Raw genomic sequence first — 57,671 nt, forward strand, 5'->3', positions numbered from 1 at the left:
AGAAACCATGTCCCACATCTTCGGCGGCTGATCGCCAGCCATCACAAGGAGAACATCATGCTCATCGGACTCATCGTCGCCTTCGCAGAAACCATGTCCCACATCTTCGGCGGCTGATCGCCAGCCACTACAAGGAGAACATCATGCTCGTCGGACTCATCGTCGTCTTCGCAGAAACCATGTCCCACATCTTCGGCGGCTGATCGCCAGCCATCACAAGGAGAACATCATGCTCATCGGACTCATCGTCGTCTTCGCAGAAACCATGTCCCACATCTTCGGCGGCTGATCGCCAGCCACTACAAGGAGAACATCATGCTCGTCGGACTCATCGTCGCTTTCGCAGAAACCATGTCGCGCCTTCTGGGTGCATGATGGTGATAGTCACAAGCAAACAGGACACAAACCGCACACACGCCGCTGCAGCCGGATGATTCAACCGGCTGCTCGCGGTCGTCGTGCGTGACATCGAAGTCGGTCCCGGGCCAGGAGCCCGTACTGCTTCCGCAGACCGGATCACTCAATGGGAGCGTTGAATGCTGGAATCCGGGAAAACACCTCAGTGATCAAGTCCATGAATACGATGGCGCGCTTGGGCAGAAGCCGGTTTGCAACGTAGACAAGCTGGATCGGCACCGGTGGAGCTGCATGTTCCGTCAGCAGCAACTGCAACTCGCCTTTCTGCAGGGCATCCTCGAATAGCCATTTCGGTCCGTATCCTATCCCCAGCCCGGCAATGAGGGATGCCCGCACCGCTTCCGGGGAATTGGCCCGGAATCTACCCGATACCGTAACCTCGCTATCCCGAAAACGCCAATTCGCACCCGAGGACAGGAGGGTGTACACCACGCAGTCCTGCCTGCGCAGGTCATCAGGCGTAACAGGGATCCCACGCTTGGCAAGATAGGCCTTGCTGGCCACGCACACGCGCTCGAACATACCTATTCGCCGCGCTCGCAGCGCACTGTCATCCAGATTTCCGATGCGAATGGCCAGGTCGGCTCCCTCGTCGACAAGATTGACATAGCGATCATTGATTTGGAGATCCAGCGTCAATCTCGGATAACGCTCCAGAAACGCCGGCACATGCGGCAACACGAATACATGGGCCAATGCAGTCGGACAGGCCACGCGTAGCAGTCCTGACGGATCAAGATTGTCCTTGAACGAGGATTCCGATTCATCCACGGCATCAAGAATGCGCCGCACTTCCGTGTAGTAACGCTCGCCCTCCGGTGTCAACGCGAGCTTGCGCGTCGTACGGTGCAGCAAGCGTGCCTGGAGGTGATCCTCAAGCGCCGCCACGTGCCGGCTGACATTGGGTTGCCCCAGGCCCAGGTCACGTCCGGCGGCGGAGAAGCTTCCTGTTTCTACCGCACGAGCAAAACATGTCATCAGCAGGAACAGGTCCATGTTGAATTCTTGATTCATGTAAATAATGAATGAATTATATTTAAATTTAACCTCTTATATGAAGATGAGCATGAGTGCATAGTTCTCCTCCAGTCAGGTCAACCCCCTTCAGTTGACTACTTCAACACAGGAGAATCCCCATGTCCCGCTTGCAAGGCAAACGTACCCTCATCACCGGCGGCACCAGCGGCATCGGTCTCGAAACCGCCCGTCAGTTCCTGGCCGAAGGCGCGCGCGTCATCGTCACCGGTGTCAATCCCGATTCCATCGCGAAAGCCAGGACCGAACTCGGTTCGGAGGTCCTGGTGCTGTCCGCCGACTCGGCAAGCGTGGAGGCGCAACGAGAATTGGCGAAGGCCGTCCAGACACACTATGGTCAGCTCGACATCGCCTTCCTCAATGCTGGTGTATCCGTCTGGGCGCCGATTGAGGAATGGACGGAAGCGATGTTTGACCGTTCCTTTGACATCAACGTCAAAGGACCTTACTTCCTCATTCAATCGCTGCTGCCCGTATTGGCCAAGCCTGCATCGGTGGTGCTCAACACCTCGGTCAACGCCCATGTCGGCGCAGCGCGCTCCTCGGTCTATGCCGCCACCAAGGCCGCGCTCCTGAACATGGCGAAGACGTTGTCGGGTGAATTGCTCGGGAGCGGCATTCGCGTCAATGCCGTCAGTCCCGGTCCGGTGGAGACGCCGCTGTACGACAAGCTCGGCATCCCCGAGGCCTACCGTGATCAGGTCAATCGGGATATTGCCGCGACCATTCCGTTCGGTCGTTTCGGTACGCCGGAGGAAGTTGCCAAGGCCGTGCTGTACCTGGCCTCCGACGAGTCGCGCTGGACTGTCGGTTCCGAGATCATCGTCGACGGCGGCCGCCTGCTCAACGGCTGAACGGCGAGCTCCATCGGAGTCAATCCGCTCCGGCAGGTTACAAGTGAAATCCAGGCGCGCTGAATTGCAATCCGCCAGCAAGGTGCAGGCGCGAAGATGACAACAAGCCGAAGCAGACTGCTTCGGTCCTCAACCGGTAAATCAGGAGAACACCATGCTCATCGGACTCATCGTCGCCTTCACCGAAACCATGTCGCGCCTTCTGGGCGCCTGATGGCAAGCATCACAAACAAGGCTCATGACGGCCGCTGCCAGCCGGGAAGAATTCCACCGGTTGCCAGCGGCCGTCATGCCGGAACAGGGTATAGCGCGGATTGGCATTGGCACCATTGGCGGAAAAGCTGATCGGCCCGTGCAGTCCGGGATGACGCAACTGGTGCAACGCCACCGCGATCCTGCGGCCATCGCCGCTGCCGGTCTGCAGGATGGCTGCGCTCAGTACACTGGCGGCATCATAGGCGTAGAAGGAGTAGGTTGTTGGCGCGGCATCGAATTTGCTGCGGTAGGCTTGTGCCACCTTCTTCCATTGCGGGCAATAGTCGCGCGCGATTTCGAATTCCAGCACATGCAGCCGCGGCTCCGGCTGCGATGGTAGCGGCAGATTGCTGGCTCCGCCCGTGAGGAGGATGCGGGCCTTCGAGCCCGAGCGCCGGGCCGCCTCGATGAATGCGCGCGCCTGCGGATATAGCGCCAGGAACACGATCACATCGGCATCATGCTGCATCGCCGCCTGCATCGCCACATGGAAGTCGGTAGTGCGACGCGCCACCTGGATGTGGCTCAGCGCGATGCCTGGTGCGGTGGCTGCCAACCTTTCCATCACTGCATCGGCCAGCGCATTGCTGTAGGCCGAATCGTTCTGGATCACGAACACCCTTCGCCCGCTCAGAGAGCGGCTGGCGACCTCGGCCAATGCAGAAGCCAGTTCCCGCGTACCACCGACCACCCGGAACGGCATGCGGTTGCCCATGCTGGTCCATTGACTGCTGGTGGCGGTAAATCCGATTTGCGGGATGCCTGCGTTTTCGTAGAGGGCCGCGGTGGCCAGCGCTGCATCGCTGCTCCATGGGCCGACCACGCCAGCCACGTTTTCCTTGATGTAATAGCGGGCGATGTTGATGGCGAAATTTTCGTTGCCGTGATCATCCTGCGGCAGCAGCTGCAAGCGCAGTGGCGAGCGGCGCCGTATCGCCATCGCATTGGCGTCGTCGATGGCCAACTGCGCACCCTGCAGGGCGCTTTGCGTAATCGGTTCCGAAAGGCGGCCGGTGAAGCCCAGCGTGATGGTCGTCAGGTTCTCCGACCACGCCGATGCCGCCAGCGAGCAAAGCAGCAAGGTGATGACGAGTATCGACATCGGGTCCGGTCTGCGCATGGGGTCCCCCCGTGGTCCGCTGAATTTATTATGAAATGAGCTCTAGCTTCATGCGTCCTGCTGGGGAAAATATACACAGCAATGCTCAATGAGGCCAGCGGACTTCAAAGCAGGTGCCGCCCAGCGGCGAGGGGCGGCAGTCGGCGGTGCCGTGATGCGCGCTGGCAATAGCCCTGACCACCGCCAGCCCCAGGCCGCTACCACGGTGCTGGACGTCCTCGCTGCGCGGGCCGCGCTGGAAGGCATCGAAGATCATTGCCGCATCGGCGGCCGCCAGCCCCGGGCCGCTGTCTTCCACCCTCAGGCAATGCAGGCCCGCGCTGCTCGCCGTGCTGATGCGCAAGCTGCCGGGCGTGGCATGCTGCAGGACGTTCTCCAGCAGGGCCAGCAGTGCCTGGCGGATGCGTACCGGATCGCCGACCGTGCGCTGCAGAGCGATTTCCAGCGTGATGCTGAATCCCTGGTCCTGCAGGGCCGATTCGCATGCTGTCAGCACGGTGCCGATTTCCTGTTGCAGGTCGACCTGCTGCAGCTGTATGCGCAGGTGTCCGCTCTCGGCCAGGCCGACGATGCGCAAGTCCTCGATCAGCCGCGCCAGTCCCTCGACCTGTACCAGCAGGCTGGAAAAGAGTGCAGGCTCAGGCTGAAACACACCATCGGAAAGTCCCTGAAGGCGACCGCGCAGGATGGTCACTGGCGTGCGCAATTCGTGCGCGATCGCGGCGTTCCAGAAGTTGCGCTCCTGCTGTACCCGCTCCAGCCGCTCGGCCATGGCATTGAAGTCGCTGATCAGTTGCGAGGCTTCATCCAGGGGCTGCCGTTGCGCTCCCGCCCGGGCGGCCAGATCGCCCTGCGCTACGCGGCGCAGGCTGGTAGCCACCGAATTGAGTGGTGTCAGAATACGGCGGGCCAATCGCATGGCCACCCAGATCGCGATCCCCAGGCCCAGCAGCGTGGTGCCGGCGATCCAGCCCCACTCGGCCGGCGAAGGCAGCCAGCTGTCCGGCGCCGAGAGGGCACTGGGCAGTAGGATGAACATGGTCGAATAGAAGGCATACGAGCCTAGCAAGACCATCAGCATGATGGTCAGCGCCAGGATCGCCACCGAACTGATGATTTGCCGTGCCAGGCCCTTGCCACGCCACAGTGCCAGCAGGTCGATACCGGGCTTCATGAGCTTGCCTCCATGTTTTCAGCTGCCTTGCTGGAAGCGATAACCCACCCCGCGAATGCTGACCGGGATGCCGGCGATGCCCAGGTCTTCCAGTTTCTTGCGCAGCTTGCTGACGTGGCTGTCCACGGTGCGCTCCAGCGTATCGCCTTCGGGCAGGCAGGAGGCCAGCAGTTCGCCGCGACTGAACACGCGACGCGGTGAGCGCGCCAGTTGTGCCAGCAGCTTGAATTCGGTGAGCGTGAGTACCAGTGCATGCGTGGTACCGTCGACCTCGGCCACTGCCTCGTGCTGCTCGAAGTCGATCACGAAGGGCGGGGCGCGCAGGATGCGCCGGTCTTCGCGATCATCGCGAGGCTGGCTACGGCGCAGGACGGCCTCCACCCGCGCCACCACCTCGGCCGGATTGAAGGGCTTGACCACGTAGTCATCTGCACCGATGCGCAGGCCGGTGAGCTTGTCGACATCCTGATCCAGCGCCGTGAGCATGATGACCGGGGTCTGGCCGCGCTGGCGGATCTGCGCCAGCACCTGCCAGCCATTGACCTGTGGCATCTGGATGTCCAGCAGCACCAGGTCCGGCTTGAGTGCAAGATGCAACTCCAGTGCTCTCGCACCGTCGGTGGCGTGCACGCTGCGCATGCCGCTGCGGGCCAGGTAGGCAGCCAGGATGTCGGCGATCTCGGGTGCATCCTCGGCGATCAGTACCAGCGCCCCCGTGGCCGGCGCCGCAGGCGCCATGCCAGGGTCGGTGACGCTATGCGGTGGTGTCGGCATTCTTTCCATCTCCATCGAAACTCCATCGTTGTATCGCGCAATCATCATGCTCATCGCCCAGACTCCGCCTTCGCTCGCGATTGTACTGTCGGCCGGGGCGGCGCGGCAAAAATGCCGCAGTCGTCCAGCCCGCCGCCAGGTGACGAGCCTGTCTGATGGAGTTTTTGCATGCCCCGTTTTTTTATCGACCGTCCCATCTTCGCCTGGGTAGTCGCCCTGTTCATCTTGTTGTTCGGCGTGATCGCCGTGAGCCAGTTGCCCATTGCGCGCTATCCCTCGGTGGCGCCGCCCACCGTCTCCATCAACGCCACCTATCCGGGTGCCACGCCTCAGACCATGAACGATGGCGTGATCAGCCTGATCGAGCGCGAACTGTCGGGCGTCAAGAACCTGCTCTATTTCGAGTCCTCGGCCGATACCTCCGGCAGCGCCCAGATCAGCGTCACCTTCAAGCCCGGCACCGATCCGGAACTGGCCCAGGTGGATGTGCAGAACAAGCTCAAGGCCATCGAAGCCCGCCTGCCGCAGACCGTGCGCCAGAACGGCGTGACGGTGGAATCGGCGGCTTCCGGTTTCCTCCTGATGGTGAGCCTGACCTCGACCGATGGCCGCTATGACGAAGTCCGACTGAGTGACTACCTGGCACGCAATATCGTGGAGGAATTGCGCCGCGTGGAAGGCGTCGGACGTGTCCAGCTGTTCGGTGCCGAGCAGGCCATGCGTATCTGGATCGATCCCTTCAAGCTCAATGCCTTTGGCCTGACCGTCACCGACCTCAGTAATGCCATCGGCCAGCAGAATGCACAGATCGCACCGGGCCGCCTGGGTGATTCACCTGCCGTGCCGGGCCAGCAGATCGCCGTGCCGCTGACGGTGCAGGGGCAATTGCAGTCGCCGACACAGTTTGCCGCCATCGTGCTCAAGGCAAAGACCGATGGATCGCGTGTGTTGCTGGGGGATGTGGCACGGGTGGAACTTGGGGCGCAATCCTATGCCTTCTCCAATCGCGAAGATGGCAAGCCCGCGGGCGTGGCCGCCGTGCAGCTCTCGCCGGGTGCCAATGCGGTGCGCACGGCGGCTGCCATCCAGGCACGCATGGAAGAGCTGCGCCCCAGCCTGCCGGCGGGTATGGCGTTTTCGCTGCCCTATAACACCGCACCTTTCGTCAAGGTCTCCATCCAGAAGGTGGTGCAGACCCTGATCGAGGCCATGGTGCTGGTGTTCCTGGTGATGTATCTGTTCCTGCAGAACGTGCGCTATACCGTCATCCCCGCCATCGTCGCGCCCATTGCGCTGCTGGGTACGCTGGCGGTGATGCTGGTGGCCGGCTATTCGGTCAATGTGCTGACCATGTTCGGGATGGTGCTGGCCATCGGCATCATTGTCGATGATGCCATCGTGGTGGTGGAAAACGTGGAACGCATCATGGCGCAGGAAGGTCTGGCGCCACGCGAGGCTACCATCAAGGCCATGCGCGAGATTACCGGGGCCATCGTCGGTATCACGCTGGTGCTGACCGCAGTCTTCATTCCGATGGCACTGGCCGGGGGCTCGGTGGGTGTGATCTATCGCCAGTTTGCGCTGGCCATGGCGGTGTCCATCCTGTTCTCGGCCTTCCTGGCGCTGAGCCTGACACCGGCCTTGTGCGCCACGCTGCTCAAGCCGGTGGCGCCGGGGCATCGTGAAAAGCGCGGCTTCTTTGGCGCGTTCAACCGGGCCTTCAGTCGTCTCACCGTGCGCTATGAATCCGCATTGGCGCGCCTGATCGCACGAGGACTGCGCATGATGCTGGTGTACGCGGCATTGTGCCTGCTGCTGGTGCTGGGATTGCGGGCCCTACCCTCGGCTTTCCTGCCGGAAGAGGATCAGGGTTACTTCATGACCTCCTTCCAGTTGCCGGCCGATGCCACCAGCGAGCGCACTGCCCGTGCCGTCGATCAGTTCGAGCGTTACCTGCAGACCCGCGAGGATATCGGTGCCAATCTCTCGGTGCTGGGATACGGTTTTTCCGGCTCCGGGCCGAACGCGGCCATGGCCTTTACCGAGCTCAAGGACTGGAAGCAACGCAAGGGTTCCACGGCTGCCGTCGAGGCCATCGCTGCGCAGAGCGCCATGGAACGCGGCATCGATGGCATGGTGATGAGCCTGCTGCCACCGGCGATCGAAGAGCTGGGGAACTCCTCCGGGTTCGCCATGCGTCTGCAGGATCGCGCTAATCAGGGTTATGCCGCCCTCAAGGCAGCGGAAGCGCAATTGCTGGCGCTGGCGGCCAGGAGCGACAAGCTGGCCGGCGTCTATTCGGACGGATTGCCGCCCGGAGCCAGCCTGCAGCTCGATATCGACCGTCACAAGGCGGCCGCATTCGGGGTCTCCTTCGCCAGCATCAGCGACACGCTGTCGGCGGCCATGGGCTCGTTCTATATCAATGACTTCCCCAATGCCGGCCGCATGCAACAGGTCATCCTGCAGGCCGAGGCTGGTGCGCGTATGCAGATCGAGGATGTGATGAAGCTGTATGTACGCAACCAGCAGGGTGGCATGGTGCCGTTGGCGGAAGTGGTGAAGGCTTCCTGGAAAGAGGCGCCAACACAGCTACAGCGTTACCAGGGCTTCCCGGCGATACGCATTTCCGGCAGCGCGGCACCTGGCGTGGCCAGTGGCGAGGCCATGGCCGAGATGGAGCGCCTGGCCCAGCAGCTCCCGCCTGGCTTCGCCGTGTCGTGGACCGGCCAGTCGTTGCAGGAACGCCTGTCTGCGGCGCAAGCGCCGATGTTGATGGCATTGTCCATGCTGGTGGTTTTCCTCGTGCTGGCGGCGTTGTACGAGAGTTGGCGTGTTCCGCTATCAGTGATGCTGGTAGTGCCGTTGGGACTGGTCGGTGCGGTGGTCGCGGTGATGCTGCGCGAGATGCCCAATGACGTTTTCTTCAAGGTGGGAATGATCACCGTCATCGGGCTGTCCGCCAAGAACGCCATCCTGATCGTGGAGTTCGCGCGGCAGTTGCGCAGCGAAGGGGCCGGGCTGGTGGAGGCGGCAATCAGGGCATCGGTGCTGCGCCTGCGTCCCATCCTGATGACCTCGCTCGCCTTTGCGCTGGGCGTGGTGCCACTGATGCTGGCCTCGGGGGCCAGTGCGGAGACCCAGCGCGCCATCGGTACCGGCGTATTCGGCGGCATGGTCAGCGCCACCGTGCTGGCAGTGCTGTTCGTGCCGGTGTTTTTCGTGCTGGTGCTGGGTCGGACGCAAGCGCGCAGTCGCAGGGAGGCGTGATGTGTCCACGTGCCGATCTACGTCTGTATGGCAGGCGACTGCTCAATGACCGCGAGCAGATCCATCATGCGCAATATCGCGGATACGATATTCGCGTCATCGGCATCCAGTCGACGCATGGTTGGACACTGGGCTTGCGCATCTTCCACCAGGGCAAGCGGATGGTGCGCTATCGCCAGGACAGTCCGCTTTACCTCGATTTCGAACATGCCCGCATCGCCGGTCTGTTACGTGCCTACGAGGTGATCGAACGTCGACTGGCAGCTCGAATTTGATCTGAGGCCGTCTCGGTAGGACCCCGCTCACGCCCCGACAGGCGGTGCGAAATCGCCGTCCTTGCGGGGGAGGGTATCTGCTGGCCTGTCCTGTGCAGCGGGAGCGCTGTCAGGCGCATGCCGCTGCGTGCCGTCTGCCACCATGCTGCTCTCTTGCGCGACCGGTTGCATGTCCTGTTCGCCCATGACGCGGGGCATGCCGGAGTCGGTCTCGGTCTTGCCCTCCGCGCTCCGGCGCCGGGTGATTTCGTCGAATTGGCGCAGCACCGGCTTGGCGCAGGCCAACATGGCCAGCGAGCCCGCTGCGAGCATGAACAGGGAAGTCTTTTTCATCGCGGCTCCTGCAGAGAATGTGGGTAAACAGAGGGAGCCTTGATTATCTCCAGCGGAGAGCGCGATGCATGTCGGACGATGGCGCAAATTTTCGTCGGTGACAGCGAGAGATTGCGGATGAGCTGGTGGTGGAGGCAGTACGCGCCTTTGCCTGATAGCGCAGAAGGAAGAAAACAAAAAAGGGCCCATCTTGCGATGGACCCTTTTTTTACTACATATGGTGCGGCTGGCAGGAATCGAACCCACGACCCCTTGGTTCGTAGCCAAGTACTCTATCCAGCTGAGCTACAGCCGCGAAAGAACGAGATTATAAGGAGCTTTTCTAAAAAGTACAAATCTTTTTTCTTGGAAAGGGGAAAACTGTCTCAATACACCTCTCTGGAGCTGAACGGGTGGTACTGGAACAGCCAGGTCTCACTGAGCGCCTGTCCGTCGTGTCGCAGGAATAGCCGCAGTTCGACCGGTTCCTCGCCCGATGTCGTCAGGTCGAACTGCGCACGCCAGTGGCCGGCTACGTCATTGGGCAAGGCTTCGGTGAACACGTAGGAAATGTTGCCCCTGGATGCGGTGATGACCGCTTCGGGCTTCACGCCAAAGGGTAGACCTTCAAGCGGCTTGCCCTTGAATTCGACCATGAACTTGCGGACCTGCGCGGGGCGTGCCTGGCCGGGCTGGCCGCCGCGTCCCAGACGGGTCGCCACGCAGCGCGCCAGCGCCGTCGGGAAGGGCTCGTCCTGCTGCCAGTGGAGGCGGTAACGCAGCCGATAGCTGGTGCCGGCGCGCGCGGGTTCTTTCGGTACCCACATGGCGACGATGTTGTCGTGGATTTCGTCATCGGTGCGCAGTTCGATCAGTTGTACCGCGCCCTGGCCCCAGTCGCCCTGCGGTTCCACCCACAGGCTGGGGCGGCGTTCGTAATGCACGCCGTCCAAGTAATGGTCGACATTGCGGTCGCGCTGCAACAGACCGAAGCCGCGCAGGTGCTGGTCGCCAAAGGCAGAGGCAGTGGTACGGGGCGGATTGTTCAGCGGGCGCCAGAGGTGTTCGCCGCCCCCGGTCCAGATCGCCAGGCCGTCCGAGTCATGGACCTCGGGTCGCCAGTCCACGCCGGTGCCCTTCACGGTTTCGGAGAACCAGTACATCGAGGTCAGTGGCGCCAGGCCCAGGCGGGCCACGTCGCGGCGCAGGAATAGCGCCTTGTCCACCTCCATGGTCACGCCGGCGCCGCGCTGCAGGGTGAAGCGATAGGCTCCAGTGATGCTGGGGCCATCCAGCAGGGCATAGACCACGACGGTATCGCTGCCCGGTGCGGGTGGCTCGAAGAAGAATTGCGTGAAGTCGGGGAATTCCTCGGGGCGGTCGGCTTGTGCGACGTCGATGGCAATGCCCCGTGCCGACAGGCCATATTGATACAGATCGCCGATGGCGCGGAAGTAAGAGGCGCCGAGGAAGGCCACCCAGTCGTTCTTGCGCCAGTCCTTGGCCTGCTGGTCGGCCAGGCGGCTCTCCTGGAAGCGGAAGCCGGCAAAGCCGCTGCCGGCCGGGAGCCGGTGGGCCGGGCTGTCGGCCGGCATGTCGAAGTAGTCGTCGCGATACAGCAGTTCGCGGGCGCGGGTGGGCGCTTGGCCAAGTGTATTGCCCGGGCCATCCAGCACGAACATGCGCACCGGGACGCGGAAGAACTTGCCGAGATGGAAGAAGGTCAGCGGGAATGGGCCGGGGCCGTCGGCGAAGACGGCGTAGTCGGACCTGAAACGGATCTTGCCGTGGGCTTCATAGTCGATCTGGTCCAGCACTGCGGCCGGTACCGGCGGCGGCGCCTGGTAAGGCGTCCTGGCCATGTCGCCGGCGCGGGCGATGAGCTGGTCGAAGCTGAAGGCCTGGGCCGGGCCCATCTTCATGGACTGCGCGGCCAGCGCCTGTGGCGGCAGACCCAGGGCGGCCAGCGCGGCGGCAGCGCCGGAGGCGGTAAGGAAATGTCGGCGGCTGGGCATGGGCGGTTCTCCGTTCTTTTGGGTAACTCTACTGAGTCTCGTCCGACGAGCTTGGTTCCAGCCAAGAAAAAGCCCGCTGCGCACAGGGCGGGCAGCGGGCGGGTAGTGCAGTAATGCGTAAGACTGACGCCGCAGGCCGGATCAGTATTCCCAGAACATCTTCTGGATTTCCTTGCTGTCGGTGGTCTTGGTCAAGGCCAGCATCAGCAGGATGCGCGCCTTTTGCGCGTTCAGGGTGTCGGAGACGACGAAGTCCAGCTTGTCGTCGTCGGCTTCGCCATTGCGCGCCACGATGCCCTGGCCGACGCGGCTGGAGCGCACGATGACCACGCCCTTCTTGCGGGCTTCGCTCAGGGACGGCAGCACGGTGTTGTTCAGGCTGCCATCGCCCACGCCGGCGTGGATGATGCCTTGCGCGCCAGCGGCCACGAAGGCGTTGAGCGCGATCGGGTTCATGTTGGCGTAGCCATAGACGATGTCTACTTGCGGCAGCTTGTCCAGGTTCATGATGTCGAACGGGGTGTCGACCGTATTCTTGCGGGTGGACTGGCGATAGAAGTAAGGCTTGCTACCCTGGATGTAACCCAGGAAGCCCAGTTCCGGCGTCTTGAAGGTGTCCATCGTGGAGGTGTTGGTCTTGGTCACTTCACGACCGGCGTTGATCTGGTCGTTCAGGGTCACCAGCACGCCCTTGCCGATGGCTTCCTTGGAGCCGGCCAGCAGCACGGCGTTGTACAGGTTGATCGGACCGTCGGCACTGATGGCGGTGGACGGACGCATGGCGCCCACGATCACCACCGGCTTCTTGCTCTTGACCACCAGGTCGAGGAAGTAGGCGGTTTCTTCGATGGTGTCGGTGCCGTGGGTGATCACGATGCCGTCCACGTCGCTCTGCGCCAGCAGGGTGTTGACGCGCTTGGCCAGCTTGAGCCAGGCGTCGTTGTTCATGTTCTCGCTGGCGATCTGCATGACCTGCTCGCCGCGTACATTGGCGACCTTCTTGAGTTCAGGAACGGCGGCGATGAGCGCATCCACGCCAACCTTGGCGGCCGTGTAGCCCACCGTAGTGGTGCTGGTGGCGCCGGTGCCGGCGATGGTGCCGCCGGTAGCCAGGATGACCACGTTGGGCAGGGTTTGCGCCTGAGCAGCGGCGGCTGCGGCCAGGCAGAGCAGGACCAGCATCTGCTGGAAGATTTTTCTGATGAGCATGTGTGCCTCGATAGGTGTGGTTGTACGGATTTTTTTCTTAGTTTTATTGTGGCGCCGCGCCGGGAAGAACGCAGGTTGGCTGCGTATTGTCATCACGGCAAAAGCGCCGACACGATAGCACCGGCTCGCGTGCCGATCAAAGGATTTTTTAAATGGCGAGAAAGGCGCGTAGCAAAAGGCTTTGCGAGGGGCAAGAATGCAAGTTTCGTGCAAAATGCCGGCTCTGAAGGCTGTCAGGCGGGCAGAATGACTCGCAACTGACAGGGCGCTGACGAACCGGCGTACCCGACAGGCCGCAGGTCTGCGCAAAGTGGCGGTGCAAGAGATGAAAAAATAAGTAAACCGCACGGAAGAGCTTGGAAGATATCACCGAATGCGCGGTTGGGAAAGGCGGACAAGCCGGGCGTTCTCCCGCCTCATCGCAGCCTGCGCATGCAGCATGAAACGGGCTGCTCTCAGGTAAGATGGTGCCGCGCACAAGTTGTTTCGATGAATGTCCGGCCAGACCGGCCGCGCCGCTCCAGCGCAGTTCGACCCCACACCGGCGCGGCGCGCGGCAATGATGGAGAACCACGATGTTTGCCACCGAAAAATTCACCAATCCCGACGCCGCCTACGCACGCGTGCTGGAAATCTATGAGCACAACACTGCCATCCTGCGCGATGCCTTCCGCCAGTTCTCCAGCGGGCAGGGCATGCCGCAGCGGGTGCGGGCCTGCTATCCCTTCGTGCGCATTACCACCGAGAAATCCACCCATACCGATACTCGCCAGTCGTTCGGCTTCGTGGCCGGCCCCGGCTGTTACCAGACTACGCTGACGCGACCGCAGTTGTTCCACCAGTACCTGCTGGCGCAGTTCAAGCTGGTGCTGCAGAACCATGAGGTGCCACTGGAAATCGGGGTGAGCGACATGCCCATTCCGGTGCATTTCGCCTTCCCCGAGGGCATACACGTGGAGGGCAGCCTCGATCCGGAACACCTGCGTACGCTGGCCGACTACTTCGACCTGCCGGACCTGGCGACCATGGATGACCGCATCGCCAATGGCAGCTATGAGGTGGACAACGGTGCCTGGCGCGAGGGCGTGCACCCGCTGGCGCTGTTCACCGGGCCGCGGATCGATTATTCGCTGCATCGCCTGCGTCATTACACGGCGACCTCGCCGGACCAGTTCCAGCGCTATGTGCTGTTCACCAACTATGCCTTCTACGTCGACGAGTTCGTGCGCCTGGGGCGACGCCTGATGGAGCCGACCGATGACCCCGAGGAACTGGCCTATCGACGCCAGTACACCGCTTTCGTGGAGCCCGGCAACGTCACCACCTGGAGCGCCAATCAGGAAGGTCTGGAAACGCGGGCCGCCTCTGGCGTGGCACCGGCACGCCAGCCGCAGATGCCGGCCTATCACCTGCAACGCGCCGATGGCAGCGGCATCACGCTGGTCAACATCGGTGTCGGTCCGTCCAATGCCAAGACGGTGACCGACCACGTGGCGGTGCTGCGGCCGCACGGCTGGCTGATGCTGGGGCATTGCGCCGGGCTGTCGGCGTCGCAGCGGATGGGGGATTACGTGCTGGCGCATGCCTATGTGCGCGACGACCACGTGCTCGATGACGATCTGCCGCTGTGGGTGCCGATCCCGGCGCTGGCCGAAGTGCAGCTGGCGCTGCAGGATGCGGTGGCCAGCATCACCCGGCTGGAAGGCTATGAATTGAAGCGCATCATGCGCACCGGCACCGTGGCCTCGGTCGACGACCGCAACTGGGAGCTGCGTGACCACCGCATGCCGCTGCTGCGTTTTTCGCAGAGCCGCGCCATTGCGCTGGACATGGAAAGCGCCACCGTGGCGGCCAACGGCTTCCGCTTCCGGGTTCCCTACGGCACTTTGCTGTGCGTGTCGGACAAGCCGCTGCACGGCGAGATCAAGCTGCCCGGCATGGCCAATACCTTCTACGAGCAGCGCGTGGCGCAGCACCTGCAGATCGGTATCCGCGCGCTGGAGCTGTTGCGCAACAACGGTATCGAACAGGTACATAGCCGCAAGTTGCGCAGCTTTGCGGAGCCGGCGTTCCGCTGATCGAGAAGATGGCAGGAATACGCCCGCGACAATGGCTGTCGCGGGCGTTTTTCATTCAGGCCGGACGGCCTGGCAGCGGATGATTGCGCGCCAAGCGGTAATACAGTCCGGCACCGATCAGCAAGGTCGCTGCCGCCACGCATAGCGAAGGCGTGAAGGAGCCACTGCCGTGCACCAGGGCGGTGGCCAGCGGCGGTCCGGCAATCTGGCCGATGCCGTAGGCAGCCGTCATCAGGGCCATCAGGCTACTGGCCTGTTCCTTGCGCAGGCGGCGTGCCTCGCGCATGCCGAACAGGGTGATGGCGGTGAAGGGCAGGCCCAGCAGCAGGCAGCTCAGCGCGAAGCCCGGGGCATTGGGGAAGAAGATCGACAGCAGCACCCCGGCCGCCTGCATCAGATAGGCGCCGGCCAGCAACAGGCGCTGATCGCCCTGTACCGACAAGCGGGTGGCGCTGAAGGCGCCCAGCGCGACCGACAGACCGAAGATGGGCCAGAAGTAGTCCGGCCAGGCCGAGCCCGGCAGCGCCTGGCGCGCGATCACCGGCAGGAAGGTGGCGGTGATGATGTAGCCGAAGCCGGCGATGCCGTAGGCGATCACCTGCACCAGCACCTCGCGTTGTTGCTGGGCGCTCTCGGCGGCCTTGGGTGCGTTGCCGTGGAGCGGGTCGCTGTGCACGCTCAGGCCGCGACCGGCATCGAAGCTGAAGGATTTCCAGACCACTGCCGTCAGCGCCAGTGCAATGATGCCGAAGGCGATCCAGCCGCCCGCGGCCAGCCAGCCGGCCGCGATCATGGGGCCGGAGAGCAGGCCGGTGATGGCGATTCCCAGGCCCGGGCCACAAAAGATGACCCCGCCCAGTTCCGGCCTGCCCAGTTGTGTCAGCTGTTGCAGGCACCAGCCGGCGGTATAGACGAACACGTAGGCGCTGGCCACGCCAGAGAGAAAGCGCATCCACAACCAGGCCCAGTCCTGATGCAGCACCCCCATGCCCAGGGTCAGCAGGATGGTCACCACCAGCCCGCCGCGCAGCATTGCCACGCCACGCTTGCTGCGATGGAAGGCGCACAGCATGGCACCGGCAAAATAACCCAGGTAGTTGGCCGTGGCCAGCCAGCCCCCCATCTGCAGCGACAGGCTGCCCTCGTGCAGCATCATCGGCAGCAGCGGCGTGAAGGCGAAGCGGCCGATCCCCATTGCCACCGATAGCGCCACCATGCCCGACAGGCAGACCTTCCATGCCATGCCGTGGCGTGATGGGGCGGGAAGGGGATTGGCAGATGGGGGGATGGCGGTCATGGCTGGCAATCGAAGGATGTGAAGTGGTGGGTGTCAGGAATCGGGGTCTATGCTATCGTTTTTCGATCATTCGAAAAAATGAATAATAAGAATGACTTCATCTTTTTTAGAGAACGTAAGGTCAAGCAGGAGAACCGCATGGAACTGGCTGAACTGGAGATTTTCCGTACCGTGGTGGCCGAGGGTGGTGTGACCCGCGCTGCCGAGCGCCTGAACCGGGTGCAGTCGAATGTGACGACGCGCATCAAGCAACTGGAGGAATCCATGGGCGTGCCGCTGTTCGTGCGCGACCGTCGGCGCCTGGTCCTGACCGCGGCTGGCGAGGCGCTGCTGGATTACGCCGAGCGCATCCTCGACCTGGTGCAGGAGGCACGCCATGCAGTCGCTCCGCAGAGTCCGCGAGGCCGCTTGCGCATCGGCTCCATGGAAAGCACCGCGGCGAGTCGCCTGCCAACGCCGCTGGCCGAATTCCACCAGCGCTGGCCGGAAGTGCGTCTGGAACTCTCCACCGCGCCCACCGACGTGCTGGTCGCCCAGGTCCGCGCCTGCAAGCTCGATGCGGCGCTGGTGGCCGGGCCGCTGGATGACCCGGCCTTCGACGCTACGCCGCTGTTCAAGGAAGAACTGATGCTGGTGACCCCGCGCAGCCACCGCCGGGTGCGCTCGCCCGAGGATGTCACGCTGGACACGCTGATCGTCTTCGAGCAGGGCTGCGCCTATCGCCGGCATGCCCAGACCTGGTTTGCCACCCATGGTCGCGGCGGCGTGCCGGTGCGCACGCTGGAGCTGGCTTCCTATCACGCCATCCTGGCATGTGTGGCGGCCGGGGCTGGCGTGGCCGTGGTGCCGCGCTCGGTGATTGCGATGCAGATGGCGCCCCACGGATTTGCCACCCATTCCTTGGGGCGCGATGGTCGTGTCACCACTTATCTGATCAGTAGACGGGATCGCTGCTCCGCATCCTTCCTTGCCTTGCGTTCTTTACTTATGGCGAGTGTTTGATATATTTGATTCATATGGACGGACGCAAATATGTACTGCCGTGCAGCATATAAAGAGGGTGTAACCATTTGTAAAAACCGCTGCGACCCGACATCGATTTCCCTATATTGAAGTTCCCCCTCCATTCTCCCCCCCGAGAATGGGATTTACCCCACGGCTCGCAAGAGACGTGGGGTTTTTCTTTTGTCCATCCGGGTTTGCGGTTTGCAGAAGTCGTGCCAGTCGGCTTATACCAAGGTCGCCGATGTTCCGTCGAACCGTTGTGACTGTTGGTGAGTTCATGTGCTCGCCGCTGCCGATACTTTCACTATTCTCTATCCTCTCTGCATGTCCTTGCCGGTCCGGGCTGCTTGCCTCAGCTTTGCCGCCCGCCCGGGGAGGGTGGGGATGTTGTCCTGGCCGCTGGCTGTGCTGGTGAGCTGCCGACGAGCAGGTTGCCGCGCGCGGCCGACTGGATGGCCAGCACGGCGGGATGCGTCAGCCTGCGCTCCACCGAGATGGCATAGAACTGTTCACGGATAGCATCGGTCCTGCCGATTTCCACCAGTCCGTATTGCTTGCGGATCTGCGTGGCAATGGCGGACGGTGCGGCGAAGATGCCGGTCCCGGCGTCACCGAAGGCCAGCAGCAGCGCGCCATCGTCGAATTCGCCGGTGATCTGTGGGCGGATCTGTTCCTTCTCGAACCACCGTAGCAGGCGTGGCCTGACGGCGGCGTCCTCGCCGGGCATCAGGAAAGGCGCGCCATCGAAGCTGCGCGGGAAATCCTTGCGGTAGCGCCGGGCCAGTTCCGGCGTGGCGAAGAAACTGGTGTCGCATTCGCCCAGCAGATGGTGGTAGCCACGCACGTCGACGTTGGGCGGCATGGGGCTGTCGGCGATGATGATGTCCAGCTTGTGGATGGCGAGCTCGGCCAGGAGCACATCCAGCTTGCCTTCGCGGCAGATGATGCGGATCGGATCGGGCATGGCCAGGGCGCTTTCCAGCAGCAGGTAGGCAATCGCCTTGGGCACCGCATCGGCCACCCCGACCCGCAACTGCAGGGCGCGCCCACCGGGACGCAGGCGCAGCGCTTCTTCCAGTTCCTCTCCCAGGCTGAAGATCCGTTCGGCATAGTCGAACACCATGCGTCCTTCGTCGTTGAGCTCCAGCCGACGTCCGACGCGCCTGAAGAGCTTGTAGCCCAGGCTTTCCTCGAACAGGCTGATCTGGCCGCTGATGGTCTGCGCCGTCAGGTGCAGTCGTTCGCCGGCGCGTGCCACGCCACCGCTCTTGGCGACAGTCCAGAAGTAGTGCAGATGCTTGTAGTTCAGGCTGGCCATGCAGTGCTCCTGGTGTCAATACTTCGGTTTTTCCGATGAATTATCTCAGAATATTCGAATTTTCATTCATCAGGCTTTAGCCTAAAGTAGCGCCTTGTCCGGTACGAACATGAGTTGTCAGCATGTCTGCCTTCGTTTCCATCCGCAGTGGCCATCACTGACATCAAGGAGAAGCCTGATGAAATGTCCCGTCTGTACATCTCACAACTTGCTGATCTCGGAGCGCCAGGGCATCGAGATCGATTACTGCCCGCAATGCCGCGGCGTATGGCTGGATCGCGGCGAGCTGGACAAGCTCATCGAGCGCTCGGCGGCCAGCCAGATGACGGCGGCAGCACCCGTGCCGCAAGTACGCGCGCCGATGCCACCGCCGCCGCAGCAGCAGCCGGGCTATGACCCGCGCTTCGGCCATGGCGCGCGCCATGAGCAGGGCAGCTACGGTCATGATCACAAGCGCAGGAAAAAGGGCTTCCTCGGCGAGATCTTCGATTTCGACTAAGGCCAGCCACCCATTCCGCATCAATGCAGTCAGAAAATAGAAAAGAAGAGAGAGGTCTATCGTGAACGGCGTAGAGAGTTTTGCAAGCCTGCCCATGTGGGGCGGTTTCATCGTATTCGTGCTGGGCATGCTGGCGCTGGACATGTTCGCCCTCGGCGGCCGCCATGCCCACCGCGTCACGCCCAAGGAGGCGCTGGGCTGGTCGTTGGGCTGGGTGTCGCTGGCCTTCCTGTTTGCCGGCCTGATGTGGTGGTACCTGGATGCCAACGTCGGTCGTGAATTCGCCAACCAGAAGGGCGCCGAGTTCCTCTCCGGCTACCTGATCGAAAAGGCGCTGTCGGTCGACAACATCTTCGTGTTCCTGATGATCTTCAGCTACTTCGCCGTGCCGCCCGAGATGCAACGCCGCGTCCTGCTGTACGGCGTGGTGGGTGCCATCGTCATGCGCGCCGGGATGATCCTGCTGGGCGCCTGGATGATCGCGCAGTTCAGCTGGATCCTGTATGTCTTCGGTGCCTTCCTGGTCTTCACTGGCGTGAAGATGCTGATCTTCGCCGACAAGGAAGCCGACCTGGGCGACAACCCCTTGCTGCGCTGGTTGCGTGGTCACATGAAGATCAGCAACGACTACGATGGCGAAAAGTTCAGCACCCGCATCAATGGCATGCGCTATTTCACGCCGCTGATGCTGGTTCTGCTGCTGATCGAAATTTCCGACGTGATCTTTGCGGTGGACAGCATCCCCGCCATCTTCGCTATTACCAAGGATCCGTTCATCGTCTTCACGTCGAACATGTTCGCCATCATGGGTTTGCGGGCGCTGTACTTCCTGCTGGCTGATTCGGCCGAGCGCTTCCACCTGCTCAAGTACGGCCTGGCCCTGGTGCTGTTGTTCGTGGGCGGCAAGATGTTGCTGGCCTACTGGTTCCACGTGCCGGTGCTGGTGTCGCTGTCCATCGTGGGTGCCATCCTGCTGATTTCCATCATCGCCAGCCTGGTACTGACCAAGGGTAAGGAAGAGAGCGTCAGCTAAGCGGCTCTTGTCAACAAATCAACGTGGGGCTTGACCGGCTGGAGCCATCCGGCCGGTTTTTTTATGCTCATCATTGTTCGATAGCATTCTGGACTTCCACCACTCTCCCATGCTGATTCGGCAACATGGCTTTATTGGGGACGGAGTGCATTAGAATAGGGCCTCCTTCCTACAGGTTTGCAGCGTTCGCCATGGCCCGCCTTCCCCGTCTCGTCGTTCCCAACCAGCCTCATCACATCATCCAGCGTGGTCATGACGGTCTGGTCATCTTCCGCGATACCGATGACCATCAGGCTTTCCTGGGCTGGCTCAAGGATGCTGCACGGCAATTCAAGGTGGCGGTGCACGCCTACGCACTCATGCCGGACCACTTGCACCTGCTGGCTACGCCGGCCGATGACCAGGGCCTGGCACGGATGATGCAATGGATAGGGCGCCATTACGTTCCCTATTTCAACCAGAAACACGGACGCAGTGGCACGCTGTGGCAGGGGCGCTATCGCGCCACCGTCATCGACGCCGAACTCTACCTGCTCGCCGTCTGCCGCTACATCGAGCTCAATCCCGTACGCAACGGGCTGGTGGCCAGTCCTGGTGAGTATCCGTGGTCCAGTTACATGCATCACATCGGCGCCAAGCAGGATGGCCTGATTACCGATCATCCTCAATATTGGTCGATTGGCAACACTCCCTTCGATCGCGAGATCGCCTATCGCCAGCTCACCGAAGAAGGGCTGGCGCGAGCCGAAGTGGAGCGCATCACCGATGCCACGCTCAAGGGTTGGGCGCTGGGTTCGGAGGATTTCAAGCAGGGCCTGGAGCGCCAGACGCATCGCCGTGTGAGTCCGGCCAAGCGGGGCCGACCCGCAATCAGCCGGGCTGTCTCCGACGAAGAAGACTCGGCGGCGCCCCAGGATTCATGATCTTTTAAAATCGCCCTTTGATATCAACGGCTTGAGTGCCCGGCCAATAACTCTGTCCCCATTTAAAAAATCCCTAAATTTCTAGGGATTAAAATTGCACTCAGACCCTAATTATTTTCATTGAACTATTGGGTGCAGTGCACTATTCTTCAAATCCTTACTGTCAATGTGGTGGAGTTCCGTTATGAACGCGCAAGGCCTTTACGACCCAGCAAATGAACATGATGCCTGTGGCGTCGGTTTCATCGCCCACATCAAGGGCAAGAAATCCCATTCCATCGTTGACCAGGGTTTGCTCATTCTGAAGAACCTGGACCACCGGGGCGCCGTGGGTGCCGACCCATTGATGGGTGACGGCGCCGGCATCCTGATCCAGATTCCCGATCAGTACTACCGCGAAGAGATGGCCAAGCAGGGCGTGGACCTGCCGCCGCCCGGCGAATACGGCGTGGGCATGGTGTTCCTGCCCAAGGAAAACGCCTCGCGCATCGCCTGTGAACAGGAAATCGAGCGCGCCGCGCTGGCCGAAGGCCAGATCGTGCTGGGCTGGCGCGACGTGCCGGTCGATACCGACATGCCGATGTCGCCCACCGTGCGCGAAAAAGAACCGGTGATCCGCCAGATCTTCATCGGCCGCGGCCCGGACATCATGGTCACCGACGCGCTGGAACGTAAGCTCTACGTGATTCGCAAGTCTTCCGGCCACGCCATCCAGGCCCTGAACCTGCTGCACGGCAAGGAATTCTTCGTGCCCTCGATGTCGGCCCGTACCGTGGTCTACAAGGGCTTGCTGCTGGCCGACCAGGTCGGCGTGTACTACAAGGACCTGCAGGACGAGCGCTGTGTCTCGGCCCTGGCCCTGGTACACCAGCGCTTCTCCACCAACACCTTCCCGGAATGGCCGCTGGCCCACCCCTACCGCCTGATCGCCCACAACGGTGAAATCAACACCGTCAAGGGCAACTTCAACTGGATGCGCGCCCGCGAAGGCGTGATGCAGTCGGCCGTGCTGGGCTCGGACCTGAAGAAGCTGTTCCCGCTGATCTATGAAGGTCAGTCCGACACCGCCAGCTTCGACAACGCGCTGGAACTGCTGGTCATGGCCGGCTACCCGCTGCCGCAGGCGATGATGATGATGGTGCCCGAAGCCTGGGAAAACCACACCTCGATGGACGACAACCGTCGCGCCTTCTACGAATACCACGCCGCCATGATGGAGCCGTGGGACGGCCCGGCCGCGCTGGCCTTCACCGACGGTCGCCATATCGGCGGTACCCTCGACCGCAACGGCCTGCGTCCGGCACGCTACATCGTCACCGATGACGACCTGGTGGTGATGGCGTCCGAATCGGGCGTGCTGCCCATTCCCGAATCCAAGATCATCCAGAAGTGGCGCCTGCAGCCGGGCAAGATGTTCCTCATCGACCTGGATGCCGGCCGCATCATCGACGACAAGGAATTGAAGGATACCTACGCCAACGCCAAGCCCTACAAGCAGTGGATCAACTCGGTGCGCGTGAAGCTGGACGAACTGAAGGAAGAGCCGCGCCAGCCCTCGTCGGCATTGAAGCTGCTGGACCTGCAACAGGTCTTCGGCTACACCCAGGAAGACGTCAAGTTCCTGATGGCCCCGATGGCCACCGCTGGCGAGGAAGCCATCGGTTCCATGGGCAATGACTCGCCGCTGGCGGTCATGTCCAACAAGAACAAGCCGCTGTACAACTACTTCCGCCAGTTGTTCGCGCAGGTGACCAACCCGCCGATCGACCCGATCCGCGAAGCGCTGGTCATGTCGCTGGTGTCCTTCATCGGTCCCAAGCCGAACCTGCTGGATACCAACAACATCAACCCGCCGATGCGCCTGGAAGTGTCGCAGCCGGTGCTGGACTATGACGACATCGCCAAGCTGCGCAACATCAGCGCGCACAGCGGTGGCAAGTTCAAGTCCTACGAGCTGAACATCTGCTATCCGGTCGCCTGGGGCAAGGAAGGCATCGAAGCGCGCCTGGCCTCGCTGTGCGCCAAGGCCGTGGATGCGGTCAAGTCGGGCCACAACATCCTGATCATCTCGGACCGCAAGGTCGATGCCGACCAGCTGCCGATCCCGGCACTGCTGGCCACCTCGGCCATCCACCAGCACCTGGTCAGCAAGGGCCTGCGTACCTCCACCGGCCTGGTGGTGGAAACCGGTTCGGCTCGCGAAACTCATCACTTCGCCCTGCTGGCAGGTTATGGCGCCGAAGCCATCCACCCGTACCTGGCGATGGACACCCTGGCCGACATGGCAAAGGGCCTGTCGGGCGACCTGTCGCCGGAAAAGGCCATCTACAACTTCCAGAAGGCCGTTGGCAAGGGCCTGCTGAAGGTCATGTCCAAGATGGGCATCTCGACCTACATGTCCTACTGCGGCGCGCAGATCTTCGAAGCCATCGGCCTATCGAAGGCACTGGTGAGCAAGTACTTCAAGGGCACCGCGTCCAACGTCGAAGGTATCGGTGTGTTCGAAGTCGCCGAGGAGGCACTGCGCCTGCATACCGCCGCCTTCAGCACCGACCCGGTGCTGGCCAATGCGCTGGATGCCGGTGGCGAATACGCCTTCCGTATCCGTGGCGAAGAACACATGTGGACCCCGGACGCGATCGCCAAGCTGCAGCACTCGACCCGTTCGAACAGCTACAACACCTACAAGGAATACGCCCAGCTGATCAACGACCAGTCCAAGCGCCACATGACGCTGCGCGGCCTGTTCGAGTTCAAGATCGATCCGTCGCGTGCCATTTCCATCGATGAAGTGGAACCGGCCAAGGAAATCGTCAAACGCTTCGCCACCGGCGCCATGTCGCTGGGCTCGATCTCGACCGAAGCCCACGCCACCCTGGCCATCGCGATGAACCGCATCGGCGGCAAGTCCAACACCGGCGAAGGTGGTGAAGACGTCAACCGTTACCGCAACGAGTTGAAGGGCATCCCCATCAAGCAGGGCGCGACCCTGGCCTCGGAAATCGGCCGCGAACACATCGAAGTCGACATCCCGCTGCTGGAAGGCGACTCGCTGCGCTCGCGCATCAAGCAGGTGGCCTCGGGGCGTTTCGGCGTCTCCGCCGAATACCTGATTTCGGCCGACCAGATCCAGATCAAGATGGCCCAGGGCGCCAAGCCTGGTGAAGGTGGTCAGCTGCCCGGCCACAAGGTCTCGGAATACATCGCCAAGCTGCGCGTGTCGGTGCCGGGTGTGGGTCTGATCTCGCCGCCGCCGCACCATGACATCTACTCCATCGAGGATCTGGCCCAACTGATCCACGACCTGAAGAACGTCAACCCGCGCGCTTCCATCTCGGTCAAGCTGGTTTCCGAAGTGGGCGTGGGTACGGTCGCGGCCGGCGTGGCCAAGGCCAAGTCGGACCACGTGGTCATCGCCGGTCATGACGGTGGTACCGGTGCATCGCCGCTGTCCTCGATCAAGCATGCCGGCTCCCCGTGGGAGCTGGGCCTGGCCGAAACGCAACAGACCCTGGTCCTGAACGGCCTGCGCAACCGCATCCGCGTGCAGGCCGACGGCCAGATGAAGACCGGTCGCGACGTCGTCATCGGCGCCATGCTGGGCGCCGACGAGTTCGGCTTCGCCACCGCACCGCTGGTGGTCGAAGGCTGCATCATGATGCGCAAGTGCCACCTGAACACCTGCCCGGTGGGCGTGGCCACGCAAGACCCGGTGCTGCGCGCCAAGTTCTCCGGCAAGCCGGAGCACGTGGTCAACTTCTTCTTCTTCATCGCTGAAGAAGCGCGCCAGATCATGGCCCAGCTGGGTATCCGCAAGTTCGACGAACTGATCGGCCGCGCCGACCTGCTGGACCGTTCCAAGGCGATTGCCCACTGGAAGGCCCGTGGCCTGGACTTCAGCCGCATCTTCCATCAGCCGGAATCGAAGCTGCCGGTGTATCACACCGACTTCCAGGATCACGGCCTGGACAAGGCACTGGACCACAAGCTGATTGCGCAAGCCAAGATCGCGCTGGAAAAGGGTGAGAAGGTTTCCTTCATCTCCCCGATCAAGAACCTGAACCGTACCGTCGGTGCCATGCTCTCGGGTGAAGTCGCCAAGCGTTACGGCGACGAAGGCCTGCCGGACGACACCATCCACATCCAGCTGCAAGGCACCGCAGGCCAGTCGGCCGGCGCCTTCCTGGCCAAGGGCGTGACCCTGGACCTGGTCGGCGAAGGCAACGACTACGTCGGCAAGGGGCTCTCGGGTGGTCGCATCATCGTGCGTCCCAACACCGAGTTCCGTGGCCGTGCCGTGGACAACATGATCTCCGGCAATACCGTGCTGTACGGTGCCATCAATGGCGAAGCCTTCATCAACGGCGTGGCCGGCGAGCGCTTCGCTGTGCGTAACTCCGGCGCCACTGCCGTGGTGGAAGGCACCGGCGACCATGGTTGCGAATACATGACCGGCGGTACCGTGGTGGTGCTGGGCAATACCGGCCGCAACTTTGCAGCCGGCATGTCGGGCGGCATTGCCTACGTGTACGACCCGGAAGGTGATTTCGCCGGCAAGTGCAATACCGCCATGGTGACTCTGGAAAAGGTCTTGTCGGACACCGAACAGGAACAGACCGTCAACCGTGACATCTGGCACAGCCTGCTGCGCGGTGGCGAGCGCCAGACCGACGAAGCCATCCTGCGCGGCTTGATTGAGCGCCACTTCAAGTACACCGGCAGCACGCGTGCGCGCTACCTGCTGGATAACTGGGCGGCATCGCGTGCCAAGTTCGTCAAGGTGTTCCCGACGGAGTACAAGCGCGCACTGGCCGAGCTGGCCGCCGCTGCCCAATCGAAGAAGGAGAAGGTCGCTGCCTGATCGTCATCAGACAGCGTAACTTTCGAGTCAATCAAGCACGCCGGCGGGCGTGGCGCCAGAGATGAAGAGCGCCGCCCGCCGCATCCTTAGCGAGAATGTGAGAGGAAAATGGGAAAAGCAACCGGTTTCATGGAATACCAGCGCCTCAAAGAGGCCAGCGAAGCGCCAGCCACGCGTACCAAGCACTACAAGGAGTTCGTCCTGCACCTGAGTGACGCCGACGCCAAGATCCAGGGCGCGCGTTGCATGGACTGCGGCATCCCCTTCTGCAACAACGGCTGCCCGGTCAACAACATCATTCCCGACTGGAATGACCTGGTCTATCGCGGCAACTACAAGGAAGCCCTGGACACCCTGCACCAGACCAACAACTTCCCCGAGTTCACCGGCCGCATCTGCCCGGCACCCTGCGAAGCCGCCTGCACCCTGGGCATCAACAGCGACGCCGTGGGCATCAAGTCGATCGAGCATTTCATCATCGACAAGGGCTGGGAAAACGGCTGGGTGGTGCCGCAACCGGCTGCCATCAAGACCGGCAAGAAGGTCGCCGTGGTCGGTTCCGGTCCTGCCGGCATGGCCGCTGCCCAGCAGCTGGCGCGCGCCGGTCACGACGTGACCGTGTTCGAGAAGAGCGATCGCGTGGGTGGCCTGCTGCGTTACGGCATCCCCGACTTCAAGATGGAAAAGTCGCACATCGATCTGCGCGTGGAACAGATGAAGGCCGAAGGCGTGAGCTTCCGCACCAGCGTCTTCGTGGGCAAGGATTTCCCCGAGACCGTCAACAACGGAGCCAAGGAAACCATCTCCCCCGATGAGCTGAAGAAGGAATTCGACGCCGTCATCATCGCCGGTGGCGCCGAGTCCCCGCGTGACCTGCCGGTACCGGGTCGCGAACTGAAGGGTGTGCATTTCGCCATGGACTTCCTGCCGCTGCAGAACAAGGTCAATGCGGGCGACAAACTGAAGAACCAGATCATGGCTACGGGCAAGAACGTGGTCGTCATCGGTGGCGGCGATACGGGCTCGGACTGCGTGGGTACCTCCAACCGTCATGGTGCCACCGCCGTGACCCAGTTCGAACTGATGCCGCAACCGCCCGAGTCCGAGAACAAGCCGCTGGTCTGGCCGTACTGGCCGATCAAGCTGCGCACCTCGTCCTCGCATGAAGAAGGTTGCGAGCGCGATTTCGCGGTGACCACCAAGCGCCTGGAAGGCAAGGGCGGCAAGGTCGAGAAGCTGATCGCCGCACGCGTCGAGTTCAAGGACGGCAAGATGGTCGAAGTCCCTGATTCGGAATTCGAGATCAAGGCCGACCTGGTGCTGCTGGCCATGGGCTTCGTCTCGCCGGTGGCGCAGGTGCTGGAGGCTTTCGGCGTGGACAAGGATGCCCGTGGCAATGCCAAGGCCACCACCGATGGCGAAGGCTGCTACAAGACTTCGGTGGACAAGGTCTTTGCCGCCGGCGACATGCGTCGCGGCCAGTCGCTGGTGGTGTGGGCGATCCGTGAAGGTCGCCAGTGCGCCCGCGCCGTGGACGAGTTCCTGATGGGCTCGTCGCTGCTGCCACGTTGATCCTGTCTGATGGAATTCCATCAAACGATTTATATGATTTAAAAAGTTTTAACGGTTAGTTTCATTTGACCCTGGACCCGGGCCGACGCAAGTCGGTCCGGTTTTTTTTTTGTCCATTTTTCGGCCATTTTTTATCCATTTGATGCTTGCCCTCCGCCCGTCCGGCGAGGCCGGCGCAGCCACGTGTAAAATGACCCATCGCCGCACGCCGGCTCCTTCTCCACACTGCAATGGCAACTCCGATCCGCTACCGCATTACTTCTCTCGATCCTGCTTCCCATGTCTACGACGTCAGCGTCACTGTCGATACGCCTGCGGCCGATGGCCAGGTGTTCTCGCTGCCGGCCTGGATTCCTGGCAGCTACATGATTCGCGAGTTCGGCAAGAACATCGTGGCCTTGCGGGGCGAATCCAATGGCCGCAAGGTGGTCGTGAAGAAGCTGGACAAGCACACCTGGCAGGCCGCTCCCTGCAAGGGAGCATTGACGCTGCATTACCAGGTCTATGCCTGGGACCTGTCGGTGCGCACGGCACATCTGGATCGCACCCATGGCTTTTTCAATGGCACCAGCGTGTTCCTGGCGGCCCATGGCTTCGAGCAAGTCCCGCAGGTGGTGGAGATTGTCCGACCCGAGGGCGATCAATTCAAGCGCTGGCGCGTGGCGACCGCGATGCCGGAGCTGAAGGCAAGGCGCCATGGTTTCGGTACCTATGTCGCGCAAGATTATGACGAGCTGATCGATCATCCGGTCGAGATCGGCGATTTTGCCCTGGCCAGCTTCCAGGCCCATGGCGTGCCGCATGACGTGGTCGTCACCGGCCGCGTACCCAATTTCGACATGGCGCGCCTGTGCGACGACCTCAAGAAGATCTGCGAAGCCCAGATCGCCTTCTTCGAGCCGCGCACCAAGCGCGCGCCCATGGAGCGCTACGTCTTCATGACGCTGGCCGTGGGCGATGGCTACGGTGGCCTGGAGCATCGTGCTTCCACCGCCCTGATCTGCTCGCGCGCCGATCTGCCGGTCAAGGGCAAGTCGGAGCAGAGCGATGGCTACCGTACCTATCTGGGCCTGTGCAGTCATGAATATTTCCATACCTGGAACGTCAAACGCATCAAGCCGGCCGTGTTCGCCCCCTATGACCTGCGCCAGGAGAACTACACCTCCCTGCTATGGCTGTTCGAGGGCTTCACCAGCTATTACGACGACCTGTTCCTGGTGCGTACCGGCGTCATCGATACCGACAACTATCTGAAACTGATCGGCAAGACCATCACCGGCGTGCTACGTGGCAGCGGTCGCAGGAAGCAAAGCGTGGCCGAGTCCAGCTTCGATGCCTGGGTCAAGTATTACCGCCAGGACGAGAACGCCAGCAATGCCATCGTCAGCTATTACACCAAGGGTTCGCTGGTGGCGATGGGGCTGGACCTGACGATCCGCCAGCAGACCGGCGGCCGCCGTTCGCTGGACGATGTCATGCGCGCACTGTGGGCCGGTTTTGGTCGGGACTTCTACCAGGGCAAGCCGCAGGGCGTGCCGGAAGAGGGCATCCTGGAACTGATGGAGCAATTCGCCGGCGCCGACCTCAAGCGCTTCCACGACCGCTACATCCGTGGAACCGAGGACGTGCCGCTGGAAGAGTTGCTGCCGGCCTTCGGCCTGGTCTATGAGGCGGCATTGCCCGCCGACGCCAAGCCCTGGCTGGGGGCGCGCATCACCAAGGAAGGCAGCGACGCCAAGCTGGCAGCGCTGTACGAAGGTGGCCCTGCCATGCAGGCGGGTCTGTCGGCCGGAGACAAGCTGGTGGCCATCGATGGCTTGCGTGTACCCGCATCCGGTCCGGATGGGCTGCTGGTGCGCTATCGCCTCAACGATACCGTGCGTGTGCATGCCTTCCGTCGTGACGAGCTGATGGAGTTCAGCGTCAAGCTCAAGGCCGATACGGCACCGCAGGTGAGCCTCAAGGCATTGGCCAAGCCGGTGGCGACGGTGCGCCAGCGCGAGGCCTGGCTGAAGGTAAAAGCTTGATCAGTTTGCTTTTCTGCAGATGAAAAAAAACCGCCGAATCTGATTCGGCGGGTTTTTTCTTGCAGCGGAAGAAAGCGGATTACTTCGCTTCTTCAGCGCCGCCAGCAGCAGCTTCACCTTCAGCGGCAACTTGACCGGCCGGCACGGCGGCAGTGGCGATGGTCAGGTTTTCCTGGGTCACGGCGGTCACGCCGTTGGGCAGCTTCAGGTCAGCCAGGTGGATCGATTGACCGACGTCCAGCTTGGACAGGTCGACTTCGATGAACTCAGGCAGGTTCTTCGGCAGGCAGGTCACGTCCAGATCAGCAGCCACGTGGCTGATGATGCCGGCGTGCAGCTTGACGGCAGGCGACACTTCAGCGTTCACGAAGTGCAGGGGCACCTTGGTGTGCAGCTTCTGGGAAGCGTCCACGCGCTGGAAGTCAACGTGCAGGACCAGTTGCTTGAAAGCGTGGACTTGGAAGTCACGCAGCAGAACTTGTTCGACCTTGCCGTCGATTTCCAGGTCCAGGATGGACGAGTGGAAGGTTTCCTTCTTCAGGGCGTGGTACAGGGCGTTGTGGTCAACGGCGATGTTCAGCGGGGCAGCAGTGCCACCGTAGACGATACCCGGGGTTTGACCCGCGCGACGCAGGCGGCGGCTCGCTCCGGTGCCCTGTTCATTACGCGGAAAGGCGATGACTTTCATGTTGAAGCTCCAATGTTGGCAGGGCTCGTCGTTGAATCATTCAAGCGACGGTTGCCCCGCGTGTTAAATATTCCCCGCGACCAGGGAATATGAAAAAACCCCACCACGGAAAACCGCAGCGAGGCGAATGCAAAATCTTATTCGGCGAACAGCGACATCACCGAGTCACCCTTGGTGATGCGCTTGAAGGTCTCGGCCAGCAGGTCGGCGCAGGTCAGTTGACGCACCTTGGCGCAGCCACGCGCAGCCGGCGACAGCGGGATGGTATCGGTCACCACCAGTTCATCCAGGGGCGAATTGGCGATACGGTCGATGGCCGGACCCGACAGCACCGGGTGGGTACAGTAGGCCACGACCTTCTTGGCGCCACGTTCCTTCAACACCTCGGCCGCCTTGGTCAGGGTACCGGCGGTGTCGACCATGTCATCCATGATCACGCAGTTGCGGCCTTCGACTTCACCGATGATGTTCATCACTTCGGAGACGTTGGCCTTAGGACGACGCTTGTCGATGATGGCCAGGTCGCAGTTCAGGCGCTTGGCCAGCGCGCGGGCGCGCACCACGCCGCCGACGTCGGGCGAGACCACCAGCAGGTCGTCGTAGTTCTTGTTGACCAGGTCGCCCAGCAGGATGGGCGAGGCGTAGATGTTGTCCACCGGGATGTCGAAGAAGCCCTGGATCTGGTCTGCGTGCAGGTCCATGATCAGGACGCGCTCGACGCCGGCTTCCTGCAGCATGTTGGCCACGACCTTGGCCGAGATGGCAACCCGTGCCGAACGCGGACGGCGATCCTGGCGGGCATAGCCGAAGTAGGGGATGGCGGCGGTGATGCGACCGGCCGATGCGCGCTTCAGGGCATCGACCATGATCATGATTTCCATCAGGTTGTCATTGGTCGGTGCGCAGGTGGACTGCAGCACGAAGACGTCCTTGCCGCGAACGTTTTCATTGATCTCGACCATCACTTCGCCGTCGGAGAACTTGGAAACATTGGCCTTGCCCAGCGGGATACCGAGTTTCTCAGCGACGCCGCGCGCCAGTTCGGGGTTGGCGTTGCCCGTAAAAACCATCAGGTTCTCAAGTGCCATGTGGGTATCCCTGAATGCAATCGTTTAAAAGTCGAAAAGCCGACAATGCTTGACTTGATCGGTCTCACATTGACGGCTTATTTTTCTGACTGGACCCGGGCCTGTACTGCGCCTGTCCGAATTAAATGGCAGGGGAACAAGGATTCGAACCTTGGAATGCCGGAATCAAAATCCGGTGCCTTAACCAACTTGGCGATTCCCCTACGCAACTTGCTGCTCGCCGTGTCGCGCGCTCTATGCCAGGCGCTGCGCTCACGTCAAACCAATTCTTCTTTACGACTGCACTAAATGGGCGAGAGGATGTTCCTGCATCGCTTTGGCTTTCCAGCCGATCCAGCGCGAAGGCAATTGCTTGAGCACTTCGTCTGCCTGATGTTCGTGTTCGAATGCACAAAACACACAGGCGCCAGATCCGGTCATTCTTGCGTTCCCGAAGTTGCTCAGCCACTCGACTGCCGCTGCTACTTCAGGGAAATGCGCAGTTGCCACCATTTCCAGATCGTTCTTCCCGAAGCTGGAAGCGATTTGTTTCGTCGCATCAGGAAAGTCCGTTATTCTGACGGGTTCAGTATCCCTTGTCAACAACTTTGACGAAAATATTAAAGAAGTTGGAACAGATACGCCTGGTTCGATGACCACGAACCAGCAATCCGCGGTTCGCAATGCCACCAATTCTTCACCCACGCCTTCTGCAAATGCATTGCGGCCGAACAGGAAGAAGGGGACGTCGGCGCCCAGTTTCAGGCCCATCTCCATCAGCGAGGCGCGATTGTATCCGCAATTCCACAGATGATTCAAGACCATCAGCGTGGTCGCAGCATCGGATGAGCCACCGCCCACGCCACCGCCCATGGGCAGGATCTTGTGCACGGTGATGTCGGCGCCCAGGTGGGGCTTGCCGCTGGCCTCGCGCAGCAGGTGCGCGGCGCGGATCACCAGATCGGACTCAGCCGGCACGCCCGGCACCTCATTGGTCCTGACGATGCGGCCGTCGTCACGCAGGGCGAAATCCAGCGTGTCGCAACGGTCGATCAACTGGAAGGCCGATTGCAGCAGGTGATAGCCATCGGGACGGCGACCGGTCACGTGCAGGAACAGATTGAGCTTGGCCGGTGCCGGGCAGGCGGTGAGGGTGGTGGTCATGCTTGTTGCGTGGTCAGGTGAGGGCCTTGCGTTGTCCGTGCTCAGGGTCGTTTCCAGCCATCGATGGCAATGCGGATGGCGACCTTGCCGGCCTGGGCGGTGCTGCGGGTCATGTCGATGCGCTTGGGGCGGGCCTGGCCGCTGGCGGCATCGGTCTCCCAGTTGGCGTAGGTGATGCGCCAGCCATCGCGCGTGTCGAAGCTGGCCGCTTCCGTGCCGGCGCGGGCGGTGAAGGGCTTGCCGCTGGCGTCGGTGCCACTGCCCTGCAGCCACTGGCGCATGCCAGACACCGGCAGCGGCCAGCCCAGCGATTGCGCGGCCAGTTCATCCACATCGGGCGCCACCTGCGGTGCGCGCCCGGATTGCACCAGGGTGGCGATGCCGGGCTTGACGTTGATCGTGGCCACGGTCTGGCCCAGGGGCGAGAACATTTCCAGGTTCAGTTCCTGCGGGGTCTGCTTCCAGAAGAAGCTGCCGTGCAGTGACTGCGGGCGCTGGTCCTGCTCGTACTGGACCGAGATGCGGCCATCGATCTCGATACTGGACTGGTAGGCCGGCGCGCTGGCGTTGGGCGCCACGCTGTCCTGCGATACCGTGGCACAGCCGGCCAGCAGGATGGCCAGAGAGAACGGCGCCGCCTTCAGGTAGGTACGATAAGAACGCAAGCGACTCATAACTTCACATTGAGCCGCGCCAGCGTGCTTTTCAGGACTTCATTGTTGGGTTCCTTCAGCGCCGCCTCGCGCCATACCTTGCGCGCCTCATCCTGCTTGCCGTTGGTCCACAGCACCTCGCCCAGGTGGACGCCGATCTCGACATCCGGACGCAGTCCGTAAGCGCGGCGCATCTGGGTTTCAGCCTGTTCGGCGCGGCCCATGCGGAACAGCACCCAGCCCAGGCTGTCGGCGATGAAGGCATCTTCCGGTGCCAGGTCGGCAGCCTTCTGGATCAGTTCCAGCGCTTCCGGCAGGCGTACATTGCGATCGGCCAGTGAATAGCCCAGCGCGTTGTAGGCATGCTGGTTGCCCGGGGCCAGTTGCATTACGCGACGCAGCGATTTTTCCATCTCGTCGTACTTGCCCAGCTTTTCCAGGACCATGGAATAGTCGTAGAGCAGGTCGGTATTGTTGGGGAAGCGTTCCAGGCCACCCTTGAGCACGTCGGCGGCTTCCTGGTTGCGGTTGGCGTCGCGCAGCAGGCTCGACTCGGCCAGCAGCAGCTGCAGTTGCTCACCGTCGTTGGCGGATTCGGCCTGGGCCTGCTCCAGCGCCTTGCGGGCACCTTCGATGTCGGCCTTGCGCGCCAGCAGCTGGGCGCGGCGGACCTGGATGTTGACGTAGCCTTCGCTGCCCGGTTCAGCCTGGTCCAGGTAGCGTAGTGCCGAATCCAGATCGCGTCGTTCCTCGGCGATGCGCGAGAGCAGCAGGAGCGCCTGGCTGGGGTCGCGGTCATCCTCGGGCTGGGCCGAGAGCACCTGCAGATAGCGCTGCAGATAGTATTCGGCGTCCTTCAACTGGTCGGTCTGGGCCGACAGCACGCCCAGCGCAAAGAGGGTGGTGGCGTCTTCGCCGTCTTCCTTCAACAGCGTCTCGAACTGGCTACGGGCCTGCTTGTAATCCTTCTGTTCCACCAGGCTGCGGGCGTAGGCCACGCGCACTTCGCGCGCATCGGGATACTTGCGCAGGAAGTCGGTCACCAGCTTGGTGGCGTCCTTGTTATCCGAGGCCACCTGGGCGGCGGTCAGCACCGCCAGTTCGGAGTCCGGCTTGATCTTCAGGGCTGCGCGCGCCTCACGCTGGGCCTGGACGCCGTCGCCGATGCTGAAGGCGCCCTGGGCCAGGGCCAGGTGGGTTTCCATCAGGTCGCCATAGGGCTTGGTGATGTTCTGCAGGATGGTGAAGCTGGCCTGCTTGTCCTTGGCCCGCGAGAGCAGGCGCTGGATCTGCAGGATCATCGGGCCACGCGCCTGGGGGGCGGCATCGGCCAGGCGCTGGGTCAGCAGCGGTTCGATTTCATCGACGCTGTCCGAGAGCATGATCAGGCCCAGGTAGTTCTGCAGGGCTTCATCGGAGTGCGGCGCCAGTTCGGTCCACAGGCGCACCGCCACCAGCGCTTCGCCCGCCTGGCGCGCCGCTACCGCCATCTCGGCAGCACGCTTGGCCAGGCGCGGGTCGCGCGTCTGCTGCGCGGCCGCCAGCATGGTCACATAGGCCGACTGCCACTGACCGCGCTGGAAGGCGATCTCGGCTGTCAGCACTTTGTAAAGGATGTCCTCGCTCAGCTCCAGCGCGGGCAGGGCGTCTTCCTGCGGCTGGACCTTGGCCTTGGGGGCTTTCTTGCGATTGGCGGCCGACTTGGCCGACGCGCTCTTCTGGTCCTGGGCCGCCTGGGCATCCGCCTTGTCGCCGGGCTGCTGCAGGCTTGCGCAGGCAGTCAGCAGCAGGGAACTGGTGAGGAGAGCGATGGTTTTTTTCAAGATTTCATCCTGACGATTCGGAGAGTTTCGATTTTACGCGCAACAAACGTGGCTTTGCTGACAGCGAAGTGTAATCCATCTTTGACAAGCTTCCCTGTGCAGGTTGCACCTGCGGCTTCAGGTCTTGTTTTCGGCATCTGCATTATCATATGCAGCTTCACGCCCGTCCTCCCTTATCCGCAAGCCGATGCCAGAATTACCAGAAGTCGAAGTCACCCGTCGCGGGGTCGCGCCTTATCTTGAAGGCCAGACCGTCAGCGGTGTCGTCCTGCGCCACACCGGCCTGCGCTGGCCGTTCCCGGCGGGATTGCAGGATCTGTTGGCGGGGCGCGTGATCCGGCGTACCGGACGTCGCGGCAAATACCTGCTGATCCATTTCGACCATGGCACGCTGATCGTGCACCTGGGCATGTCCGGTCACCTGCGCATCCTGCCGCCGGGCATCGCGCCGCAAAAGCATGATCATTTCGATCTGGAGGTCGGTGGCCAGGTCATGCGCATGACCGATCCACGCCGCTTCGGCGCCATCCTCTGGCATGACAGCGCCGATGGCGCCATCGAGGAACACCTGCTGCTGCGCAGCCTGGGGCTGGAGCCGCTGGAAGACAAGTTCAGCGCCCGCGAGCTGTTCAGGCAGACCCGTGGCCGCAGCGCGCCGATCAAGCAGGTATTGCTGGCCGGCGACATCGTAGTGGGGGTGGGCAATATCTACGCGTCCGAGAGCCTGTTCAAGGCACGCATCAATCCCAAGACGCCGGCCTACAAGATCAGTCTGGCGCGCTACGAACGCCTGGCCGAGGCCATCCGCGAAACGCTCGCCGCGGCCATCGAGCAGGGCGGCAGCACCCTGCGCGACTTCATCGCCGTCAATGGCCAGTCGGGCTATTTCCAGCAGAGTTACTTCGTCTATAACCGCACCGGCGAGGCCTGCCGCATCTGCGCCACGCCGATCCGCCAGATCAAGCAGGGCCAGCGTTCCACTTTTTATTGCGTGAGTTGCCAGAAATGAAGGGTATTGTCGAATCACGGGGCAAGGCTGCTGCCGGTGATGTGCTGGAATATGAAGATCCCTCCTTCTCGGCTCAGGTGATCGCCTGGCAGAAACAGCATGGCCGCCACAAGCTGCCCTGGCAGAACACCCGCGACGCCTATCGTGTCTGGCTCTCGGAAATCATGCTGCAGCAGACCCAGGTGGCGGCGGTGATTCCGTATTACCAGCGCTTCCTGGAGCGCTGCCCGGATGTGTTCTCGCTGGCCGCCGCCCCGTCCGAGGATGTGATGGCGCTCTGGAGCGGGTTGGGCTACTACACCCGCGCGCGCAACCTGCACAAGTGTGCGCAGAGGGTGGTGGCCGAATACGGCGGGCGCTTCCCGGATGATCCCGAACTGCTGGCCGACCTCCCCGGCATCGGCCGTTCCACGGCGGCGGCGATTGCGGCCTTTTCCTATGGTCGGCGTGCCGCCATCCTGGATGGCAACGTCAAGCGGGTCTTTGCGCGGGTGTTCGGGGTCGATGGCTATCCTGGCGCCAAGCCGGTCGAAGACAAGCTTTGGCTGCGTGCCGTGGCGCTCTTGCCGCAACAGGATATCGAATCCTATACCCAGGGCCTGATGGACCTGGGTGCCACCCTGTGCGTGCGCGGCAAGCCTGCCTGCGAGCGCTGCCCGCTGGCCGGGCGCTGCGTGGCCCTGGCCCAGGACCGGGTGGCGGAACTGCCGGTGAGCAAGCCCAGGAAGGCGGTCCCGGAAAAGGAAACCGTGATGCTGGTCATCACCCATGGCGAGGATGTCCTGCTGGAGCAGCGTCCCGACAGTGGCATCTGGGGCGGCCTGCTGTCGCTGCCGGAGATCGGCGTGGATGATGCGGCACGCTTCGATACCGCCGTGCGTACCCTGGTGGCACCTTATGGCGAGTTGGAGGGCTGTCGCAAGCTACAGCCGTTCTCGCATGTCTTTACCCACTTCAAGCTGCATGTGGCGCCCTTCCAGGTGGCGCTGAGCAGTCGCAGCCAGGCCATCGCCGAGCGCGGACTGGTCTGGTATCCCGCCCACAGGCTGGCCGATGCGCCGCTGCCGGCGCCGGTCAAGAAGCTGCTGCTGGGGGTGCTGGGGACGCGCGACCTGCTTTCGGTGGTGTAGCCGGCGGTGCCGGCCCGGGCGATCAGTTCAACTGGCGGTGCCGGCTCACCACCTGCTCGGTGGCGCGGAAGTGGCTGGCCAGCAATTCGACCAGATAGACCGAGCGGTGCTGACCGCCGGTGCAGCCGATGGCCACGGTGAGGTAGCTGCGGTTGTCATCCTTGAAGGCCGGCAGCCATTTTTCCACGAAGCCACGGATGTCGTTGAACATGTCGGCCACCTCGGGATAGGCCGCCAGGAATTCGATGACCGGCGCATCACGTCCGGTCAGTGGTCGCAGTTCGGCATCGTAGTGGGGATTGGGCAGCATGCGCACGTCGAACACCAGATCCGCGTCCAGCGGCAGACCATGCTTGAAGCCGAAGGATTCGATCTGCAGCGTCAGCGGCGAGCGTTCCAGGTCCACCAGTTCCTTGATCCAGCGACGCAGCTTGTTGGAGCTCAGCTGCGAGGTATCCATGACCAGGCCGATGTCCTGCATGTCGCCCAGCATGTCCTTTTCCAGCGCGATGCATTCGGTGAGCGTGAGGCGGTCTGCCGGATTGCGGCCAGGCAGCAGCCGGTGCGACAGCGGATGGCTGCGGCGGGTTTCGGAGAAGCGGGTGATGAGCGTATCGTCAGAGGCGGTCAGGAAGAAGACCTTGACGTCATGCCCTTCGGCACGCAGGGTCTCGATGTCGGTGCGCAGGGTGGCCAGGGAGTCGGCGCTGCGTGCATCGGTGGCCACGGCCAGCATGCTGGCACCTTCCTTGATGCGGGTTTGCACCAGGTCGCACAGCAATGAGGGCGGAAGATTGTCGACGCAGAAATAGCCGGCGTCTTCCAGCACATGCAGTGCCACCGATTTGCCGGAGCCGGAGATGCCGGTGATCAGAACGATTCGCATGGCGGCAATCATAACGCATGGGGCGTCGATTCGTGCCAGGGATGACGTTTCCCGGGTAGCGGGAAACCGCTGTGGAAGAGCATTGCCGGGTAGGTGTGTCCGGCCGGTCGTCTACTCGCCTACTCGCCGTTCATCGCCCGGCGCTGGCGCTCGATGAATTCCTTGAGCGTATCGATGCCGCGCAACTGCAGGATGGTATTGCGCACGGCAGCTTCCAGCAGCACTGCAATGTTGCGTCCGGCGGCCACGGGAATGACTACCTTGCGGATCGGCAGGCCCAGCACTTCTTCATACTGCGCATCCAGCGGCAGGCGTTCGTAGTTTTCTTCCAGCGTGCTGCGACGGACCAGATGCACGATGAGCTTCAAGCGCATCTTGCGGCGCACGGCGGTCTCGCCGAAGATCGCCTTGATGTCCAGCAGCCCCAGCCCGCGCACTTCCAGCAGGTTCTGCAGCAGTAGCGGGCAGCGCCCTTCGATCATGTTGGGCGCGATGCGGGCGAATTCCACCGCATCGTCGGCCACCAGTCCATGGCTGCGCGAAATCAGTTCCAGCCCCAGTTCACTCTTGCCCAGGCCGGATTCGCCGGTGATCAGTACGCCCACGCCCAGCACATCCATGAACACGCCATGCATGGTGATCTGCTGCGCCAGTTTCTTGGACAGGTACACCCGCAGGTAGTCGATCACCTGCGCCGCTGGCAGCGGGGTGGAGAATAGCGGGATATTCTTTTCGTCACACACCGCCAGCAGATCGGGCGGTGTCGAGAGGCCCTGCGCGATGATGAAGGCCGGCGGCTCGCCGGCCACCAGCTCGGCGGTCTGGTAGGCGCGCGAGGTGTTGGAGAGGCGATTGTAGTATTCGATTTCCTGATGGCCGAAGACCTGCAGGCGGCCCGGGTGGATCAGGTTCAGGTGGCCCACCTGGTCGGAGGCCGAGACGGCGTCGCCGGAAATGAGGCGTTCGCCGCCGGGGAAGCCGGCAAACCAGCCCAATTGCAGGGATTCACGGTTTTCTTCGTAAAGCTGCTGTATCGACAACGCGGAATAAGTGGGCATGTAGATCCGGTTCTGCTGGCGGGTGGGCGGCGAGCGGAAGCGGCCAGGCTATTCAGCCGGCCTTTTCCATCGAGGTCTGCCAGGTCACGATGCGTGCGTGCACCACGGCAGGGTCGGGCTCGACGGCGAGCTCGTTGCGGAACGCGTCGTCAGAAAACATCTCGGCGATTTCCGAGAGGATTTCCAGATGCTGTTGCGTCACGTTGTCCGGAATGAGCAGGAAGATCAGCAGCTTGACCGGCTGGCCGTCGGGCGACTCGAAGGGGATCGGTGCGGCCAGCCGCATGAACAGCGCCAGCGGCGCCTTCAGGCCCTTGATGCGCCCGTGCGGCACGGCCACGCCGTGACCCAGTCCGGTGGAACCGAGACGCTCCCGGGCAAACAGGTTTTCGGAAACGGTGGAGCGGGCAATGCCGCTGTTGTTTTCGAAAGTCAGGCCGGCTTGTTCGAAAGCTCTTTTTTTGCTGGAGACTTCCAGATCCAGAACCACATTTTCTGGAGACAGGATTTTTGCGAGATTAGTCATGACGCTCAAGGAATTGCCACGGGCTGAAGCTTTGAGCAGGATTATAGGCCTCTTTGGACCCGGCGGAACGCTTTGAAAGCGCCGAACAGCAGGTGATTTCGGGCGCATGGAGCGGATTTGCCCCAAGGTACGACTTTTGTAGAGATGGGTGGAAATATTTTGTGCGCCGGCAGCGCCGATGAGGGTTGGTGATTTATCCATCACCGGGCGTCCGCTCATCGGTCATCGCATCACCGGCGACTACATCTCGATACGACCGAAGATCAGCAGCACGTCGCCGTTGTTCTTGTTGGACGACAGGCGCGGCACGTAGGCAAACATGATCTTGCCCTTCTGGGTGCCGATGGAGGCCAGAGGCAGCGGTACCGGGAAGGGAACGCTGTGGAAGTAATCCTGCCGGCTCATGAGCATGGCGGTGCCGCCCAGACCCACTTCCAGGCCGGTCTTGGCAATCGGAAACACCCATTCATAGGCATAACCGGCCATGTACTGCGGATGGCGGTGCGAGTCCTTGATCACGAAGCCATACAGGGACTCGTCATTGCCGCTGTCGTTGCGCAGGGTCTTGCCATAGCCCAGGCCCCAGGCGTGTTCGTTGAGTTCATCCAGCTTCTGCGGAGTATAGGTACTGCGGCCGTGGTGTGCCACGCCGGAGAGGTAGATGGCGCTATCACCCTGGTCCCAGATGTGGGCGGCGTGGTCCTTGGTCTGTTGCCACAGGCTGTACTGGTTGTCGTCGGCATGGGCGGCCGGGGCCAGCGCGCAGGCCCCGGCCGCGATGAAGGCGATGAAGCCGGCACGGCGCAGCGCTCCGACAGGGCGGGCGGTGTGAGGGGCAGGAGCAGTCAGGGACCGCAGTGAGGTGGTGGTTGTCATCTTTATTGTGGAGGTAAAGCAGAAGCCCCATGACTCCGGGGTGCGGAGATGGGACGTGGTAGCACGGGGTTGACGAAAGATCGCTTGTGCGAAGGCGCTGCCAGCTTGGCAAGCTCATGCACAATTGAATGGACAGACATGAAGGGAAAAATATCCCTTCATCTGTATTGTTGTAAAACGGAAATTGTTACCAAATCTTGGTCACGCCACCTGTCCTCAAAGGAGCAAGTGCTTGCGCGGCAAGATCCGGTAACAATTTGCTGACCCGGTTTTTACAACTGGCGCCCGACGGCGGGGCCAGTTGGTGCCGCGTTACTGGCGGGCGTTGCGCAATTGCGAGGGCGGTTTGGCGCTGGAGAAGTTGCTGCGCCAGGGATTGATGTCCAGGCCGCCGCGCCGCGTGTAGCGTGCATAGACGGCCAGCTTCTGCGGTTTGCAGTAGCGCAGGATGTCGGTGAAGATGCGTTCCACGCATTGCTCGTGGAATTCGTTGTGCTCGCGGAAGCCGATGATGTATTTCAGCAGCCGCTCTTGGTCGATGGGGGCGCCCACATAGTGGATCTGTACGCTGCCCCAGTCCGGCTGGCTGGTCACCGGACAGTTGGACTTGAGCAGGTGCGAGATCAGGGTTTCCTCGACCACGGCTTCCTCTTGGTTGGCGCGTAGCTGGCTGCCATCCGGATGGGCGGCACCGGTGGCAGGTTCGATTTCCACATCCAGGCGGTCCAGCGACAGGCCGGCCAGTTCGCCGAACTGCAATTGCCCGAACTGCGCCGATTCGGTCAGCACCACTTGCACCCCGGCGCCGGCGGCGGCCGACAGATCGGTGCGCAGCTTTTCCACCAGTTGATCGGCGCTTTCCAGGCGCTCCTGGTTGAACGAATTCAGGTACAGCTTGAAGGACTTCGATTCGATGATGTTCGGCGAATCGGCCGGCACCATGAAGGTGGCGATGGCGATCTGCGGCTTGCCGCGCAGGTTCAGCCAGGAGATTTCATAGGCGGTCCAGATATCGACGCCGAAGAAGGGCAGGGTGCCGCTGATCTGCAGTTCGGCGCGCTTGGGCGCGCGCGGGATAGGGAATAGCAGCGCCGGATCGTATTGGGTCGGATATTCCGAGCTCTTGCCCAGGGGCGAACTTTCCGGGGAATGGCCGGTGGTGGTGGCGATGGTCGAGGCGGGCGGGGTAGTGTGGTTCATGGTGAGGCTCCTGCGATGCCAGCCTCGGCTGGCTTTGACGTTCGGTATTGCCGGGCCGCGCCCGGGTGGGGCGCGGCCTGCGGTGCTAGCCGAGGAACAGTTTGTACAGCGGGTTCCTGGTTTCGTCCCAGTGACGATAGCCCAGTTGCGCCAGGAAGGCGCGGAACTCCTTCATCTCCTTCTTGGGCACCTGTACACCGATCAGGATGCGGCCGACATCACCGCCCTGGTTGCGGTAGTGGAACAGGCTGATGTTCCAGCCCGGGTTCATGCTGGAGAGGAATTTCATCAGCGCGCCCGGGCGCTCCGGGAATTCGAAGCGATACAGCAGTTCGTCACCGGCAAGTTCACTTTTTCCGCCAACCAGGTGACGGATGTGGACCTTGGCCAGTTCATCGTGGGTCAGGTCCAGCACGCCGAAGCCGGCCTTCTCGAAGTTGCGGGCGATCTTGCCGGCCTCGTCGGCGGCCGAGACCTGGATGCCGACGAAGACATGCGCAGCCTTGTCATCGCTGATGCGATAGTTGAACTCGGTGACATTGCGTGGGCCGACGGTCTCGCAGAAGCGGCGGAAGCTGCCGCGCTCTTCAGGGATGGTGACGGCGAAGACGGCCTCGCGGGCCTCGCCGGCATCGGCCATCTCGGCCACGAAGCGCAGGCGGTCGAAGTTCATGTTGGCGCCGCAGGCGATGGTGATGAGCGACTCGCCCTTGATCGGCTTCTTGCTGGCACGCGCGCGCTCCACGTAGGCCTTGGCGCCGGCCACGGCCAGTGCACCGGCCGGCTCCACGATGCTGCGCGTGTCCTGGAAGATGTCCTTGATGGCGGTGCAGACGGCATCGGTATCGACGATGATGACTTCGTCCACCAGCTCCTTGGCAATGCGGAAGGTTTCTTCACCGACCAGCTTGACGGCGGTGCCGTCCGAGAACAGGCCCACGTCCGGCAGGGCCACGCGGCGACCGGCCTTGAGGCTGCGCGCCATGGCGTCGGAGTCGGTGGTCTGCACGCCGATGATCTTGATGTCCGGGCGCACCGCCTTGACGTAGGAGGCCACACCGGCGATCAGGCCGCCACCGCCGATGGCCACGAAGATGGCGTGGATCGGGTCCGGGTGCTGGCGCAGGATTTCCATGCCCACCGTCCCCTGGCCGGCGATCACATACGGATCGTCGAAGGGATGCACGAAGGTCAGCTTCTGCTTCTTTTCCAGCGTCAGCGCGTGTTCATAGGCATCGGTGAAGGAGTCGCCGAAGAGCACCACTTCGCCGCCCCGCGCCTTGACGGCGTCGATCTTGACCTGCGGGGTGGTGGTGGGCATCACGATCACGGCGCGGCAGCCCAGTCGGGCGGCCGACAGTGCCACGCCCTGGGCGTGGTTGCCGGCGGAGGCGCAGATGACGCCGCGCTTGAGTTGCGCCGGCGTCAGGTGGGCCATCTTGTTGTAGGCGCCGCGCAGCTTGAAGCTGAACACGCTCTGCATGTCTTCGCGCTTGAAGTAAATTCGATTATCAATCCTTTGCGACAGCGTGTTCGCCAGTTCCAGCGGGGTTTCTTGGGCGACGTCATAGACGCGGGCGGTCAGGATCTTTTTCAGATAATCGTTACTCATGTCGGTCTTCAGTGAAGTGAGGTCAGGCGAGCAGCAGCGGGTTCAGGCGCGGTCATATCGCAATCAGGCAAAGGGAAAAAACGGCTCGGTAAGCCGGTCGGAATTCCTCCTGGGCGAGGAGAGCGGTAGCCGCTCCGGTCCAGGGGAACTGGACATTATAAAGGCACCGGGCTGGGCGCCGGCAAGCCGGGTGTAGGGACCGGGCAGGAGTGAATCTTTCTTCAGTTCTTGAATTCAGCCTCGATGGCACCAGCTAGAATGCACGCTGCGCCATTCGACCGGGCTTGATGGATGGCAAGTTTTGCAAGCAAGTTCGCAAGAAATTCCGCCTGGCTGCGGCCAGTCTTCAATCTACCCTCCACCTGCATGATCGAATCCGCCGTCCTCTGGCTGCTCAATATCCTCGCTATCCCCACGGTCGGCCTGACCTCGGTCTTCCTGATCAGTTTCATCTCCGCCACCCTGCTGCCGTTGGGCTCGGAGCCGGCGGTGTTTGCCGTCATCAAGGCCAGCCCCGAGATGTTCTGGCCGGTGATCCTGGTAGCCACGCTGGGTAATACCCTGGGTGGCATCGTCGATTACTGGATGGGCTATGGTGCCAAGCAGGCCTTTGCCAAGGAGCGTTCCTCGCGCTGGTTCCACTGGCTGGAGAGGTTTGGTGCCAAGACCATGCTGCTGGCCTGGTTGCCTGGCATCGGCGACCCCATCTGTACCCTGGCCGGCTGGCTGCGCCTGCCGTTCTGGCCCTCGGTGGTGTACATGGCCATCGGCAAGTTCATCCGCTACATATTGATGACCTGGCTGCTGCTGAACGTGCCGGATGGCTTCTGGCACAAGCTGGGCAGCTGGCTGGCGTGATCCGGATCTGGCGATAGTGCAAAGGGAAACGGCACCCGAAGGTGCCGTCTGGCGGGCCGGCGCAAGCGCTCAGGCGGTCAAGGTCGGCAGCAGGCCTTCCACCACGCGGATGGCCAGGAAGGTGGCCGTGACGCCCAGCACGGCCAGATGGCGTGTCTTGAGCTTCAGGTAGAGGCCGGTGTCATCGACGGTCGTCGTGGTGTTCATTGTGTTCATGATCTCTTCCTCACGCCTTGCATTGGGCATAGTCGGCCAGGGTGATGGCCAGGTTTTCCAGGAATTCCGTCATCAGTGCTTGTAACATGGGAGCCTCCTCACTGGGCATTGGTTCAGGAATGTTCACCTGAGGTCTGGAAGAAGTATAGATTTATTCAATCAATTCAATGAAATTGATTGTATTTATAAATTCAATTGAGTCTGGCTATGGCCTCTTCGCCGCCAGGCCGCCCCGGCAAACGCCGTCCGGTCGTCGCACAAAACCGGCCCATCCCGTCGCGAGTTTTGCCAATAGGCTAAAATGCTCCTCCGGCAGCAGATTGACCTCATACATAGATGAACGCCCCCGCACAGATCCAGGCCTTGCTTACAGACGCGCCGCATGGCGCCACGCCTCCGCGCTTGCGCGAAATCCCCTACAACTACACCTCCTTCTCAGATCGCGAGATCGTGATCCGGTTGTTGGGCGAAGCGTCCTGGTCCCTGCTGGACGAGCTGCGTGGCAAGCGCCAGACCGGTCGCTCGGCGCGCATGCTATATGAAGTCCTGGGTGATATCTGGGTGGTCCGCCGCAATCCCTACCTGCAGGACGACCTGCTGGACAATCCCAAGCGCCGCGCTGCGCTGATCGAGGCGCTCAACCATCGCTTGAACGAAGTGGACAAGCGCCGCCTGGCTACCGACCTGGCCGAAGCCGGCGACGCCGAAGCCCAGCGCCGCAGCGCCAGCGTGGAAGCCCTGCTGAAGGCGGCCAAGAAGGCCATCGCCGATTTCGCCGAGGAATTCCGCCAGACCTACGATCTGCGCCGCCGCGCCAACAAGGTACTGGGCCGCTACACGGCCAAGGACAACATCAAGTTCGACGGCCTCTCGCGCGTCTCCCACGTCACCGACGCCACCGACTGGCGCGTCGAGTACCCCTTCGTGGTGCTGACCCCGGACACCGAAGACGAGATGGCCGGCCTGGTCAAGGCCTGTATCGAACTGGGCCTGACCATCATCCCGCGTGGCGGCGGCACCGGCTATACCGGCGGCGCCATTCCGCTGACGCCGCTGTCGGCCGTCATCAATACCGAAAAGCTGGAACAGCTGGGCGCGGTCGAAATGGAAATCCTGCCGGGCCTGGACCAGCCCTACGCCACCATCTATTCGGGTGCCGGTGTAGTCACCAAGCGCGTCTCGGATGCGGCTGAAAAGGCCGGTTTCGTCTTCGCCGTCGACCCGACCTCGGCCGAAGCCTCCTGCATCGGCGGCAACGTCGCCATGAATGCCGGCGGCAAGAAGGCCGTGCTGTGGGGCACCGCCCTGGACAACCTGGCCAGCTGGCGCATGGTCGACCCGCAGGGCGACTGGCTGGAAGTGACCCGCCTGGACCACAACCTGGGCAAGATCCACGATGTGGAAGTAGCGCGCTTCAAGCTGGAATGGTCGCACCCCGGTGAAAAGGGCCAGAAGACCGAAGTCTTCAAGACCGAGATCCTGGAAATCTCCGGCAAGAAATTCCGCAAGGAAGGTCTGGGCAAGGACGTCACCGACAAGTTCCTCTCGGGCCTGCCGGGCGTGCAGAAGGAAGGTTGCGATGGCCTCATCACCTCGGCCCGCTGGATTCTGCACAAGATGCCCAAGCAGACCCGTACGGTCTGCCTGGAGTTCTTCGGCCAGGCGCGCGATGCGATTCCCTCGATCGTCGAGATCAAAGATTACCTGGATGCCGAGACTAAGCGTGGCGGCGCGATTCTGGCCGGCCTGGAACACCTGGACGAGCGCTACCTGCGCGCGGTCGGCTATGCCACCAAGTCCAAGCGTGGTGTGCTGCCCAAGATGGTGCTGATCGGCGACATCGTCGGTGACGACGAAAACGCCGTGGCCGCAGCGGCTTCGGAAGTGATCCGCATGGCCAACAACCGCGTCGGCGAAGGCTTCGTCGCCGTCAGCCCGGAAGCGCGCAAGAAATTCTGGCTGGACCGTTCGCGCACCGCCGCCATCGCCAAGCACACCAACGCCTTCAAGATCAACGAAGACGTGGTCATTCCGCTGAACCGCATGGGCGAATACACCGACGGCATCGAGCGCATCAACATCGAACTGTCGATCAAGAACAAGCTGCAACTGCTGGCCGAACTGGACAGCTTCTTCGTCAAGGGCAACCTGCCGCTGGGCAAGAGCGATGACGCCGAAGGCGACGACATCCCCGCCGCCGAAATGCTGGAAGACCGCGTCCACCAGGCTGAAACCCTGCTGGAACAGACCCACGCACGCTGGTCCTATCTGCTGGCCAACCTGGACAAGCCGCTGACCGAGGCCAAGGCCGAACTGGCCGCATTGGGCCTGGAGAAGATGCTGCCGGTCTTTGAGCAACGCCTGCTCGACCAGCCCGGAGCCGCCGTCTTCCACGTGGTGCAGGACCGCACCGTGCGCATCTCCTGGAAGCAGGAAGTGCGTGCGCAACTGCGCCAGATCTTCTCGGGTGCGGCCTTCAAGCTGATCCTGGAAGAATGCCAGGCCATCCACAAGCGCGTGCTGCGCGGCCGCGTCTTCGTGGCGCTGCACATGCACGCGGGCGATGGCAACGTGCACACCAACATCCCGGTCAATTCCGACCACTATGAAATGCTGCAGGATGCCCACGTCGCCGTGGCCCGCATCATGAAGCTGGCGCGTTCGCTGGATGGCGTCATCTCGGGTGAGCACGGTATCGGCATCACCAAGCTGGAATTCCTGACCGAGGACGAGATCGGCGAATTCCGCGACTACAAGAAACGCGTGGACCCGGAGGGCCGCTTCAACAAGGGCAAGCTGCTCAACCTGCCGGGCATGGAAGCGGACCTCTCCAACGCCTATACGCCGTCGTTCGGCCTGATGGGCCACGAGTCGCTGATCATGCAGCAAAGCGACATCGGCGCCATTGCCAGCAGCGTCAAGGACTGCCTGCGCTGCGGCAAGTGCAAGCCGGTCTGCTCGACCCACGTGCCGCGTGCCAACCTGCTGTATTCGCCGCGCAACAAGATCCTGGCGACCTCGCTGCTGGTGGAAGCTTTCCTCTATGAAGAGCAGACCCGTCGCGGCGTCTCCATCAAGCATTGGGAAGAGTTCGAGGATGTGGCCGACCACTGCACGGTCTGCCACAAGTGCGTCACGCCTTGCCCGGTCGATATCGACTTCGGCGATGTTTCGATGAACATGCGCAACCTGCTGCGCAAGATGGGCAAGAAGTCCTTCAACGCCGGCACCAATGCGGCCATGTTCTTCTTGAACGCCACCGACCCGGCCACCATCAACGCCACCCGCAAGGTGATGACGCAGTGGGGCTTCAAGGCGCAGCGCCTGGGCAATGACCTGTTGAAGAAGCTGGCCAAGAAGCAGACCCAGAAACCTGCAGCCACGGTCGGCAAGGCGCCGATCAAGGAACAGGTGATCCACTTCATCAACAAGAAGATGCCGGGCAACCTGCCCAAGAAGACCGCGCGTGCCTTGCTGGATATCGAGGATGACAAGATCGTCCCCATCATCCGCAATCCCAAGACCACCACGGCCGATACCGAGGCGGTGTTCTACTTCCCCGGCTGCGGCTCGGAGCGCCTGTTCTCGCAGGTCGGCCTGGCCACCCAGGCGATGTTGTGGAACGTGGGCGTGCAGACGGTGCTGCCGCCGGGTTACCTGTGCTGCGGTTACCCGCAACGCGGCACCGGCGACTTCGCCAAGGGCGAGAAGATCATCACCGACAACCGCGTGCTGTTCCATCGCATGGCCAACACGCTGAACTACCTCGACATCAAGACCGTCGTGGTCTCCTGCGGTACCTGCTACGACCAGTTGCAGGGCTATGAATTCGAGAAGATCTTCCCCGGCTGCCGCATCATCGATATCCACGAATACCTGCTGGAAAAGGGCGTCAAGCTGGAAGGCGTGACCGGTACCCGTTACATGTACCACGATCCCTGCCACACCCCGATGAAGCTGCAGGACCCGCTGAAGACGGTCAACTCGCTCATCACCACGGTGGACGCGCAGAAGATCGAGAAGAACGACCGCTGCTGCGGCGAGTCGGGTACCTTCGGCGTCTCGCGTCCGGATGTCTCGACCCAGGTCCGCTTCCGCAAGGAAGAGGAAATGAAGAAGGGCAGCGACAAGGTGCGCGCCGATGGTTTCACCGGCGACGTCAAGATCCTGACTTCCTGCCCGTCCTGCTTCCAGGGCCTGTCGCGCTACAACGAGGATGCCGGCACCACTGCCGATTACATCGTGGTCGAGATGGCGCGTCACCTGCTGGGCGAAAACTGGATGCCGGAATACGTCGAGCGCGCCAACAATGGTGGCATCGAACGTATCCTGGTGTAGGCACGGGAGCCCATGATGAGTCAGACCCCTGCATGCGAACTGTGCGCCGGTGACGGCGGCGAGGTGCTGTGGCGCCATCCGGAGTTCCGGGTGGTGCTGGTCGATGAGCCGGATTACCCTGGCTTTTGCCGCGTGATCTGCAACACCCACGTCAAGGAAATGACCGATCTGGCGCCGGCCCAGCGTACACGCATGGCCAACGCCGTCTGGGCGGTGGAAGCGGCGCAGCGCGAAGTCATGCAACCCGAGAAGGTCAACCTGGCCACGCTGGGCAACATGACCCCGCACGTGCACTGGCATGTGATCCCGCGCTTCGTGGACGATCGTCATTTCCCCAGCCCGGTATGGGCCGAACCGCGCCGGCCGGCCGATGCCGCCAGTCTCGCCGCGCGTCGCGCCTGGCTGCCGCAACTGCGCGAAGCCGTGCGCCGGCAGCTGGATGCGGCGGGTTTGTCGGCCTGATTGCGCTGACTTGTCGCACCGGGCGTGATCAATCGCGTCCGGGTGCGGCCGATGTCACCGATGTCGCGGAGGCAGGGTGCAGCAGTGTTGCGAGCGTCATTTCTCCTCTCACCGATTTCACACATTTCACAAGGGATAGCCCATGAGCGCCCAGACTTCTCCGGTTCCGCTGTCCTTCAAGGTACGCAAGCTCTCGCGCGTGGTGGAGGTCGAGTTCGATGATGGCGTGATGTTTTCGCTGCCCTTCGAGCTCATGCGCGTGTACTCCCCCTCGGCCGAAGTGCGCGGCCATGGTCCCGGCCAGGAAGTGCTGCAGACCGGCAAGCGCGAGGTCGAGATCAACGGCATCGAACCGGTCGGCAACTACGGCGTCAAACCGCTGTTCTCGGACGGCCATGCCAGCGGCATCTTCACCTGGGACTATCTCTACCAGCTCGGCCGTGACCAGTCCGCGATGTGGGAAACCTATCTGCAGAAACTCGAAGCGGCGGGCTTCACCCGCGAGAGCGGGCGCGACCATCAGGCCGAGGCTGCAGGTGGTCACGGCTGCGGCCACTCGCACTGAACACTGCAAGGCCATGCTGATCCAGGGCAAACCGCAGCGTGGCCGGTCTCTTATAATGTCGTCTTCAACGTTACAGTTACAGGCCTAGCCATGACCAACACCACCCATTTCGGTTACGAAACCGTCAAAGAAGAAGAGAAGGTCCGTAAGGTCGCGGAAGTGTTCCACTCCGTCGCCGCCAAGTACGACGTGATGAACGACTTCATGTCGGCTGGCCTGCATCGCATCTGGAAGGCTTTCACCATCGCCCAGGCGGGTGTTCGCCCTGGCTTCAAGGTACTTGATATTGCCGGTGGCACCGGTGACCTGTCCAAGGTCTTCGCCAAGCAGGCCGGTCCCAGCGGCGAAGTCTGGCTGACCGATATCAACGAATCCATGCTGCGCGTGGGCCGCGACCGCCTGCTCGACAAGGGCATCGTCACCCCCACCATGTTGTGCGATGCCGAGAAGCTGCCCTTCCCGGACAACTATTTCGACCGCGTTTCGGTGGCCTTCGGCCTGCGCAACATGACCCACAAGGATGCCGCCCTGGCCGAGATGCGCCGCGTGCTGAAACCCGGTGGCAAGCTGCTGGTTCTGGAATTCTCCAAGGTCTGGGAGCCACTGAAGAAGCCCTATGACGTGTACTCCTTCTCGGTCCTGCCGTGGCTGGGCAAGAAAGTTGCCAACGACGCCGACAGCTATCGCTACCTGGCCGAATCGATCCGCATGCACCCCGACCAGGAAACCCTGAAGCAGATGATGGAACAGGTCGGTCTGGAGCGCGTACAGTATTTCAATCTGACCGCCGGCGTGGCCGCGCTGCATACCGGCATCAAGATGTAAGCCTGGCGGGCAGCGGCTGAGCTGGCGTGGCCCGGCATTAAGGCTGGCTTAATTCTGCCGGGCGACAATGTCCCGGTTGGATCGCCAATCTGCTATGCGTTCCGGCCGCCCGCACTGAAGGCAACATCCACAAGAGGTAAGCCATGAAAAAATTCCTGCTCGCACTGTTGCTGGCGATGACTTCGCTAGCTCTGCTCACGTCACCGGCCGAGGCCAAGCGCCTGGGCGGCGGTGGCTCCTTCGGCAAGCAATCGTCCAATTATTCGCGCCAGGCGGCACCGTCTTCGCCGTCCTACAGTCAGCCTGCCGCCACCCCGTATCGGCCCGCGACGCCAGCTGCCACGCCGCAAAGCGCCCCCCTGCCCAAGCCTGCCAGCCCCTGGCGTAACGTGCTGGGCGGCGCCTTGCTGGGCTTCGGCCTGGGCGCGCTGATGTCGCACTTCGGCATCGGCGGCGCGCTGGGTGGCATGCTGGGTTCGCTGCTGACCATCGCCTTGCTGTGCGCGGCGGTGATCTTCCTGATCCGCATGTTTGCCCGTGGTCGCGAGGCGCAGAGCAACAATCCGGCCTATGCCACGCCGATGCCGGGCGTGAGCCCCATCGGCAGCGCCGCCGGTGCGACACCTGAAATCGGCTCCGGCCTGCGTGACATCAACCCGCCGCCGGCCGTCTCCAGCGGTGCTCCGGCTGCGCTGCAAGGCAGCGGCCATGGTGGCTACGGTGGTACCGCCCAACCCGCGCAGATCCAGCACTGGGGTATCCCGGAGGGTTTCGATATCGCCGGTTTCGTGCGCAATGCCAAGACCTATTTCATCCGTCTGCAGGCCGCCTGGGATCGCGCCGATGCCAATGACATCCGTGAATTCACCTCGCCGGAAATGTTTGCCGAACTGCGCATGCAGCTTACCGAACGCGGTGTCGCACCCAATGCCACCGACGTGGTGCAGCTGGATGCCGAACTGCTGGGCATCGAGACCATGGCCTTCGATTACCTCGCCACCGTGCGCTTCCAGGGGCTGATCAAGGAAGCTCCGGACGCCTCGGCCGAGCCCTTCGCCGAGATCTGGAACCTGTCCAAGCCGCTCAACGGCAGCGGCGGCTGGGTGCTGGCCGGTATCCAGCAGGTGTAGCGGCGCCGGGCGGCGCTGGATCAAGGAACACGTGGCCCGTGAACCTTGCCGGCGCGCCAAGCTGTTACACTTGAGACCGCCCGCTTGATCGGGCGGTTTTGTTTTTGCGGAGCTGAATATTGGTGAATTCTTCGCCGCTTCCGCGTTCTTATTGCTGTCCCCGGCTCAACCCGTCTCTGGAACCCATGTCCGTGCTGCCCGACCCGTCCACCCTGGCCCTCGACCCGATGAAACCCGCCGCCGCGGTGATCAACCATCTGCTGGCGCAGGAGCCGTGGGCGCGCAATACCCTCATCACCCATGCCGGCAAGGTCGCCTGCATCGATACCGGCGCCATGCAGTTGCGGCTGCAGGTGGCCGGTGACGGCTACCTGCAGGATGTCCCCACCGACGCGCCGGCCAATGTCACCATCCGCCTGAAGCTGTCGGATCTGCCGCTGATCGCCGCCAACCGCGAACGCGCCGTGTCCTACGTCAAGCTGGAGGGCGATGCCGATTTTGCCAATGCCATTTCGCAACTGAGCCAGAAGCTGCGCTGGGATGCCGAGGATGACCTGTCACGCGTGGTCGGCGATGTCGCCGCCACCCGCATCGTCTCTGGCGCGCGCGGTCTGTTCGAGGCTGCCCGCACCACCCAGCGCAAGCTGACCGAAAACCTGGCCGAGTATTTCCTGGAAGAACAACCGATGCTGATCCGCCCCCGCCAGCTGCAGGACTTTTCTGCCGACGTCGTGCGCCTGCGCGATGACCTGGAACGTCTGTCCAAGCGCATCGAGAAACTGGAGCGTCGCTAAATGCTGCTGCGTTCCATGCGTCTGCTCAAGATCATCCGCGTCGCCATTCTCTATGGCCTGGATGAAATCGTCGCCTCCGAATTCGCGCCGCCGCGCTTCGCCCGCATCGTCAACCGCATCTTCTTCTGGCGCGACCTGTCCGCGCCACGCGGCGAGCGCTTGCGTCGCGCACTGGAAGACCTGGGACCCATCTTCATCAAGTTCGGCCAGGTGCTGTCGACCCGGCGCGACCTGATGCCGCCCGACATCGCCAACGAACTCACGCTGCTGCAGGACCGCGTGCCACCGTTCGAATCCGAACTGGCCGTCAGGCAGATCGAGAAATCGCTGGGCGCCCATCCGGACCTGCTCTTCGCCAGCTTCGAACGTACCCCGGTGGCCTCGGCCTCGATTGCCCAGGTCCACTTCGCCACCCTGAAGGATGGCAAGGAAGTCGCGGTCAAGGTGCTGCGCCCCGGCATGCGCGACATCATCGACCACGACATCGGCCTCATGCACGTGGCCGCCGACTGGCTGGAGCGTCTGTGGGCGGATGGCCGCCGCCTGAAGGCCAAGGAAGTCGTGGGCGAGTTCGACAAGTACCTGCACGACGAACTGGACCTGATGCGCGAAGCCGCCAATGCCAGCCAGCTGCGCCGCAACTTCGCCGAATCGACGATGTTGATGGTGCCGGAGATGTACTGGGATTATTGCTCGTCCTCGGTGATCGTGATGGAGCGCATGCATGGCATCCCCATCTCGCAGACCGAGCGCCTGCGTGCGGAAGGGGTGGACCTGTCCAAGCTGTCGCGGGACGGCGTGGAGATATTCTTCACCCAGGTGTTCCGCGACGGCTTCTTCCATGCCGACATGCACCCCGGCAACATCCTGGTGTCGGTGGCGCCGGAAACCTTTGGCCGCTACATCGCGCTGGACTTCGGCATCGTCGGCACGCTCAATGATTTCGACAAGGACTACCTGTCGCAGAACTTCCTGGCCTTCTTCCGTCGCGACTACAAGCGCGTGGCCGAAGCCCATATCGAATCCGGCTGGGCGCCCAAGGATACCCGCGTCGATGAACTGGAAGCGGCCGTGCGTGCCTGCTGCGAACCCATCTTCGATCGTCCCCTGAAGGACATCTCCTTCGGCCAGGTGCTGCTGCGCCTGTTCCAGACTTCGCGCCGTTTCAATGTCGAGGTGCAGCCGCAACTGGTGCTGTTGCAGAAGACCCTGCTCAACGTCGAAGGCCTGGGCCGCCAGCTCGATCCCGACCTCGATTTGTGGAAGACCGCCAAGCCCTACCTGGAACGCTGGATGAGCGAGCAGATCGGCTGGCGCGGTTTCGTCGAGCAGTTGAAGGTCGAGGTGCCGCGCTACAGCCGTCTGCTGCCCGAGCTGCCGCGCCTGGCACACCAGGCGCTGGCCCGCTACACCAACGGCGAAGGCCAGCCGCAGAATGCCGAACTGATGCGCAAGCTCCTGGCCGAGCAGCGCCGCACCAACATGTTGCTCGGGGTGATCGTCTATTTTGGCGGCGGGCTGATCGGCGGCATCATCGTGATCCAGGTGCTGATGCATGTGCTGAGGTTCTATTGATGCAGGGCCGGTTTTGTAAATGATATAAATAATTTCGAAAGAAGCGCCGGCACATGCCGGCGTTTCGCATGTCGGACCAGCAGACAGGGATATAGGACGTGGGAACCAACGACAACAGCTTGCCGGATGCGCGCGTGCGCATGTTGCCCTATATCGTGGCGGCGACCTTCTTCATGGAGTACCTGGACACTACCATCATCGCCACGGCCTTGCCGCAGATGGCCCAGTCCTTCGGTGTCGGTCCCAACGAACTGAGTCTGGGCATGACCGCCTACATGCTCACGCTGGCGGTGTTCATTCCCATCAGTGGTTGGGTGGCGGACCGCTTCGGTTCGCGTACCGTGTTCGGCATGGCTATCGTCATCTTCACTCTGGCGTCCATCCTGTGCGGGTATTCGGAGAACGTCTGGCAATTCACGGCGGCGCGGGTCTTGCAGGGGCTGGGCGGAGCGATGATGGTGCCGGTCGGGCGCATGATCGTGGTGCGTAGCACGGGCAAGGAGCGGTTGATGAAGGCTATCGCCACCATTACCTGGCCAGCCATCGTGGCGCCGGTGGTGGGGCCTTCCATCGGTGGCTTCATCACCACCTATGCCTCGTGGCACTGGATCTTCCTGATGAACGTGCCGTTCGGGATTGCGGCTTTCATCGCAGTGATGGCGGTGGTCCGCAACGAGCATGGCCACAGCCGGCGTCCGCTGGACCTGATCGGCTTCCTGCTCTCGGGCGCGGCGCTGACTTCGCTGCTGTATGGCACCGAGATCGCCAGCCACATGGAATCCAACATCAAGGTGGCGCTGGGCTTCGTGGCCCTGGGGGTGGCGCTGGGCGGGTGCGCCTGGTGGCACATGCAGCGCATCGAACATCCGCTGCTGGACTTTTCCAATCTGCGCATTCCCACCTATTCGGTGACCGTGCTGACCGGTTCGCTCACGCGCATCGGCGTGGATGCGGTGCCTTACCTGATGCCCCTGATGTTCCAGATCGGTTTCGGTCTCACGGCATTCCAGTCGGGGCTGCTGCTGCTGGCGACCGCCCTGGGCAACCTGGGCATGAAGGCGTTCACCACGCGCATCCTGCAGCGTTTTGGTTTCCGCAGCGTGGCGCTGAACAATGCCGCCATCGCCGGTTGTCTCATCATTGCCTGCGGCCTGCTCACGCCGGGCACGCCCTTGCCGGTGATCCTGGGGGTGATCTTCTGTTACGGCCTGTCGCGCTCGATGCAGTTTTCCACGCTCGCCACGCTGGCCTATGCCGACATCAGCGATGCCCGCAAATCTTCCGCCAGCACACTCTGGAGCGTGGCGCAGCAGATGACCATCGGCATGGGCATCGCCTTTGGCGCGCTGGCCTTGCGCGTGGCGGCCTATCTGCGCGGGGAAGAGGTGGACGCCAGCGGCGCCCACTTTACGTTGGGCGATTTCCAGTGGGCCTTCGCGATGGCCGGCCTGGTGACGCTGGTCTCGGTGATCGGCTACCGTGGTCTGTCGCACGATGCCGGCAGCAATATCGGCGGCGGCATGCGCGCCACCCGGCAGGGCAAGGCGTGAGGGCGATCTTCAGCCCAGCGCGTTGAAGCGCTGCGCCAGCCGCTGCTGGCGAAAATGTTCGACCACGAAATCGACGAAGACCCGGGTCTTGGCCGGCAACAGCCGTGCCGCCGTGAAATACAGCGACAGCATGCCGGTATCGACGTACCAGTCCGGCAATACCCGCACCAGGGTGCCGCGATCCAGGTAGATCAGGGCATGTGGCATCGAGACCAGGGTGATGCCCAGACCGGCCTCGGCCACCTCGCAGGCGGCGTTGGCGTCGCTCATGGTCATCCGCTGTTGCAAGGTCACCGGCGCCTGTTGGCCATGGCGGTCGCGCAGCGAGAACGGGCGGATGCGCCCGGTCTGCGGCGAGCGGATCAGCACGCCGGCATGGTCAGCCAGATCGGCCGGCGAGCGCAGCGCCGGGTGCGCTTCCAGATAGGCCGGTGAGGCCAGCAATACCCGGTGCGCCGGTGCCAGTTCGCGCGCCACCACCCCGGGCGAGAGTTCGGTACCGCCGGCAATGGCGGCATCGAATCCTTCCGTGATCAGGTCCACCGGGCGATTCTCGAAATGCCAGTCCGGCTGGATGCCCGGATAGCGACCCAGAAATTCCCCCAGCAAGGGCAGGATGTACTGGCGCCCGAACCCCGTTCCCATGCTGACCTTGAGCGTGCCGGCCGGCTGCCCGCCGGCGCTGGCCAGGTTGGCCACGGCGCTGCGGATGGCCTGCAGTCCGCCGGCCACCTCCTGCAGGAAGCGCTCGCCTGCTTCGGTCAGCGACAGCTTGCGAGTGCTGCGGTGGAACAGGCGCACCCCCAATGAAGACTCCAGCCGGGCCACGTTCTTGCCGACCGCGGCCGACGTCAGCCCTAGCTGGCGGGCTGCCGCCGAAAAGCTGCCGGCATGGGCCGCAGCGACGAAGCATTCGATGCTGGTCATGGTTTCCATGGGGTCGATTCTAAACCATTGGTTTAAAAAGAAGATAGTGATTGCCAGCTAGTCGCAACATAATTAAACGCCGATACTTGCTTCAACCCAGACGCAAACAGCACGGCGCCAACGGGTTCAACCCTACGCAATCACTTACGCATCTATCCAAGGAGCAAGATCATGAGCAAGCAAATCACTACGACTTCCCACAACACCCTGGTGTCCAAGGTTGCCTTCGTCCAGGGCGGTTCGCGCGGCATCGGCGCGGCCATCGTGCAGCGTCTGGCGGCCGAAGGCGCCACCGTCGCCTTCACCTACGTCAGCTCGCCGGACAAGGCGCAGGCCCTGGTCAGCAGCGTGGAAGCCGCCGGTGGCCGCGCCCTGGCCATCCAGGCCGACAGCTCGGACGCGACCGCGCTGCAGCAAGCCATTCGCCTGGCTGCAGAAACCTTCGGTCGTCTCGATATCCTGGTGAACAATGCCGGTGTGCTGGCCATGGGTCCGATCGACCAATTCAAGCTGGAAGACCTGGATCGAACCCTGGCCGTGAACGTGCGCAGCGTCTTCGTCGCCACCCAGGAAGCTACTCGCTACATGGGCGACGGCGGTCGCGTCATCAGCATCGGCAGCACCAATGCCGAGCGCATGCCCTTCGCCGGCGGCGCCGTGTATGCGATGAGCAAGTCGGCCCTGGTGGGCTTGACCAAGGGTCTGGCGCGCGATCTGGGTCCGCGTGGCATCACCGTCAACAACGTGCAGCCCGGTCCGGTCGATACCGACATGAACCCGGCCAGCGGTGACTTCGCTGCCGTCATGACCGGCCTGATGGCCCTGCCGCGCTACGGCAAGGCCGAGGAAATCGCCAGCTTCGTGGCCTATCTCGCCGGTCCGGAATCGGGTTACATCACCGGCGCCAACCTGACCATCGACGGCGGTTTCGCAGCCTGATCCGGCTCTCGCCCGGGAGCAAAAAAAACCTCGCACCGGTGTGCACCGGGCGAGGTTTTTCCTGCACGCGAAGATCAGTTCAGGCGAACAGTCGTGCCAGCTCGACGCCCGGTTCCGGCGCCCGCATGAAGGCTTCGCCGACCAGGAAGGCGTGGACGTCGGCGTCGCGCATGCGCTTGACGTCGTCCGGGGTCGCGATGGCCGACTCGGTGACCACCAGTTTCTCCGGCGGGATGCGCGGCAGCAGGCCCAGCGTGGTATCGAGCGTGGTCTCAAAGGTGCGCAGGTTGCGGTTGTTGATGCCCAGCAGGCGGGTCTTGAGCTTGAGTGCCGCATCCAGCTCGGCGCTGTCATGCACTTCCACCAGTACGCTCATGCCCAGCTCGTGGGCGCAGGCTTCCATGTCGGCCATCAGGCCGTGGTCCAGGGCGGCCACGATCAGCAGGATGGCATCGGCGCCCCAGGAGCGGGCCTGGT

Annotated in this window: 46 protein-coding genes and 2 tRNA genes (1 of these 48 running past the window's edge); 23 read left to right on the forward strand and 25 right to left on the reverse strand. The window is 62.5% G+C overall.

Going from position 1 to position 57,671, the window contains the following annotated elements; all coding sequences use genetic code 11:
- Window positions 1-516 precede the first annotated feature (516 nt).
- Complete coding sequence (locus I5R65_RS23495; protein WP_180671005.1) at window positions 517-1,413, reverse strand: LysR family transcriptional regulator; 897 nt, start codon at window positions 1,411-1,413, stop codon at window positions 517-519.
- A 140-nt stretch (window positions 1,414-1,553) separates the two neighbouring features.
- Between I5R65_RS23495 and I5R65_RS23500 the strand changes: the two genes are divergently transcribed.
- Window positions 1,554-2,306 carry an SDR family oxidoreductase gene (locus I5R65_RS23500; protein WP_180671004.1) on the forward strand — a complete coding sequence of 251 codons (753 nt, stop codon included), beginning with the start codon at window positions 1,554-1,556 and terminating at the stop codon, window positions 2,304-2,306.
- A 223-nt stretch (window positions 2,307-2,529) separates the two neighbouring features.
- On the opposite strand, the gene I5R65_RS23505 is transcribed toward I5R65_RS23500, so the two are convergent.
- From I5R65_RS23505 to I5R65_RS23515, 3 genes are all read right to left on the reverse strand, one after another.
- On the reverse strand, window positions 2,530-3,681 hold the full coding sequence (locus I5R65_RS23505; protein ID WP_231395309.1) for a branched-chain amino acid ABC transporter substrate-binding protein: 1,152 nt from the start codon (window positions 3,679-3,681) through the stop codon (window positions 2,530-2,532).
- 85 nt (window positions 3,682-3,766) lie between these two features.
- On the reverse strand, window positions 3,767-4,855 hold the full coding sequence (locus I5R65_RS23510) for an ATP-binding protein (protein WP_180671003.1): 1,089 nt from the start codon (window positions 4,853-4,855) through the stop codon (window positions 3,767-3,769).
- Between the two features lie 18 nt (window positions 4,856-4,873).
- Window positions 4,874-5,629 carry a response regulator gene (locus I5R65_RS23515; RefSeq protein WP_370461022.1) on the reverse strand — a complete coding sequence of 252 codons (756 nt, stop codon included), beginning with the start codon at window positions 5,627-5,629 and terminating at the stop codon, window positions 4,874-4,876.
- A 168-nt stretch (window positions 5,630-5,797) separates the two neighbouring features.
- Here I5R65_RS23515 and I5R65_RS23520 point away from each other — a divergent pair, with 168 nt between their 5' ends.
- Together I5R65_RS23520 and I5R65_RS23525 are read left to right on the forward strand one after the other, a co-directional pair.
- Window positions 5,798-8,899, forward strand: coding sequence for an efflux RND transporter permease subunit (locus tag I5R65_RS23520; protein WP_180671002.1), 3,102 nt, complete (start codon window positions 5,798-5,800; stop codon window positions 8,897-8,899).
- The gene (locus I5R65_RS23525) at window positions 8,899-9,174 is read left to right on the forward strand and encodes a hypothetical protein (RefSeq protein ID WP_180671001.1); all 276 of its coding nucleotides are present in this window, start codon (window positions 8,899-8,901) and stop codon (window positions 9,172-9,174) included. The genes I5R65_RS23520 and I5R65_RS23525 overlap by 1 nt, the downstream gene beginning before the upstream one ends.
- 27 nt (window positions 9,175-9,201) lie before the next feature.
- Here I5R65_RS23525 and I5R65_RS23530 read toward each other — a convergent pair whose 3' ends face one another.
- From I5R65_RS23530 to I5R65_RS23545, 4 genes are all read right to left on the reverse strand, one after another.
- Window positions 9,202-9,507 carry a hypothetical protein gene (locus tag I5R65_RS23530; protein ID WP_180671000.1) on the reverse strand — a complete coding sequence of 102 codons (306 nt, stop codon included), beginning with the start codon at window positions 9,505-9,507 and terminating at the stop codon, window positions 9,202-9,204.
- A 218-nt stretch (window positions 9,508-9,725) separates the two neighbouring features.
- A tRNA-Arg gene (locus tag I5R65_RS23535) sits at window positions 9,726-9,802 on the reverse strand.
- Window positions 9,803-9,872: 70 nt separating this feature from the next.
- Complete coding sequence (locus I5R65_RS23540; protein WP_180670999.1) at window positions 9,873-11,501, reverse strand: glucan biosynthesis protein; 1,629 nt, start codon at window positions 11,499-11,501, stop codon at window positions 9,873-9,875.
- Between the two features lie 141 nt (window positions 11,502-11,642).
- The gene (locus I5R65_RS23545) at window positions 11,643-12,710 is read right to left on the reverse strand and encodes a type II asparaginase (protein ID WP_180670998.1); all 1,068 of its coding nucleotides are present in this window, start codon (window positions 12,708-12,710) and stop codon (window positions 11,643-11,645) included.
- Between the two features lie 575 nt (window positions 12,711-13,285).
- Here I5R65_RS23545 and I5R65_RS23550 point away from each other — a divergent pair.
- Window positions 13,286-14,788 (forward strand): AMP nucleosidase, encoded by a 1,503-nt coding sequence (locus I5R65_RS23550; protein WP_180670997.1) that lies wholly within the window; start codon window positions 13,286-13,288, stop codon window positions 14,786-14,788.
- A gap of 55 nt (window positions 14,789-14,843) precedes the next feature.
- Here I5R65_RS23550 and I5R65_RS23555 read toward each other — a convergent pair whose 3' ends face one another.
- Entirely contained in the window at window positions 14,844-16,085 is a 1,242-nt protein-coding gene (locus tag I5R65_RS23555; RefSeq protein ID WP_231395310.1) for a YbfB/YjiJ family MFS transporter, read from the reverse strand.
- 138 nt (window positions 16,086-16,223) lie between these two features.
- Here I5R65_RS23555 and I5R65_RS23560 point away from each other — a divergent pair, with 138 nt between their 5' ends.
- Window positions 16,224-17,087, forward strand: coding sequence for a LysR substrate-binding domain-containing protein (locus I5R65_RS23560; RefSeq protein WP_180670995.1), 864 nt, complete (start codon window positions 16,224-16,226; stop codon window positions 17,085-17,087).
- 355 nt (window positions 17,088-17,442) lie between these two features.
- Here the strand turns inward: I5R65_RS23560 and nhaR are convergent, their stop codons facing one another.
- Window positions 17,443-18,408 carry a transcriptional activator NhaR gene (nhaR, locus tag I5R65_RS23565; RefSeq protein WP_180670994.1) on the reverse strand — a complete coding sequence of 322 codons (966 nt, stop codon included), beginning with the start codon at window positions 18,406-18,408 and terminating at the stop codon, window positions 17,443-17,445.
- 178 nt (window positions 18,409-18,586) lie between these two features.
- Here nhaR and I5R65_RS23570 point away from each other — a divergent pair, with 178 nt between their 5' ends.
- The 6 genes from I5R65_RS23570 (at window position 18,587) to I5R65_RS23595 (ending at window position 29,323) form a co-directional block, all read left to right on the forward strand.
- Entirely contained in the window at window positions 18,587-18,907 is a 321-nt protein-coding gene (locus I5R65_RS23570) for a zf-TFIIB domain-containing protein (protein WP_180670993.1), read from the forward strand.
- 61 nt (window positions 18,908-18,968) lie between these two features.
- Window positions 18,969-19,940 carry a TerC family protein gene (locus I5R65_RS23575; RefSeq protein ID WP_370461020.1) on the forward strand — a complete coding sequence of 324 codons (972 nt, stop codon included), beginning with the start codon at window positions 18,969-18,971 and terminating at the stop codon, window positions 19,938-19,940.
- A gap of 191 nt (window positions 19,941-20,131) precedes the next feature.
- Complete coding sequence (locus I5R65_RS23580; RefSeq protein ID WP_180670992.1) at window positions 20,132-20,863, forward strand: transposase; 732 nt, start codon at window positions 20,132-20,134, stop codon at window positions 20,861-20,863.
- A 184-nt stretch (window positions 20,864-21,047) separates the two neighbouring features.
- Window positions 21,048-25,724, forward strand: coding sequence for a glutamate synthase-related protein (locus I5R65_RS23585; RefSeq protein ID WP_180670991.1), 4,677 nt, complete (start codon window positions 21,048-21,050; stop codon window positions 25,722-25,724).
- A gap of 108 nt (window positions 25,725-25,832) precedes the next feature.
- Entirely contained in the window at window positions 25,833-27,296 is a 1,464-nt protein-coding gene (locus I5R65_RS23590; protein ID WP_180670990.1) for a glutamate synthase subunit beta, read from the forward strand.
- 230 nt (window positions 27,297-27,526) lie between these two features.
- Window positions 27,527-29,323 carry a M61 family metallopeptidase gene (locus I5R65_RS23595; RefSeq protein WP_180670989.1) on the forward strand — a complete coding sequence of 599 codons (1,797 nt, stop codon included), beginning with the start codon at window positions 27,527-27,529 and terminating at the stop codon, window positions 29,321-29,323.
- A 79-nt stretch (window positions 29,324-29,402) separates the two neighbouring features.
- On the opposite strand, the gene I5R65_RS23600 is transcribed toward I5R65_RS23595, so the two are convergent.
- From I5R65_RS23600 to I5R65_RS23625, 6 genes are all read right to left on the reverse strand, one after another.
- Window positions 29,403-30,011: a 50S ribosomal protein L25/general stress protein Ctc gene (locus tag I5R65_RS23600; protein ID WP_180670988.1), complete on the reverse strand. Its 609-nt coding sequence runs from the start codon at window positions 30,009-30,011 to the stop codon at window positions 29,403-29,405.
- A gap of 137 nt (window positions 30,012-30,148) precedes the next feature.
- Window positions 30,149-31,099 (reverse strand): ribose-phosphate pyrophosphokinase, encoded by a 951-nt coding sequence (locus tag I5R65_RS23605; RefSeq protein ID WP_006465127.1) that lies wholly within the window; start codon window positions 31,097-31,099, stop codon window positions 30,149-30,151.
- 126 nt (window positions 31,100-31,225) lie between these two features.
- Window positions 31,226-31,302, reverse strand: a tRNA-Gln gene (locus I5R65_RS23610).
- Between the two features lie 70 nt (window positions 31,303-31,372).
- Window positions 31,373-32,242: a 4-(cytidine 5'-diphospho)-2-C-methyl-D-erythritol kinase gene (gene ispE / locus I5R65_RS23615; protein ID WP_180670987.1), complete on the reverse strand. Its 870-nt coding sequence runs from the start codon at window positions 32,240-32,242 to the stop codon at window positions 31,373-31,375.
- A gap of 41 nt (window positions 32,243-32,283) precedes the next feature.
- On the reverse strand, window positions 32,284-32,916 hold the full coding sequence (gene lolB / locus I5R65_RS23620; protein WP_180670986.1) for a lipoprotein insertase outer membrane protein LolB: 633 nt from the start codon (window positions 32,914-32,916) through the stop codon (window positions 32,284-32,286).
- Entirely contained in the window at window positions 32,913-34,718 is a 1,806-nt protein-coding gene (locus tag I5R65_RS23625; protein WP_180670985.1) for a tetratricopeptide repeat protein, read from the reverse strand. Before I5R65_RS23625 ends, lolB begins: the two co-directional genes overlap by 4 nt.
- 187 nt (window positions 34,719-34,905) lie before the next feature.
- On the opposite strand from I5R65_RS23625, the gene mutM reads away from it, so the two are divergent.
- The gene (mutM, locus tag I5R65_RS23630; protein ID WP_180670984.1) at window positions 34,906-35,727 is read left to right on the forward strand and encodes a bifunctional DNA-formamidopyrimidine glycosylase/DNA-(apurinic or apyrimidinic site) lyase; all 822 of its coding nucleotides are present in this window, start codon (window positions 34,906-34,908) and stop codon (window positions 35,725-35,727) included.
- Complete coding sequence (mutY, locus tag I5R65_RS23635; RefSeq protein ID WP_180670983.1) at window positions 35,724-36,857, forward strand: A/G-specific adenine glycosylase; 1,134 nt, start codon at window positions 35,724-35,726, stop codon at window positions 36,855-36,857. Before mutM ends, mutY begins: the two co-directional genes overlap by 4 nt.
- A gap of 22 nt (window positions 36,858-36,879) precedes the next feature.
- On the opposite strand, the gene rapZ is transcribed toward mutY, so the two are convergent.
- From rapZ to ilvA, 6 genes are all read right to left on the reverse strand, one after another.
- Window positions 36,880-37,743, reverse strand: coding sequence for an RNase adapter RapZ (gene rapZ / locus I5R65_RS23640; protein ID WP_231395311.1), 864 nt, complete (start codon window positions 37,741-37,743; stop codon window positions 36,880-36,882).
- Between the two features lie 119 nt (window positions 37,744-37,862).
- Window positions 37,863-38,801 carry an HPr(Ser) kinase/phosphatase gene (hprK, locus tag I5R65_RS23645; RefSeq protein WP_180670981.1) on the reverse strand — a complete coding sequence of 313 codons (939 nt, stop codon included), beginning with the start codon at window positions 38,799-38,801 and terminating at the stop codon, window positions 37,863-37,865.
- Between the two features lie 52 nt (window positions 38,802-38,853).
- Window positions 38,854-39,327, reverse strand: coding sequence for a PTS sugar transporter subunit IIA (locus I5R65_RS23650; RefSeq protein WP_180671039.1), 474 nt, complete (start codon window positions 39,325-39,327; stop codon window positions 38,854-38,856).
- Window positions 39,328-39,567: 240 nt separating this feature from the next.
- Window positions 39,568-40,203, reverse strand: a complete 636-nt coding sequence (locus tag I5R65_RS23655; RefSeq protein WP_219341899.1) for a hypothetical protein — start codon at window positions 40,201-40,203, stop codon at window positions 39,568-39,570.
- Between the two features lie 312 nt (window positions 40,204-40,515).
- Window positions 40,516-41,403, reverse strand: coding sequence for an NADPH-dependent 7-cyano-7-deazaguanine reductase QueF (gene queF, locus I5R65_RS23660; RefSeq protein ID WP_180670980.1), 888 nt, complete (start codon window positions 41,401-41,403; stop codon window positions 40,516-40,518).
- A gap of 85 nt (window positions 41,404-41,488) precedes the next feature.
- Window positions 41,489-43,027, reverse strand: a complete 1,539-nt coding sequence (ilvA, locus tag I5R65_RS23665) for a threonine ammonia-lyase, biosynthetic (protein WP_255493474.1) — start codon at window positions 43,025-43,027, stop codon at window positions 41,489-41,491.
- Between the two features lie 354 nt (window positions 43,028-43,381).
- On the opposite strand from ilvA, the gene I5R65_RS23670 reads away from it, so the two are divergent.
- Window positions 43,382-43,873, forward strand: a complete 492-nt coding sequence (locus I5R65_RS23670) for a YqaA family protein (RefSeq protein ID WP_180670978.1) — start codon at window positions 43,382-43,384, stop codon at window positions 43,871-43,873.
- 69 nt (window positions 43,874-43,942) lie between these two features.
- Here the strand turns inward: I5R65_RS23670 and I5R65_RS23675 are convergent, their stop codons facing one another.
- Window positions 43,943-44,089 carry a hypothetical protein gene (locus I5R65_RS23675; RefSeq protein WP_180670959.1) on the reverse strand — a complete coding sequence of 49 codons (147 nt, stop codon included), beginning with the start codon at window positions 44,087-44,089 and terminating at the stop codon, window positions 43,943-43,945.
- Between the two features lie 336 nt (window positions 44,090-44,425).
- Between I5R65_RS23675 and I5R65_RS23680 the strand changes: the two genes are divergently transcribed.
- From I5R65_RS23680 to I5R65_RS23715, 8 genes are all read left to right on the forward strand, one after another.
- Window positions 44,426-48,427, forward strand: a complete 4,002-nt coding sequence (locus tag I5R65_RS23680) for an FAD/FMN-binding oxidoreductase (protein ID WP_180670977.1) — start codon at window positions 44,426-44,428, stop codon at window positions 48,425-48,427.
- A 15-nt stretch (window positions 48,428-48,442) separates the two neighbouring features.
- Window positions 48,443-48,889, forward strand: a complete 447-nt coding sequence (locus I5R65_RS23685; RefSeq protein ID WP_180670976.1) for an HIT family protein — start codon at window positions 48,443-48,445, stop codon at window positions 48,887-48,889.
- A gap of 142 nt (window positions 48,890-49,031) precedes the next feature.
- Window positions 49,032-49,454, forward strand: coding sequence for a gamma-butyrobetaine hydroxylase-like domain-containing protein (locus I5R65_RS23690; protein ID WP_077235935.1), 423 nt, complete (start codon window positions 49,032-49,034; stop codon window positions 49,452-49,454).
- A gap of 90 nt (window positions 49,455-49,544) precedes the next feature.
- The gene (ubiE, locus tag I5R65_RS23695; protein WP_180670975.1) at window positions 49,545-50,279 is read left to right on the forward strand and encodes a bifunctional demethylmenaquinone methyltransferase/2-methoxy-6-polyprenyl-1,4-benzoquinol methylase UbiE; all 735 of its coding nucleotides are present in this window, start codon (window positions 49,545-49,547) and stop codon (window positions 50,277-50,279) included.
- A 143-nt stretch (window positions 50,280-50,422) separates the two neighbouring features.
- The gene (locus I5R65_RS23700) at window positions 50,423-51,409 is read left to right on the forward strand and encodes a Tim44 domain-containing protein (RefSeq protein WP_180670974.1); all 987 of its coding nucleotides are present in this window, start codon (window positions 50,423-50,425) and stop codon (window positions 51,407-51,409) included.
- A gap of 185 nt (window positions 51,410-51,594) precedes the next feature.
- Window positions 51,595-52,203 carry an SCP2 domain-containing protein gene (locus I5R65_RS23705; protein ID WP_180670973.1) on the forward strand — a complete coding sequence of 203 codons (609 nt, stop codon included), beginning with the start codon at window positions 51,595-51,597 and terminating at the stop codon, window positions 52,201-52,203.
- On the forward strand, window positions 52,204-53,778 hold the full coding sequence (gene ubiB / locus I5R65_RS23710) for a ubiquinone biosynthesis regulatory protein kinase UbiB (RefSeq protein WP_180670972.1): 1,575 nt from the start codon (window positions 52,204-52,206) through the stop codon (window positions 53,776-53,778).
- Between the two features lie 140 nt (window positions 53,779-53,918).
- Window positions 53,919-55,328 carry an MFS transporter gene (locus I5R65_RS23715; protein ID WP_219341900.1) on the forward strand — a complete coding sequence of 470 codons (1,410 nt, stop codon included), beginning with the start codon at window positions 53,919-53,921 and terminating at the stop codon, window positions 55,326-55,328.
- Between the two features lie 9 nt (window positions 55,329-55,337).
- On the opposite strand, the gene I5R65_RS23720 is transcribed toward I5R65_RS23715, so the two are convergent.
- Entirely contained in the window at window positions 55,338-56,264 is a 927-nt protein-coding gene (locus I5R65_RS23720; protein WP_180670970.1) for a LysR family transcriptional regulator, read from the reverse strand.
- 162 nt (window positions 56,265-56,426) lie between these two features.
- Here I5R65_RS23720 and I5R65_RS23725 point away from each other — a divergent pair, with 162 nt between their 5' ends.
- The gene (locus I5R65_RS23725) at window positions 56,427-57,194 is read left to right on the forward strand and encodes a 3-oxoacyl-ACP reductase family protein (protein WP_180670969.1); all 768 of its coding nucleotides are present in this window, start codon (window positions 56,427-56,429) and stop codon (window positions 57,192-57,194) included.
- Between the two features lie 79 nt (window positions 57,195-57,273).
- On the opposite strand, the gene trpC is transcribed toward I5R65_RS23725, so the two are convergent.
- Window positions 57,274-57,671, reverse strand: the end of a protein-coding gene (trpC, locus tag I5R65_RS23730) for an indole-3-glycerol phosphate synthase TrpC (protein WP_180670968.1). It continues 403 nt past the right edge of the window; only the last 398 of its 801 coding nucleotides appear in the window; the start codon falls outside the window, past its right edge — the gene reads right to left on this strand; it ends in the stop codon at window positions 57,274-57,276.

Origin of the sequence: Herbaspirillum sp. AP02, assembly GCF_015767275.1 — a bacterium.
GTDB lineage: Bacteria > Pseudomonadota > Gammaproteobacteria > Burkholderiales > Burkholderiaceae_D > Herbaspirillum.

Bases quoted from the DNA above. Each gene is read 5' to 3' on its own strand.
- I5R65_RS23495 (WP_180671005.1), bottom strand. From the start codon at position 1,413: ATGGACCTGTTCCTGCTGATGACATGTTTTGCTCGTGCGGTAGAAACA.
- I5R65_RS23500 (WP_180671004.1), top strand. From the start codon at position 1,554: ATGTCCCGCTTGCAAGGCAAACGTACCCTCATCACCGGCGGCACCAGC.
- I5R65_RS23505 (WP_231395309.1), bottom strand. From the start codon at position 3,681: ATGCGCAGACCGGACCCGATGTCGATACTCGTCATCACCTTGCTGCTT.
- I5R65_RS23510 (WP_180671003.1), bottom strand. From the start codon at position 4,855: ATGAAGCCCGGTATCGACCTGCTGGCACTGTGGCGTGGCAAGGGCCTG.
- I5R65_RS23515 (WP_370461022.1), bottom strand. From the start codon at position 5,629: ATGCCGACACCACCGCATAGCGTCACCGACCCTGGCATGGCGCCTGCG.
- I5R65_RS23520 (WP_180671002.1), top strand. From the start codon at position 5,798: ATGCCCCGTTTTTTTATCGACCGTCCCATCTTCGCCTGGGTAGTCGCC.
- I5R65_RS23525 (WP_180671001.1), top strand. From the start codon at position 8,899: ATGTGTCCACGTGCCGATCTACGTCTGTATGGCAGGCGACTGCTCAAT.
- I5R65_RS23530 (WP_180671000.1), bottom strand. From the start codon at position 9,507: ATGAAAAAGACTTCCCTGTTCATGCTCGCAGCGGGCTCGCTGGCCATG.
- I5R65_RS23540 (WP_180670999.1), bottom strand. From the start codon at position 11,501: ATGCCCAGCCGCCGACATTTCCTTACCGCCTCCGGCGCTGCCGCCGCG.
- I5R65_RS23545 (WP_180670998.1), bottom strand. From the start codon at position 12,710: ATGCTCATCAGAAAAATCTTCCAGCAGATGCTGGTCCTGCTCTGCCTG.
- I5R65_RS23550 (WP_180670997.1), top strand. From the start codon at position 13,286: ATGTTTGCCACCGAAAAATTCACCAATCCCGACGCCGCCTACGCACGC.
- I5R65_RS23555 (WP_231395310.1), bottom strand. From the start codon at position 16,085: ATGACCGCCATCCCCCCATCTGCCAATCCCCTTCCCGCCCCATCACGC.
- I5R65_RS23560 (WP_180670995.1), top strand. From the start codon at position 16,224: ATGGAACTGGCTGAACTGGAGATTTTCCGTACCGTGGTGGCCGAGGGT.
- nhaR (WP_180670994.1), bottom strand. From the start codon at position 18,408: ATGGCCAGCCTGAACTACAAGCATCTGCACTACTTCTGGACTGTCGCC.
- I5R65_RS23570 (WP_180670993.1), top strand. From the start codon at position 18,587: ATGAAATGTCCCGTCTGTACATCTCACAACTTGCTGATCTCGGAGCGC.
- I5R65_RS23580 (WP_180670992.1), top strand. From the start codon at position 20,132: ATGGCCCGCCTTCCCCGTCTCGTCGTTCCCAACCAGCCTCATCACATC.
- I5R65_RS23585 (WP_180670991.1), top strand. From the start codon at position 21,048: ATGAACGCGCAAGGCCTTTACGACCCAGCAAATGAACATGATGCCTGT.
- I5R65_RS23590 (WP_180670990.1), top strand. From the start codon at position 25,833: ATGGGAAAAGCAACCGGTTTCATGGAATACCAGCGCCTCAAAGAGGCC.
- I5R65_RS23595 (WP_180670989.1), top strand. From the start codon at position 27,527: ATGGCAACTCCGATCCGCTACCGCATTACTTCTCTCGATCCTGCTTCC.
- I5R65_RS23600 (WP_180670988.1), bottom strand. From the start codon at position 30,011: ATGAAAGTCATCGCCTTTCCGCGTAATGAACAGGGCACCGGAGCGAGC.
- I5R65_RS23605 (WP_006465127.1), bottom strand. From the start codon at position 31,099: ATGGCACTTGAGAACCTGATGGTTTTTACGGGCAACGCCAACCCCGAA.
- ispE (WP_180670987.1), bottom strand. From the start codon at position 32,242: ATGACCACCACCCTCACCGCCTGCCCGGCACCGGCCAAGCTCAATCTG.
- lolB (WP_180670986.1), bottom strand. From the start codon at position 32,916: ATGAGTCGCTTGCGTTCTTATCGTACCTACCTGAAGGCGGCGCCGTTC.
- mutM (WP_180670984.1), top strand. From the start codon at position 34,906: ATGCCAGAATTACCAGAAGTCGAAGTCACCCGTCGCGGGGTCGCGCCT.
- mutY (WP_180670983.1), top strand. From the start codon at position 35,724: ATGAAGGGTATTGTCGAATCACGGGGCAAGGCTGCTGCCGGTGATGTG.
- rapZ (WP_231395311.1), bottom strand. From the start codon at position 37,743: ATGCGAATCGTTCTGATCACCGGCATCTCCGGCTCCGGCAAATCGGTG.
- hprK (WP_180670981.1), bottom strand. From the start codon at position 38,801: ATGCCCACTTATTCCGCGTTGTCGATACAGCAGCTTTACGAAGAAAAC.
- I5R65_RS23650 (WP_180671039.1), bottom strand. From the start codon at position 39,327: ATGACTAATCTCGCAAAAATCCTGTCTCCAGAAAATGTGGTTCTGGAT.
- I5R65_RS23655 (WP_219341899.1), bottom strand. From the start codon at position 40,203: ATGACAACCACCACCTCACTGCGGTCCCTGACTGCTCCTGCCCCTCAC.
- queF (WP_180670980.1), bottom strand. From the start codon at position 41,403: ATGAACCACACTACCCCGCCCGCCTCGACCATCGCCACCACCACCGGC.
- I5R65_RS23670 (WP_180670978.1), top strand. From the start codon at position 43,382: ATGATCGAATCCGCCGTCCTCTGGCTGCTCAATATCCTCGCTATCCCC.
- I5R65_RS23675 (WP_180670959.1), bottom strand. From the start codon at position 44,089: ATGAACACAATGAACACCACGACGACCGTCGATGACACCGGCCTCTAC.
- I5R65_RS23680 (WP_180670977.1), top strand. From the start codon at position 44,426: ATGAACGCCCCCGCACAGATCCAGGCCTTGCTTACAGACGCGCCGCAT.
- I5R65_RS23685 (WP_180670976.1), top strand. From the start codon at position 48,443: ATGAGTCAGACCCCTGCATGCGAACTGTGCGCCGGTGACGGCGGCGAG.
- I5R65_RS23690 (WP_077235935.1), top strand. From the start codon at position 49,032: ATGAGCGCCCAGACTTCTCCGGTTCCGCTGTCCTTCAAGGTACGCAAG.
- ubiE (WP_180670975.1), top strand. From the start codon at position 49,545: ATGACCAACACCACCCATTTCGGTTACGAAACCGTCAAAGAAGAAGAG.
- I5R65_RS23700 (WP_180670974.1), top strand. From the start codon at position 50,423: ATGAAAAAATTCCTGCTCGCACTGTTGCTGGCGATGACTTCGCTAGCT.
- I5R65_RS23705 (WP_180670973.1), top strand. From the start codon at position 51,595: ATGTCCGTGCTGCCCGACCCGTCCACCCTGGCCCTCGACCCGATGAAA.
- ubiB (WP_180670972.1), top strand. From the start codon at position 52,204: ATGCTGCTGCGTTCCATGCGTCTGCTCAAGATCATCCGCGTCGCCATT.
- I5R65_RS23715 (WP_219341900.1), top strand. From the start codon at position 53,919: ATGTTGCCCTATATCGTGGCGGCGACCTTCTTCATGGAGTACCTGGAC.
- I5R65_RS23720 (WP_180670970.1), bottom strand. From the start codon at position 56,264: ATGGAAACCATGACCAGCATCGAATGCTTCGTCGCTGCGGCCCATGCC.
- I5R65_RS23725 (WP_180670969.1), top strand. From the start codon at position 56,427: ATGAGCAAGCAAATCACTACGACTTCCCACAACACCCTGGTGTCCAAG.